We start from the raw sequence: 57,671 nt of genomic DNA, 5'->3' as shown, positions 1-57,671 counted from the left end.
TTCCCGGCGCATATTCGCGCTGCGCGAGGCCGCGCTGCTGCAGCACCGGGATGACATGCTCGATGAAGTCGCGATAGGAACCCGGAAAATATTGGCAGATCATGTTGATGCCGTCGACGCCGGCGTCCTGCCAGGCCTCGAGCTGATCAGCTATGCTCTCCGGGGTGCCGACGATCCGGCTGTTGTAGGACAGCGCATAGGCGAGGTCCTGCACGCGGGCCTTCTTGCCGGGATTGCTTGCCTCGAACATCGTGATGAAGCCGCGCAGCCCCTCGATGTTGGCCTGCTCGATCGGCATGTCGCGGTCGAGCATGCCGAGGTCGATGCCCATGTCGCGGCTGATATGGGCGGCAAGCCCGTCATAGCTGACGCCCTTGTCGATCTCTTCCGACTTGCGCCACGCCTCCTCCTCCGTGCTGCCGACCACGAAGGAGAAGCCCTGGATGAATTTCAGGTCCTCCGCCCGCCGGCCGTTCGCGACCGCCACCGCACGGGTCGCCGCGATGCCTTTGCGCGCGCCCTCGATGGTCGGATAGAGCACGAAGGTGCCCTCGGCGTTGCGCGCGGCGAAGGATTGTCCGACCGGCGAGGCGCCGGCCTGGTAGAGCACCGGCGTGCGCTGCGGCGAGGGCGAGCAGAGATGCGGGCCCAGCACCCGGAAGCGCTCGCCGGCATGATAGATGCGATGGATCTTGCTGGCGTCGGCGTAGACGCCGTTGACCCTGTCGCCGAGGACTGCGCCCTCGTCCCACGAGCCTTCCCAGAGCTTGTAGACCACCTCCATATATTCGTCGGCGCGGCGGTAACGCTCGTCATGCGGGATGATCTCGTCGAAGCCGAAATTCTGCGCGGCATTGTGGCTGACGCTGGTGACGATGTTCCAGCCGATCCGGCCGTTGCTGAGATGGTCGAGCGTTGACAGCCGGCGCGCGAAGCTGAACGGGTGCTCCGACATGATCGAGCTCGTGAAGGTGAGGCCGAGATTTTCGGTCACGCCGATCAGCACCGAGGAGAGCGCGGCCGAGTCGTTGCAGGGAATCTGCAGGCCCTCCTTGATATAGGTATCCCACGAACCCTTGTAGGCGGGATCGATGCCGATGACGTCGGCGAGGAACAGCGCATCGAAGCAGCCCTTCTCCAGGAGCTTGGTCAGCTCGATCCAGGTGCCGAGCTTGTCGAAATGCATCTGGGTGCTGTCGGGATGGCGCCACAGCCCGTGATAGATGTGGGAGACGACGTTCATCGAGAAGCAGTTCAGGATCAGGCGGTTTCGCATGACATTCCCCGTTGGCTGGAAGGCGTCCTCATCGGATCGGCTTCCACTGTAGCGTCGGGGTTTCGACCGTCTTGCTTGTGAGGGCCCGTCGTCTGTGCTGTGAGCGAACCGCGCGCGGTGCGATCGGAGAACGCCGCGCCTACCGGATCGAGCCCTTGAAATTGTCGATGTCCGGCGAGGGCTTTGCCGGGAACAGCCGCGCGGTCGAGGAGATGTCGAGCCGGCGCTTGCACTTCTGCTCGTCGGCGTCCTTGTTCTCGGTGAAGTCCTTTTTGCTGGTGCGCTTCTTGGCGAAGACATCGTCCTGCCGGTTAACGATCAGCATCGCGTGGTCGCGCTCCAGCGTGTCCGGATTCTTGCGATCCTCGTCGGAGCGGAAGACGCCGCCGACCATTTTTCCTGACATGTCGTAGTCGCAGCCGGCCTTCCAGTCGCCCTGGTCCCATTTCCAGCCCACGGCCTTCAGCGTGCCGTCCGCCTCCTGCGTCACCTTGATGATGGCGTTGGCGGCGAGCCAGACGCCGGTCAGGCCCACGCGCTTGTCGTCGAAACCTTCGAGCAGCGCGATGCGCTCGCGCTGCAGGCCGTCGACATGGTCGCGGGCATCGGCGGTCGCATGGACTTGCGAGGTCTGCTTCTCCCAGGCGGGATGCAGGAATTCCGGATATTGCTCGGCCTGGCTCTTCACCCAGCGGCGCTGGTCGTCCGCGAGCGCGCGCCGCGTCGCCTCGTCGAGCCGCGGCTGCAGCGCCTTCCAGGCGCGGTTCAGCCGCAGGTCGTTGGCGGCGAGATCGGGATCGGAGCAAATCTCCTCGTCGGTTGCCGTCTCCGGCCTTGCACAGTCGAAGGTCGGCGCGACGAACGCCAGATCGGCCTTGTCGTTGGCATCGGATGTGCCGTCGGCAAAATAGCTGCCGGTGATCTGCCACATGGAGTCGCAGTCGTTCAGCCCGTCCCAGCTGTCGTTGCCCTCGATGCCGACGATCCGCAGCGTGTCACCCTGGCGGCGCAGCTTGACCGATGGCGCCTTCGCGGGCTCGGACGTATCGCCGGACGTCTTCTCGATCGGCTTTTCAGCCAGCACCTCGCCGGTGAGCCAGCCTGACGACGTCGGCTTCACCACCGCGTTGAACTTGCAGGCGCGATGCCGCCCGCTGCCGTAATTGCCGCGCAGGTCGGCGACGAGGCGATAGGCGCCGCCATCGGCCGGCGTCACGGTGATGGCGCCGAACGCGTTGCCCCAGCTGCCGGCGAATCCGGCGCGGCCGAAGCCCGCGGCGAAGCCGTCGAGCCGGGCGAGACGCGTGCGCAGCGTCTCCGCAAAGATCTCCTGGAGCTCCTGCTCGTCGACCTGCGACAGTGTCTCGGCAGCGTCGGTGATGACCTCGTTGAACCAGGCTTGGTCGCGCTTGAACAGCGGCTTGATGGTCGCCGGCATCTTTGCCAGCGCCTTGTCGAAGGATTGGTCGATTTGCGCGACCAGCGTGTCGTAGCCGGCCTTCCTGCAGTCGGCAGTCTTGATCGCATCGCCGTCACGATCGCCGCACAGCTTGATCTGGGTCGGCGCGCTGCTGGAGGGCCGCAGATAATCGTCCATCGCAAGAGAGGCGACCGGCGTCAGCGCGGAGAGGGCTGCGGCAAGCGCCGCAATGCGGGGAAGAGCAGGCATGGGCAACGACCAGCGGACCGCGACATGCGGCCCTCGCAAGCCTTAGGTCGCCCGCAGCTTGCCTCCGGTTCAAAATGTCGGCGGCGTGCAGGCACTTATCACCTCACACGCCTTGGCGCCGATGCAGCGGAAGCGGTGCGGGCGGCGGCTTTCGAAATAATAGGCGTCGCCCGCGTTCAGCACCCGCCGCTCGTCGTCGACGGTGACCTCGAGCTTGCCGCTCACCACGATGCCGCCTTCCTCGCCCTCATGCACCAGCAGCACCCGGCCGGTGTCGCTGCCCGGCTCGTAGCGTTCTTTCAGGATCTGCAGGCTGCGGCCGAACAGATTGTCGCCGACCTGGAGGAAGGAGATCGGCTTCTTGCCGATCTCGGTCAGCTCATCGGCGCGGTAGAACGCCTTGCGCGGCCGTTCCGGCTCGATGGCGAAGAATTCGGCGAGCCCCATCGGGATGCCGTCAAGGATCCGCTTCAGCGCGCCGACCGACGGGTTCATCTGGTTGGACTCGATCAGCGAGATCGTCGAATTGGTGACGCCGGACCGCTTGGCGAGCTCCCGTTGCGACAGTTTTGCGCGCGCGCGGATGAATCGCAGGCGTCCACCGATATCGACACTCATGGGAAAAACCGTGTTGCAGGTGTTGCGGATCGAACAAATCTTCGCATCTCACCTCAACGAGATCAATAGGTTGCGATCCGCCAGAAAAGGACTTGTTGAGTACCCTGAACCGTGGCCCACTCCTTTTAAATCACCCATGGAGCGCCCCGTGACCGTTCATCAGATTCCGAACACCATCAAGACCGACTCGTTCTGGATGCCGTTCACGGCCAACCGGCAGTTCAAGAAAACGCCGCGGCTGTTCTCCTCCGCCAAGGGCATGTACTACACCTCGGTCGATGGCCGTCAGGTGATCGACGGGTCCGCCGGCCTGTGGTGCGTCAACGCCGGCCACAGCCGCCCGCAGATCGCCTCCGCCGTCGAGCGGCAGCTGACCACGCTGGATTTCGCGCCGTCCTTCAACATGGGCCATCCGATGGCCTTCGATTTCGCCGAGCGCCTCGCCGAGATCGCGCCCAAGGGCCTCGACCGCATCTTCTTCACCAATTCCGGTTCCGAGTCGGTCGATACCGCGCTGAAGATCGCGCTGGCCTATCACCGCGCCGCCGGCCAGCCGACCCGCACCCGCCTGATCGGCCGCGAGCGCGGCTATCACGGCGTCGGCTTCGGCGGCATGTCGGTCGGCGGCATGGTCGCCAACCGCCGCGCCTTCGCCACCCATCTGCCCGGTGTCGATCATATCCGCCACACCCATGATCTCGCCCGCAACGCCTTCGCCAAGGACCAGCCGGATCACGGCGCCGAGCTCGCCGACGACGTCGAGCGGATGGTGGCGCTGCATGGCGCCGATACCATCGCCGCCGTGATCGTCGAGCCGGTGCCGGGTTCGACCGCGGTGCTGCCGCCGCCGAAGAACTATCTGCAGCGGCTGCGCGAGCTCTGCACCAAGCACGGCATCCTGCTGATCTTCGACGAGGTCATCACCGGCTTCGGCCGCCTCGGCACCCCGTTCGCCGCCAATTTCTTCGGCGTCACGCCCGACATGATGACAACAGCCAAGGGCATCACCAACGGCACCGTGCCGTGCGGCGCGGTGTTCGCCAAGCGCGAGATCTATGACGGCCTGATGACTGGCCCCGAGGGCGCCATCGAATTGTTCCACGGCTACACCTATTCGGCGCATCCGGTCGCCTGCGCGGCCGGCCTTGCCACGCTCGACATCTACAAGGACGAGGGCCTGCTGACCCGTGGTGCGCAGTTCGCCGACTATTTCCGCGATGGCTTGCACTCGCTGAAGGGTCTGCCGAACGTCGTCGACATCCGCAACTGTGGCCTGATGGGTGCGGTCGAGGTCGCACCGCGCGACGGCGTCGTTGGTGCGCGCGGCTACGACTTGATGGTCGATTGCTTCAACAACGGCCTCTATTTGCGCATGAGCGGCGACTCGCTGGCGGTGTCGCCGCCGCTGATCCTCGAGAAGAAGCACATCGACGATCTCGTCTCGATCCTCGGCGACGCCATCAAGCGGGTGGCGTGATAATTGCTTCAGCATGATCCGGAAAAGTGTGAAGCGGTTTTCCGATAAAGATCATGCTCAAACAGGACTCGAAAGCGCGCAGCGCTTTAGATAGTTGCTATCGCCGTTGCGAAAGCAGATGTTTTCGCAGCGGCGATTTGTTTTGCCGCTGCAGGATGTGAGGAAGCGTGAAAGTCCTTGTTCTCGGCAGCGGCGTCATCGGCGTCACCTCGGCCTATTATCTCGCGAAGGCTGGCCATGAGGTTGTCGTCGTCGACCGTCAGCCGAATGCGGCGCTCGAAACCTCGTTTGCCAATGCCGGCGAGGTCTCGCCCGGCTATTCCTCGCCCTGGGCGGGGCCCGGCGTCCCGGTCAAGGCGATCAAGTGGCTGTTGATGCGGCACGGTCCGCTGGTGATCTGGCCCAAGCTCGATCCCGTGATGTGGATCTGGGGGCTGAAGATGCTGCGCAACTGTACCGAAGAGCGCTACGCCATCAACAAGAGCCGGATGATTCCGATCGCCGAATACAGCCGCGATTGTCTGCGCGCGCTGCGTGCCGACATCGGGATCAAATATGACGAACGCAGCCGCGGCACGCTGCAGCTCTTCCGCAAGCAGAAGCAACTCGATGGCACCGGCAGCGATATCGCGGTGCTCAAGCAATACGGTGTGCCTTACGAGGTGCTCGATCGCGAGGGCTGCATTGGTGCGGAGCCGGCGCTGGCGGCAGTGAAGGACAAGTTCGTCGGCGGGCTCCGGCTGCCGCAGGACGAGACCGGCGATTGCCACATGTTCACCCAGGCGCTCGCCGGGGAAGCAGAAAAGCTCGGCGTGCAGTTCAAGTTCAACACCGGCATCGAGCGGCTGGTCACCGAGGGCGACAGGATCACCGGCGTCGTCACCAGCGCCGGCCTGCTGCAGGCCGACGCCTATGTCGCCGCGCTCGGCAGCTGGTCGCCGCGATTGCTCAAGCCGCTCGGCATTCATGTTCCGGTCTATCCGGTGAAGGGCTACTCCATCACGGTGCCGATCACCGATCCCGATGCTGCGCCGGTGTCGACCGTGATGGACGAGAGCTACAAGGTCGCGATCACGCGGCTGGGTGATCGCATCCGCGTCGGTGGCACCGCGGAAATCTCGGGCTATTCGAATAGCCTCGATGCAGCCCGACGGGCGACGCTCGACCATTCGCTCACCGACATGTTCCCGCGCGGCGGCGATCTCGCCAAGGCCACCTTCTGGTGCGGCCTGCGTCCGATGACGCCGGACGGCCCGCCGGTGATCGGCGCAACCCGCTATTCCAATCTGCATCTCAACACCGGCCACGGCACGCTGGGCTGGACCATGGCCTGCGGCTCCGGCCGCGTGCTGGCCGATCTGCTGTCGGGGAAGACGCCGGACATCGATACGAAGGACCTGTCGATCGGCCGCTATGATCACCGGTTTGGGTGAGGTTCGCTGAACAGCCGCCGCTTGCGAGGAACAGGAAGTCAGGTCAATGCAGATGCAGCGCTTGCCGGACCACTACGAAATCTCAGCCGACGCGGGCCGACTGGATGTGGCGGTCATTCACAAATTCCTCTCGGAGGAGAGCTATTGGTCGCGCGGGATTCCACGATCCACGGTCGAGCGCGCGATCGAAAATTCCCTCTGCTTTGGCGTGTACCATCACACCGCACAGATCGGCTTTGCGCGCGTCGTCACGGACAGGTCGACGTTCGCACTGCTTGCCGACGTCTTTATCCTCGAGGCCTATCGTGGCAAGGGGTTGTCCAAGGAACTGATGCGTCGTGTCGTTGAACACGAAGACCTGCAGGGTCTCAGACGTTTCCTGCTGCTGACGTCAGACGCCCATGGCTTGTATGGCCAATTCGGATTCAAGGAGCTCGGAAGCCCGGCCCGCTTCATGGAAGTGCTTCGGCAGGATATCTATCAGTCGGCTTGATGGCACGTCGCCCGGCGGCAGCGGCGGCCATCTGCAACTGACGATCACGACGACCGACGGCAGAGAGCTGATCGCGGCCGACACGAGGATAAGGTGACGCTCCTCAATTGCGGCGGGTGCTCCTGATGCAGGAGATGTCGGCTTTTTGCAGGCATCGGCTGGATTCTTGCGCCTTTTCATGCCCTCACCAGGGGCTCACTCAGTCATGTTGCTGACGCAATCTCTGTCTTAGTCGGTGAGAACCAAGAACGCTTGTGCGAGGACCACACTGGTTCGCACAACGGTTCCGTCGCCATCTGGCGCGAATCCGCAAAAAAAACGGCATGCCGTGAACGCATTCGCGTTTGCCTGACCATGTCTTGCGGCGTCGGGAACCGGACGATCTAGAAAATCCATCGAGGTGTTATGATGTTGTTTTGCTCGAGCGCCGCAATTTGCGGCGCCGTGGTGACGCTTGCCATGTCTGTTACGGTTGCGCGAAGTGAAGGTGTTGCAGTTCATTCAAGTGCCGTCGTCAGTGAGGCGTCCGGGGATGCGATCGTCGGCGCAGCATCGACCTACAATCCGTTCCGGCCCGGGCGGCAGGAGGGCGGCCCGAACACAGCCTCCGGCGAGCGCTATGATCCCTCGGTCTGGGCGGCTGCCATCAAGACCAGCTTGCGCCAGAAATTCGGTGGGGTCCAATTTGGCGCGAGGCCGAGATTTGCCCTCGTGGAGGCGTTAGGCAAGAAGATCATCGTCAAGATCAACGACGTGGGGCCACTAACGCCTGGCCGGATCATCGACCTCAACGAGCGCGCGATGCGCCATTTCGATCCGAGCCTGGAGCGCGGGATCATTCCTGACGTGAAAGTCAGGCCGCTTGCCGGCGACTACTGGATTCCCGGGCCGGTTGGCTGAACGAGCCCGCGGCCGAGCTAAACTTACCGTAACTACTGCAACGATGGCGCATCTGTTATCTCTATCCCCCGCGCGACTGCGCGTGGGGAGGGGGACGATGAACGACCATCGTGCAATTGGGGCTCGTCTTTGGGTCATCGTCGTCGCGCTCGGCTTCGGTCTCACCACGGCGCGTGCCGAACAAGCCAACGCCATCGCCGACAATTTCCCCGGCACCGCCTTCGAGACCATCACGCCGGAAGCCGCCGGCTGGTCCGCGGAGCAACTCGCGGCAGCGAAATCCTGGTCGCTGCAGATCGCGCCGGCAGCCGCCGTCATGATCGTCCAGCACGGCCGGGTGGTTGCCGAGTGGGGCGACACCGCGACGAAGTCCAATCTGCATTCGATCCGCAAGAGCCTGCTCAGCGCGCTCTACGGCAATGCGGTGGAGAAGCACCTGATCGATCCCACAGCCACCATCGGTAGCCTCGGCATCGACGATAATGATCCTGGTCTGACCGAGATCGAAAAGACGGCAACGGTCGTCGATCTCCTGAAGGCCCGCTCCGGCGTCTATCACGCCGCGCTGTATGAGACGCCGGGCATGGCCAAGCGGCGGCCGGCGCGCGGCAGCCATCCGCCCGGCACCTTCTGGTACTACAACAACTGGGATTTCAACGCGCTCGGCACGATCTACGAGCAGGCGACGAAGCAGTCGATCTTCGATGCGTTTGATCAGCAGATCGCGCATCCGATCGGCATGCAGGACTATGTCGCGAGCGATGGCCAGTATGTCAGCGGAAAGGAGTCCGAGCATCGGGCCTATCCGATCCGCATGAGCGCACGCGATCTCGCCCGCTTCGCGCTGCTCTATCTGCATGAGGGGCGCTGGAAGGATCGCCAACTGGTGCCGGCGTCCTGGGTGCGCGAGAGCACGCAAGCCTATTCGCAAGCCTACACCGATGCCGGCCCCGGTCTCGGCTATGCCTATCTGTGGTGGACCGGCTTCATTACCGAGATGGGCGCACCGGTCGTGAAGATGCCGCCGGGCAGTTTCGAGGGGATCGGTTACGAGGGGCAATGGGCCTTCGTCATTCCGGCGCTCGATCTCGTCATCATCCATCGCATCAACAGCGATTTCCCGCACAAGAGGGAGCCGGACTTTCGCCAGATGGGGCGGCTGTTGTGGCTGATCCTGACCGCGGCCGGCGACAAGGATGCAGGCCCCGACATCTCGCTCGCGCATGCCACCGGCCAGCGCCTCGACGGCGAGGCGCTGAAGGCGGCGCTATCCGGCAAGACGCTGGTGTTCGGCCGCAACCTCGAGCGCGGCCCTCGCGCCTGGCCGACCCGCGCCGACGGCACGACGTCCGTGCTGGTCGGTCCTGAACGCGAGGAGCGCTTTACCGGCACCTGGCGCATCGACGACCGCAGCCGCTACTGCCGCACCCTGAACGACCCGACCGATTCCGCCGAGCATTGCTTCGTGGTCGTCGTCAACGGCGCGACCGTCAAGCTGTTCGACGGCGAGGGCCTGATGCGGTTCGATATGCGGGCGGAGTAGGAGCGGGCACAATGCGTAGGGCGGATTAGCGTAAGCGTAATCCGCCATTCCCCGCCGAGATACCTGCCGGCGGATTACGCCTTCGGCTAATCCGCCCTACGCTTCCAGCGCTCCCGCTGACATTGGACCATTGATTTGCCCGACGGCGCAAGGTCATCAGGCAAAAATAATGTTCTTTACACGAACTTCGGAATATGCTAACAATGGCCCGTCTCACCCGACACGAGGGGCGCTCGCGAACGCCACGAACGTGGGTGCAGATGCGGTGGCCGCTGGGCGTGCAACAGGCGTGTGTGCGCAAGGCGGACGGTGAAGTCGTGTGGGCCTGCCGCCCCGATGCAGGTGGCAAGCACGCGAGAGGTCCAAAGCCGATCGCGGATGATGGTGGCACAAAAGCAGAGTCTCACCAGGGCGAGCACGTATAAGCCGTAAAGCCATCGCGCAGGGAAGGCCGGATGCCTCCGCCGAACCTGTATGCTCGTGCGCGCACTTCTTTGTGCACATGGCGCACGGGACCGCGGGTGCGGCGTGCACCCGGTCTTCCCTGCGCCCTCGATTCAAGGAGAGGGCGGAACGACAAGTAAACCTCGGGCAAATCATGTCGCGAGAATGCGAAGCTGTGGTCCCCACACTCGGTGTCATCGCCCGGCTTCGACCGGGCGACCCAGTACGCCGCGGCTCATCGATTCTATCGCAAGCGTCTTTGGAATACTGGATCACCCGCATGCGCGAGTGATTACACCGTTAGGCTGTCGGACAGTTGAATCCGAACTGACTCCATCGTTGTCCTGGCGAACATCACGGCTGATCGCCTCACCCTTCCGCCACCGCCTCACTCCACGGCTGGAACACCTCAGTGGCGCCGCTGTTGGTGACGCCATCGCGCAGCACCACGCTCGGGCAGGCGAACTTCATCGGCATGGTCTGGATCCGTGCCTCCTCATAGTCGAACGTGCCGCGGAGCGCGTCGCGCACTGCCGACGGCAGGCGGACGTCGCCGATCACCACCGCGCCTTCGCTGGCGTCGATGCGCGGCTGATGGATTGCGGCATCGAGGTCCATGCCGTAGTCCATCACGAAGGAGAGCAGCTGCGACACGGCCGGCAGGATGCGGCGTCCGCCGGAGGCGCCGACCGCAAGCCTGCGGCCGTCGGCGGCTTCCGCCACCACCGGCGTGTAGTTGGTGAGGCAGCGCTTGCCCGGCGCCAGCGAGTTCGGATTGCCCTGCTCGGGATCGAACCACATGATGCCGTTGTTCATGGTCAGCCCCGTGCGCGGCGTGACGAAGCGCGAGCCGAAGGTCGACAGCAGCGTCTGCGTCACCGCGGCCATGTTGCCGTCGCGGTCGACCGCGGAGAAATGCGTGGTGCAGGCCGGCGCGATCGCATCGGCCCCGAGCGAGCGGCGGCCGTCGGCATCGCCCATGTCCTGCAGCCGCTCGCGATAGGCGGCCTGCAGCGCCTGCGCATAGGCGGTGTAGGCCGCAGCATCCGGCCCGTTGCGTCCGGGCGAGAACGCCTTTTCAAGCAGGCCGAGCGTGCGCGCCATGGTCGGCCCCGCCGTCAGCTCCGGCGTCGCGAACACCTTGCCGCCGCGATAGGGGATCGCCAGCGGCTCGCGCAGATGCGCGCGGAATGCGGCAAGGTCCTCGACATCAAGTGCACCGCCGGCGCTCTGGATATCGCTTGCGATGGTCTGCGCGAGATCGCCCGCATAGAAATCGCGCGGACCCGCGGCCGCGAGCTGCGCCATCGTGGCCTTGAGCCGATCCTGCGGCATCCGCACCTCGGCCTTGATGCCCCACGGCGCATTCGGCGGCAGGCCATCCTGCAGATAGGCGGTGGCGCTGGCGGGATAGCGGCGCAAATCGACGGCGGAGCTTGCGATCATCGCGGTCGTCCACCAGTCGACGAGCAGGCCTTCGCCGGCGAGCTTGACGCTCGGCGCCAGCAGATCCTTCCACGGCAGTCTGGCGTGACGGCGATGCGCCTCCCCCATGCCCGCGACCACGCCGGGCACGGCGATCGAGCCGGGACCATGCAGATTGCGATCGTCCTTGACCCGCGCCCAGGGAAACAGATCGGCGGCGGTGCCGGAGCCGGTGATGGGATAATCCTCGATGCGCAGGCTGTTCGGCGCGCGCATGCCGTAATCGATCACCTCGGTGCGGTTTTCGCGCGCACGATAGAGCACCATCGCACCGCCGCCGCCGGCGCCGCTCATCCAGGGCTCGACGACGCCGAGCGCAAAGGTGGTCGCGATCACGGCGTCGACGCAGTCGCCGCCCGCGGCCAGCACCTCCGCGCCGACCTCGGCCGCCTTGCGCGATTGCGCGGCGACGATGCCGCCTTTGGAGCTGACGGCGGGTTTGCGGATCACTTGCGCATTGGAGAACTGGTCGGACATGGTGCTGGTTTCGCTATTGTTGTTAGGAGGCGGCTAGGTTGGCGTAGCATGCCAAGCATGCCACCATCAGCGCAACAGCAAGCTAGGCAACAACCAGACTATTCCATGGAGAGGAAAATGACCGCAGTGAAGCGCGAACGGGACGGCAATGTCGGGATCCTCTCGCTGAACGATCCCTCGAGCCTGAATGCGATGACGCCGGAGCTGCTCGGCGATCTCGCAGCCGCCGTCGGCGAGATGACCGGCGCGGGCGGCGTGCGCGCGCTGGTGCTGACCGGGGAGGGACGCGGGTTCTGCTCGGGGCAGAACCTGAAGGCGTTCGAGTCGCTCGGCCGCGACATCGTCACCGGTGTCATGACGCATTACTGGCCGGCGATGCGGTCGTTGCGCGAATGCCCTGTGCCGATCGTGGTCGCCGTCAACGGCGTCGCCGCCGGCGGCGGCTTCAGCCTCGCGATGTCCGGCGACATCATCCTCGCCGCGCGCTCGGCGAGCTTTATTCAGGTGTTCAGCCGGATCGGCCTCGTGCCCGATCTCGGCTCGACCTGGCTGTTGCCACGCCTGATCGGCCGCCAGCGTGCGCTCGATCTGATGCTGCTGAACGAGCCGCTGTCAGCCGAACGCGCCAGGGAGTGGGGACTGGTGCGCGACGTCGTCGACGATGCGCAGTTGCTCGCTGAAGCCAAAAAGCTCGCGCAGCGTCTCGCCGACGGCCCGACGCGGGCGCTGGTCGCGACGCGGCAACTGCTGGAGGAGAGCGAGCACGCAGATTACGCCACGCAATTCCGCCGCGAGATCGAGGTGCAATCCGTCGTGCGCGAAAGCGCCGACGCGCGGGAAGGGCGTCAGGCCTTTGTCGAAAAGCGCAAGGCCAGGTTCACGGGAGCGTAACGGGGCGTGCAGCTAACCGATCGCAATCGCGACCTTGCCGAAATGGGCGCCGCTCGCCATGTGGGCGAAGGCCTCCTTGACCTGGCCGAACGGGAACGTGCGGTCGATCACCGGCTTCATGCGGCTTTGCGCGGTGGCGTCGGCAAGCGCCTGCAGATCCTCGACCGAGCCGACCGTGACGCCTTGCAACCGCTGCTGCTGCATCACCATCAAAGGCAGCCGCAGATCGGCCGGCGGTGGGCCGGCCAGCACGCCGATGAAGGCGATCGTGCCGCCGATCCTCACCGCGCGGATCGACTCGTTCAGCGTGCCGACGCCGCCGACCTCGACGACGAGGTCGACGCCGTGCCCGGTCAGATCGCGCGCCTTTTTGCCCCAGTCCGGCGTGGTCCTGTAGTTCAGTGTGACGTCGGCGCCGAGCGCCTTCAGCCGCTCGATCTTGGCGTCGCTGGAGGACGTCGCGATCACCCGCGCGCCGCACATTTTGGCGAATTGCAGTGCGAACAGCGACACGCCGCCGGTGCCTTGTGTCAGCACCGTCTGCCCCGGCTTGATCTGGCCGAGCTTGACCACCGCGCTCCATGCCGTGACGCCGGCGCAGGGCAGTGCTGCGGCCTCGACGTCGCTGAGATGTTCGGGCGTCTTCACCAGCCCATGCGCCGGAAACACCCGATACTCCGTCAGCACGCCATCCGCGCTGCCGCCGAGCGCACCGCGCATCTTGATCTCGCTCGGCTCGCCACTGAGCCAGTTCTCGAAGAAGCTGCCGACCACGCGGTCGCCGACCGCAAAGCTTCGCACGCCCGTGCCGACCGCCTCGACCACGCCGGCGCCGTCGGAGACCGGCACCAGCGGAAACTTCTGGCGCGAGCCGTAGCCGCCCTTCACCGTGAGCAGATCGCGATAATTCAGCGTCGCCGCTTTCAGCCGCACGAGCACCTCGCCGGCGCCCGGCTGCGGCACGGGCTTGTCGACCAGCGCCAGCCCGTCGATGCCATCAGGTCCCTGGAGTTGATAGCATTTCATCGGGTTCCTCCTGCGGCGCTCGTTGGTGCGGGCCATAGCATATGTCAGGCCAGCCATGCGAAGCCATAGCATTTGCGTTTCCGCAAAATCGGACGAATGTTGCTGCGTGAGCGCGTCCGGCAGAAGGCGCGCGCGGTGGGAGGCGATCATGGCCAGACAGCATCGGATGATTGGCATCGCGCTGGCGTTCGCGTCGCTGTGTTGGATCGCTTCACCGGCACGAGCGGCGGACAACCTCTATCGGATGCAGACGGTGGTGACGGGGCAGCTCGAGCCGAACCGGCTGATCGGCTTTGCGGCTTGCTTCGAGGATGTCCTGATCAAGATATCCGGCGCGCAGAAGCTTGCCGGCGACAAGCGCCTCATGCCCTACAAGGCGAAGGCGAGGGATTACGTCACCGCCTTCAACTATCACGACCAGTTTTCCGGCAAGCCGATCCGCGACGAGCAGGGCACCCGCGACCGGCCTTACGATCTCACCGTCGATTTCGACGAGGCGAGGATCGGCGATGTCCTGAAAGCGCTCGACCTCAAGCCGTGGCTGGCCGAGCGGCCGGTGCTCGCTGTGTTCGTCGAGATGAAGCAGGACCCGCGCGATTTCATCATCACGACGGATGAGCGGCAATCCGAGCTGCAGCGCGACGCGTTGCGCGCGGCGGGCGAGCGGCGCGGGATGGGCGTCGTGCTGCCGGCCGCGGCTGACATCACGAAGGCCGGCATCAATGCTGCCGAGCTGACGCGCTTGCCGGCCTCGAAATTGACGCCGGTCACGACCGGACTCGGTGGTGCGATCCCGCTGGTCGGCAGGCTGACCTGGGACGATCGTGAGCTCGGCTGGGCCACGCAATGGCAGATCGACTGGCAGGGCCACACCTATCGCTGGCAGTTTCGCGGGGTGACCTTCGACGAAGCCTTCCGCCGCGGTATCGGCGGGGCGGCGCAGGTGTTGTCGGGCAATGGCGATCCCGGCGGCAAAGCGCGGTAGCTGCCATCGCTGTGTTGCGCAGCGCGGGAACATGGTGCTACGCGTGCTGCGACCTTAGGAGACCCTACGATGAGCGTCAGCCAATTGTTCGACCAGGCGGCCTCCGCCAGGCGCGTGGACAAGATCACGATCCGCCGGCCGGACGATTTCCATGTTCACTTGCGCGACGGCGCGATGCTGCAGGCGGTGCTGCCGTTCACCGCCAACCAGTTCGCGCGCGGCATCATCATGCCGAATTTGGTGCCGCCGGTGACGACGGTTGAGGCGGCCGCAGCCTATCGCGAGCGGATCCTGGCCGCGCGGCCCGAGGGGTCCGATTTCGAGCCGCTGATGACGTGTTACCTCGCCGATACGACCACGCCGGACGAGATCGAAAAGGGTTTTAGGGACGGCGTCTGGAAGGCGGCAAAACTCTATCCGGCGGGCGCGACCACCAACTCGCATTTCGGCGTCACCGACATTCCCGCGCTCGCGCCGGTGTTCGAGCGCATGGCAAAGATCGGGATGCCCGTGCTGATCCATGGCGAGGCGACCGATCCGGCAGTCGACATCTTCGACCGCGAGGCCGTGTTCATGGAGCAGAGCCTGCTGCCGCTGCTGAAGCGCCATCCCGGCCTCAAGGTGGTGATCGAGCACGTCACGACGGCGGAGACCGTCGACATCGTCCGCGCCCACGCCTCACGTGCGGCCGGCACCATCACGCCGCATCACCTCGTGATCAACCGCACCTCGATCTTCCAGGGCGGCCTGCGGCCGCATCTCTACTGCCTGCCGGTCGCCAAGCGCGAGCACCATCGGCTGGCGCTGCGCAAGGCGGTGACCTCGGGCGACAGCTGCTTCTTCATCGGCACCGACACCGCCCCGCACCGCCGCAACGCCAAGGAGGCCGAATGCTGCTCGGCCGGGGTGTTCGGCGGCGCCACCGCGCTGCAGACCTATGTGCAGGTGTTCGACGAGGAGGGCGCGCTCGATCGCTTCGAGGCGTTCGCCTCCGTCAACGGCGCGCAGTTCTATGGCATCCCGCTCAATCGCGGCACCATCACGCTGGAGCGGCGCGAGTCTCGCATCATGGCTGCGGTCGCAGTCGACGATACCGAGGTCGTGGTGTTCCAGGGCGGCGAGACTCTGCCCTGGTCGGTCGGGCCGGTCGTGGCCTGAGGGTGCCCAACCGGCAGGCAAACGTTAACCGCGGCAGGTCGCGGTGCTGCCTGCGGGGCTGGATCGACTTGAAACGCGACGCCAACGCACCTATATTGATTGCTCTGACGCATCACCGGCGATGAGCCGTTTTGCGTAGCGGTAGAGATTGAGCCAGGCCCGTCGTACAGGCGGGCCGTCGTCGTTTTAGGACGTGTCTGATGAGCCGCTCGAATCGAACTGACCATATCCGCCTCACCTCACATCCGGTGCCGGGCGCAAAGCATGCCTTCCCGATCCACTGGGACGCTCCAGACGCGAGATCGCGGGGCCCGATCATTGGCACGGTGTCGCGGCCGCAGGACCGCAACGTGATCGGCAGCCATGGCGGTTCCTATGCGGTGTATCGCGCGCTCGCGGTCTCCGCCGGCGCGCTCAACCCGCTGCGCCGCCCTGATCTCACTAACACATTCCCCGCCGCGACCATCGGGCCGTTCCCGCAATGGAGCGAGCCCAACCGGATCGTTGCGCTCGATCCGTGGGGGCACCTGGTCGCCGAGACTTTCCGCACCGAGATCACCGAGGGGGCCGACATCCGCCCGAGCATCGCGGTGACGCGCGCGCGGCTCGATCTGCCGGAGATCCAGGCCGCGATCGCCGCCAAGCGGTTGAAGCCCGACGGCAATGTCGTGCATGCCAATGGCAGCGTGTCGGTGGTGAAGATCGCGATCGATCCGGTCTGGTATCTGCCGGGAGTCGCCGAGCGTTTCGGCACCAGCGAGACCAATCTGCGCCGCACGCTGTTCGAGCAGACCGCCGGCATGTTCCCGGAGCTCGTGACGCGCCCGGACATGCAGGTGTTCTTGCCCCCGATCGGCGGCACCACCGTCTATCTGTTCGGCGATGTCGCGAAGCTGCCCGATCATCGCACCACCATCACCTGCCGCGTGCATGACGAGTGCAACGGCTCCGACGTGTTCGGCTCCGATATCTGCACCTGCCGTCCGTATCTGATCCACGGCATCGAGGAATGCGCGCGCGGTGCACAGGCCGGCGGGCTCGGCCTGATCGTCTACAACCGCAAGGAAGGCCGCGCGCTCGGCGAAGTGACAAAGTTCCTGGTCTACAATGCGCGCAAGCGCCAGGAGGACGGCGATGCGGCCGCCGCCTATTTCGAGCGCACCGAATGCGTCGCGGGCGTCCAGGATGCACGCTTCCAGCAATTGATGCCTGACGTGATCCACTGGCTGGGTCTCAGGCGCATCGATCGTTTCCTGTCGATGAGCGACATGAAATATGACGCGCTGACCGGACAGGGCATCGAGATCGTCGAGCGCGTGCCGATCCCGGACGAGTTGATCCCGGCGGACGCGCATGTCGAGATCGCGGCCAAGAAGGCGGCCGGCTACTATTCGCCGGAAGCGCCGACCGCGCAGGATCTCGACGACACCGTCGGCCGCTCGCTGGAGAAGTATTGATCCGTGACGGTGCAGGCCGCGGCCACGCAGGATGATGCCTTCTCGCTCCTGACCGCACAGGCGGTGCGCTCCCGCGCGCAGCAGATGCTGGAGATCGGGCTGCGCGACGGGCTCGCGCATTTCCGGATCGACCCCGATCGGCTGGATGATGTCGCCGACGCCGTGCTCGCGACGATTCAAAAGGCCTACCCGTCGCTTAAGATTCCATTCCATGCGCGCTGGCGGCATTTTTCGCTGCAGGGCGAGGACCGCTGGTCGCGGATGGCCGATCGCATCTCCTGGCCTGACGCTGCGACGCGGGCGCGCGCCGAGTTCGATCTCGTTATCGTCAGTGTGCTGCTCGATGCGGGCGCGGGCGCGGCCTGGCGCTATCATGACAAGGCGAGCGGGCAGGCGGTCGGCCGCTCCGAGGGACTTGCGCTCGCAAGCCTCGACATGTTCGCGAGCGGCGCGTTCTCGAGTGACGCACGCGACCCGCTCCGCGTCGATGCCGACAAGCTCGTTGCGTTCGCGGCGGCGGCACTGGAGCAGGGCTTTCAGGTCAGCGCCAACAATCCTCTGGTCGGTCTCGAAGGCCGTGCTGATCTGCTGCGCCGGCTCGGCCGGTTGGTGGCCGAGCGGAGTGACGTTTTCGGGCTGCGCGATCGACCGCGGCCCGGTGGGTTGTTCGATCATCTCGCTGCGAAAGCTGCAGATGGCGCCATTGCCGCGCCGACGATCTTGTCCGAAGTGCTGAAACAGCTCGGCCCGATCTGGCCGTCGCGGCTGACGCTCGCCGGCGTTTCGCTCGGCGACTGCTGGCGACATCCCGCGATCAAGGCCGGCGACGCCACCGATGGGCTCGTGCCGCTGCACAAGCTGTCGCAATGGCTGACCTATTCGCTGATCGAGCCGCTGCAACGCGCGGGGCTCGACGTGACCGACATCAACGGTCTCACCGGCCTTGCCGAATATCGCAACGGCGGCCTGTTCGTTGATCTCGGCGTGTTGGTGTTGCGCGATCCCGCAGATGCTGATCGTTCGCACGACGTCGATTCCACGCTCGTCGTCGAATGGCGCGCACTGACGGTCGCGCTGCTCGACCGGCTTGCGGATAAAATCCGCGCGCGGCTCAATCGCGACGCCGTGTCGCTGCCGCTGGCGAGCCTGCTCGAAGGCGGCAGCTGGGCGGCCGGCCGCGCGGCAGCCTTTGCGCGCCGCGCCGACGGCTCGCCGCCGATCAAGGTTTTGAGCGACGGAACTGTTTTTTGAGGATTTTGCCATGGAAGGCGTCGCCATCGTCGATCACCCGCTGGTCCAGCACAAGCTCACGCTGATCCGCGACAAGTCGATCTCGACAAAGTCATTCCGCGAGCTCCTGAAGGAGATCGGGATGCTGGTCTGCTACGAGGTGACGCGCGACCTGCCGCTGGCGGAGACCGAGGTCGAGACGCCGCTGGCGAAGATGCATTCGGCCAAGATCGCCGGCAAGAAGCTGGTGTTCGTGCCGGTCATTCGCGCCGGCGTTACCTTCGTCGACGGCATGATGGATCTGGTGCCGACCGCGCGCGTCGCCCATATCGGCCTCTACCGCGATCCGCACAGCTTTGCCGCGGTCGAATATTTCTTCAAGGCGCCGTCCGACCTCGGCGAGCGCTTAGCGATCGTGGTGACGCCGGTGCTCGCGACCGCCAACACCGCGGTCGCGGCCGTGGACCGGCTGAAGGAGCGCGGCGCCAAGGATATCCGTCTGGCCTGCCTGATCGCCGCGCCCGAAGGGCTCGAGCGCATCAGGGGATTGCATCCGGACGTCCACATCTGGACCACGGCGATCGACGAGGGCCTCGACGAGCACGGCTACATCCTGCCGGGTCTCGGCGACGCCGGCGACCGCGCCTACGGCACGCGCTGAGCTATTTTGCGGGAAGGTTGATCGTGATGGTCAGACCGCGGCCACCGATTCCATCTGTCAGCTCGATCGTCCCCGCGCTCTGCCGCAGCAAGGTGCGCACGATCGCGAGCCCAAGTCCCGAACCTGCCGGACGGTTGGCAGCGGGAATCCGGTAGAAGCGATCGAACACCCGCTCGCGATGTTCGGCCGCGATGCCCGGGCCGCTATCGGCAATCCGCACGGCGTAGTGTTCGTCACTCGCGATAACGCTGACGACGACGCTGCCTCCATCCGGCGTGTAACGGATCGCGTTGTCGATCAGATTGCTCAGGATGTCATGCAGCACCGAGGATTCGGCTGCGACCGGCGCATGCTCGACCCCGGGCTCGAAAGCGAGCTCGATATTCTTGGCTGCGGCGAACGGCGCCATCAGGCCCATGGCCTCGCTGGTCGCCGCGACGAGATCGGTTGATCCCACCTCATGCGCGGGTTCGGCGACGGCGGTCTGCTCGGCGCGTGCCATCACGATCAGCTGCGCGACCAGCCGGTCGAGATGCCTTGTCGATTTCTCGATTTCGCCGATGGTCTCGACATTGTCGGGCTGGTGGCTGGTGTCCCGCTGCAGCAGCGCCAGGTGGACGCGCAGCGAGGCGAGCGGCGTCTTCATCTGATGCGAGGCGTCGGCGATGAAATCACGGATGACCTGGATCGCGACTTCGAGCCGCGCGAACAGCTCGTTCATCGCGCGCACGGGTGGATGGGCTTCGAGCGGAATGTGGGCGAGGTCGAGCCGGTCGAGGCTCGATCCGGTGCCGAACTGCCGCGTGTCGATCTCGCGCCCGAGGTCGACGAGTGGCGCAAGGCCACGCCGCACCGCGAGCCACACCAGCACCGCGGCGGTTGCGATGATCGCGGCCTCCAGCGCCACCAGTGCGAGCAGCAGCTGACGCTGGATCGCGGTCCGTCCGTTCATGGTCTCGGCGACCTCGACCAGCACCGGCAGCGGCTTGCCGTAGATCGCCTGGGTCGTGGCGGCGACACGCACTGCGCTTCCCTTGTACATGGAGTCGAAGTGCTTGACGGTCCCGACCGGAATCGTCGCGGTGTCCGCGCGCGGCAGATCCTGATAGCCGGTCACCGGCTTCTGGTCGTAGGTCACGCTATAATAGATGCTGTCATTGGCGCGCGTCTCGAGCATGCCGAGCGCGACCTGCGGCATGTCGACCGATATCTCGCCATCCTCGACCGTGACGCGCTCGGCGATTGCCTTCACCGAGCCGTCGAGCACGCGGTCATAGGCGCTCTCGATCGTCTTGTTGATCAGCACGAGGCCGGCTAGTCCGAAAGCGACCGCGAGCGCGCTGGTCGGCACCAGCAGATTGATGAGCAACGCACGACGGAGCGAGGGAATCCGTTTCGCGCTCACCTCACCTCCATCAGATAGCCGAGGCCGCGCACCGTCTTGATCGTCGGTCCCTGCGGTCCGAGCTTCTGCCTGAGACGCGCGATGTAGAGCTCGATCGCATTCGGCGCGACCGGCTCGTCGAAGCCGAACACCTCGGAGATCAGCCGTTCCTTCCGCACCAGGCGTCCCGCATGCGACATCAGGATTTCCAACACGGTGACCTCGCGCCGGCGCAGCGACAGCGGCTGCTCCGCGATCGAGGCGGTCGCCGACGAGGTATCAAGCACCAGCGAGCCGCAACGCAGGATCGGATCGAGCCGGCCTTTGCCGCGCCGCACCAAAGCCTTCACCCGCGCCTCGAACTCATCGAGATCGAACGGCTTTGTCAGATAGTCGTCGGCGCCGAGATTCAGGCATTTGACCTTGCTCTTGACCTCGCCCTGCGCGGTGAGGATGAGGATCGGCACCTCGCAGCCTTTGCCGCGCAGCCGGCTCAGCACCTCGTGGCCGGGCATATCCGGCAGACCCAGATCGAGCACGATCAGCGAATAGGCCTCGGACGGTGCGATCTCGAGCGCGTCCGAACCGTTGATCTCATGGTCGACCGCGATGCCTGATGGGGCCAATGCCTTCTTGAGGCCGTCGACCAGTGACGTGTCATCCTCGACGATCAGGATACGCAAGACAATGAACCTCAAGTCTAAACGCGGCGGGCGTTGCCAAACGCGGCAATGTAAGTTCAGATGCTGCACGAGGTCAAAAGATTGCGCGTCGTTCATGGGAGTTTCTCACCACGCTTTGCCGGTGTCCCGTCTGCTAGCCGGCCTCTGCGGGCTCGCGTTGATTCTTCTGTTGTGCGTTGCGGCCGATGCTGCCGGCGGCGATGACGACGCGGCGCGGCCGCAAGCCCGCCTCGTCGTCAAGGGCACGACCGACCATTCCGAGGTCACCGACATCATCGCCGCATTCATGAAACGGAACCCGGAGGTTCTGGTTCAGTACAGCAAGGTGCTGTCGACGGAGCTGTTCGACGACGCCGTGAAGTATCCGACGGCCAAGGGCGCGGCCGACGTGATCTGGAGCTCGTCGATGGACCTCCAGATCAAGTTCGCGAATGATGGCTACGCGGCCGAATATCGCTCGCCCGAGGCCGAGGGGATTCCGGCCTGGGCGCGGTGGAAGGATCGCGCCTATGGCATCACCGCCGAGCCGGTCGTGATCGTCTACAACAAGCGCCTGCTGCGCGAGGGCCTGGTGCCGAAGGACCATGCCGATCTCTTGCGCCTGTTGACCGATCATCTCGCGGTGTTTCGCGGCAAGATCGGGACCTACGACCCTGAAATCAGCGGCACCGGTCTGCTGTTCATCACCCAGGACGTGCGCATCACGGCCCAGACCTGGAAGCTGGTAGCGGCGATGGGCCGGGCAGGGGTGAGACTGTTTGCGTCATCCGATCCGATGATCGATCGGGTCGGCAGTGGCGAGCTGCTGCTGGCCTACAACGTGCTCGGCTCCTATGCGCTCGAGCGCGCCAAGCGCGAGGCAGATCTCGGCGTCATCTTTCCGAGCGACTATATGCTGCTGCTGTCGCGGATCGCGGTGATCCCGCAGGCGGCGGCCCAGCCGGAACTGGCCCGGCGTTTCCTCGACTTCATGCTGTCGCAGAACGGCCAGAGCCTGCTGGCCAGCCATTCGCTGGGCTCGGTGCGCGACGACATGAAGCCGGCGATTCCCGGCTATGCCGGTGCCGCCAAGGCATTGCGGCCGATCGCGCTCAACATCGATCTCATGACCTATCTCGACCAGGCCAAGCGGCAGCGTTTCCTGAAGGACTGGAAGGAGTATCTGCAACCGCGCTGACCATCTGATCAAAGCGGCGACAGGTTGTTGACAGGTTGAGCGCCTATCCTCCCGGCAAAATCAAGCACGAAGATCCGTGCATGGGGAGGAACGATCATGGCGCCGACAGCCGAAAGCCAGCTGGAATCCGCGACGATGCGGCGGGTCACGCTGCGCATCATCCCCTTCCTGATGTTCTGCTACTTCATCGCCTTCGTCGATCGCGTCAATGTCGGCTTCGCCGCATTGCAGATGAACAAGGATATCGGCCTCTCGGCCGCGGCGTTCGGGCTCGGCGGCGGATTATTCTATATCACTTACGTCTTGTTCGAGGTGCCCAGCAATCTGGCGATGGCCAGGGTCGGCGCCAAGATCTGGATCGCGCGCATCATGGTTTCGTGGGGCATCGTCTCCGCCTGCATGGCGTTCATCGTTGGCCCGTACTCATTCTACGCGGTCCGCCTGCTGCTCGGGGCCGCCGAGGCCGGCTTCTTCCCCGGTGTGATCCTGTATCTGACCTACTGGTTCCCGGCGGCCTATCGTGGCCGCATCGTTGCGCTGTTCATGGTGGCGATCCCGCTGTCGAGCTTCTTCGGCTCGCCGATCTCCGCTGCACTGCTGCAGTTGAACGGCCTGCTCGGCTTCCACGGCTGGCAGTGGATGTTCGTGCTGGAGGCGCTGCCGGCGGTCATTCTCGGCATCGTCGCGTTCTTCTATCTCTCCGATCGGCCCGACACGGCAGGATGGTTGAACGAGGAGCAACGCCGCTGGCTCTCTACCCGCCTCGCCCAGGAGAATTCCTCGCCGAAGGCCAAGGTCGGCCATCTCTCGCTGTGGCAGGTGTTCTCCAACAAATACGTGCTGGCGGCGTCGCTGATCTATGCGGGGGCGTCCGGCGCCAGCCAATGCCTGTCGCTCTGGCAGCCGCAGATCATCAAGTCGTTTGGTTTGACTGACCTGCAAACCGGCCTGTTGAACTCGATCCCGTTCGGCGTCGCCTCCGTGCTGATGCTGCTGTGGGGCCGCAATTCGGACCGCACCGGCGAGCGCAAATGGCACACCGCGATTCCGCTGGCGCTGCTTGCCACGAGCCTCGCGATGGCCGGCCTGACCGGCGCGCTGGCGCCGACGATCGCGATCCTCTGCGTCGCGGTGACTGCGACCTACATCATGAAGGGCCCGTTCTGGGCGCTGTCGACCGAATGGATGTCGGCCGGCGTCGCGGCGGCCGCGATCGCGCAGATCAACGCGATCGGCAATCTCGGCGGCTTCTTCGGCAGCTATCTGCTCGGCACCATCAAGGATGCCACCGGCAGCTTCGCGCTCGGATTGCTGCCGCTCGCGGGATTGTCGGCGGTCGGCTTCATCCTGGTGCTGTCGCTCGGCCGCCAGCAGACGGCGTCGTCGGGTTCCGCGGCCGCAAGCGCGGTGCATTGATCGTGGTCTTCCGTATGCCACGCGCGCGGCAAGCGGCGTGACAGCTTGCTGACAGGTTGGGCGATCTATCTTGTCGCCCAAACAAAATGACCGGACAGACGTTCGTCGCGCGCCGCCTGAAGCGGAGCGGGGCGGCGATCCACCTTCCGGCAAGACCACAACAGGGAGGAAAGCGGACATGAGCTCGCAGGACGCAGGCGGGATTGCCTCGCATCATGAGACCGCGGCGCAGTCGATCAATTCCACTTCGGCCGGCACGGCCACGCGCTTCTGGCCCGAGGGCTGGTGGCGGCTGACCGACATCCGGATCGGCATCATTCCGATCCCGATCTATGCCGTGCTCGTCGTGCTCGTGGCCGCGCTGGTCTATACCGGCGAGATCAAGGCCGACGGGCCGACCATGATCGTGGTGCTGGTGCTCGGCGGCTTCACCTGCGCCGAGATCGGCAAGCGGATTCCCGTGCTGCGCAGCATCGGCGCCGGTGCGATCTTCGCGACCTTCATTCCCTCGGCGCTGGCGTTCTATCACTTGATCCCGGCGCAGGTCGAAAAGTCGATCATCGACTTCACCAAGCAGACCAACTTCCTCTACCTCTTCATCGCCTCGATCATCGTCGGCAGCATCTTTGCGATGGACCGAGAGGTGCTGATCCGCGGCTTCCTGAAGATCTTCGTGCCGCTGGTGATCGGTTCGATCGCTGCCGCCATCGTTGGCACCCTCGTTGGCACCGCGCTCGGCCTCGGTGCCAAGCACACCTTCTTCTATGTCGTGGTGCCGATCATGGCCGGCGGCGTCGGCGAGGGTGCGATTCCGCTGTCGATCGGCTATGCCGCATTGACCGGTGTGCCGCAGGGCGAGGTGTTCGCCGAGGTGCTGCCGCCGGTGATGCTGGGCAGCCTGACTGCGATCCTGCTGTCCGGCGCGCTCAACTTCGTCGGCAAGAAATATCCGCACCTCACCGGCGAGGGCCGGCTGCAGCCGCATGGCGATGACGAGCTCGACATCCACGCGGTGCACGAGGAAGGCGGCAAGGAGCAGGGCGTCGGCCATGTCGGCGTCTCCACGATCGCCGCCGCCGGCCTCACCGCAATCACGCTCTATCTGCTCGGTGTACTCTGCCATCACATGTTCGGCCTGCCGGCGCCGGTGGCGATGCTGTTCCTGGCGGTGCTGGCCAAGCTCAGCCGCGCGGTGTCGCCGGAGCTGCAGCAGGGCGGCATGGTGGTCTACGAATTCGTCCGCACCAACATGACCTATCCGCTGCTGTTTGCGATCGGCGTCGCGCTGACGCCGTGGGACAAGCTGGTCGCCGCGTTCCACTTCGCCAACATCATCACCATCATGTCGACGGTGGTCACGATCATGGCGACAGGCTTTGCGGTCGGCAAGTTCATGAACATGTACCCGATCGAGACCGCGATCGTGAATGCCTGCCACAGCGGGCAGGGCGGCACCGGCGACGTCGCGATCCTCACCGCCGCCAACCGCATGCAGCTGATGCCGTTCGCGCAGATCGCGACCCGCATCGGCGGTGCGGTCACTGTCACGGCGGTGCTGATCATCATGGGCTATCTCAAGTGACCGGCCGAAAGATCAAGCCGATGCCCGTCCAGAACCATCCGCGCGAAAGGATCGTTTGCCCATGAGCAGTCTCGACAGCTTCAAATGCCGCAAGACGCTGATCGTCGGTGGCCATGCCTACACCTATTTCTCGCTGCCCGACGCCGAGAAGAACGGCCTTGCCGGCATCTCCCGCCTGCCGTTCTCGCTGAAAGTGCTGCTGGAGAACCTGCTGCGCTTCGAGGACGGCCAGTCGGTGACATCAGCCAATATCGAGGCGCTGGCGAAGTGGACTGACGACCGCGGATCGGCCGGCGCCGAGATCGGCTTCCGTCCCGCGCGCGTGCTGATGCAGGATTTCACCGGCGTGCCCGCCGTGGTCGATCTCGCGGCGATGCGTGACGGCATGGAGAAGCTCGGCGGCGATCCCTCCAAGATCAATCCGCTGGTGCCGGTCGATCTCGTGATCGACCATTCCGTCGTGGTCGATCATTTCGGCAACGCGCAGGCGCTGCATGACAACGTCACCCGCGAATACGAGCAGAACGGCGAGCGCTACAATTTCCTGAAATGGGGGCAGGGCGCATTTGCCAATTTCCGCGTGGTGCCGCCCGGCACCGGCATCTGCCACCAGGTCAATCTCGAATATCTGGCACAGACGGTCTGGACATCAGAGCGTGACGGCAAGACCTTTGCCTATCCCGACACGCTGGTCGGCACCGACAGCCATACCACGATGGCCAATGGGCTGGCCGTGCTCGGCTGGGGCGTCGGCGGCATCGAGGCGGAAGCGGCGATGCTCGGCCAGCCGCTGTCGATGCTGGTGCCGCAGGTGATCGGCTTCAAGCTGTCCGGCAAGCTCCGCGAGGGCGTGCTCGCGACCGATCTCGTCCTGACCGTGACGCAGATGCTGCGCAAGAAGGGCGTGGTCGGCAAGTTTGTGGAGTTTTATGGCCCCGGCCTCGACCACATGACGCTGGCTGATCGTGCGACCATCTCCAACATGGCGCCGGAATATGGCGCGACCTGCGGCTTCTTCCCGGTCGACGGGGAGACGCTGAACTATTTGAATCTCTCCGGCCGCGCCAGTGACCGCATCGCGCTGGTCGAGGCTTATTCCAGGGCGCAGGGCCTGTACCGGACGCCGGGTATGGCCGATCCCGTGTTCACCGACACGCTGGAGCTCAATCTCGACGACGTCGTGCCGTCGCTCGCAGGACCCAAGCGCCCCGAGGGCCGGCTCGGCCTTAGTGTGGCCAAGACCAACTTCCTCACCGCGCTCGAAAGCGAATACGGCAAGCAGGGCCAGGCCGGCAAGCAATTCGCGGTTGAGGACAAGGAGTTCAAGCTCGGCCACGGCCATGTCGTGATCGCAGCGATCACCTCCTGCACCAACACCTCGAATCCATCGGTGTTGATCGGCGCCGGGTTGCTCGCTCGGAACGCAGCACGCAAGGGCCTCACGGCAAAGCCCTGGGTCAAAACCTCGCTCGCGCCGGGCTCGCAGGTGGTGGCGGAGTATCTCGAGAAGTCGGGCCTGCAGAAGGACCTCGACGCGCTCGGCTTCTATCTCGTCGGCTTCGGCTGCACCACTTGCATCGGCAATTCCGGTCCGCTGCCGAAGGAGATCTCGAAGTCGATCAACGACAATGGCGTGATCGGCGCCGCGGTTCTCTCCGGCAATCGCAACTTCGAAGGCCGCGTCTCGCCGGACGTGCAGGCCAACTATCTGGCCTCGCCGCCGCTGGTGGTTGCCTATGCGCTGGCCGGCTCGCTGCAGGTCGATCTCGTCAACGAGCCGCTGGGCACGGGCTCCGACGGCGCGCCGGTCTTCCTCAAGGACATCTGGCCGTCGAATGCCGAGATCGAGCAGTTCATCCGCGACAACGTCACGCGTGCGATGTTCGTGAGCAAATATGCCGATGTGTTCGAGGGCGATTCCAACTGGAAGGCGGTCAAGGTCGCGACCGGCCTGACCTATCGCTGGAACATGTCGTCGACCTATGTACAGAACCCGCCCTATTTCGAGGGCATCACGATGAAGCCGGCGCCGACCGGCGATATCGTCGGTGCGCGCATCCTCGGCCTGTTCGGCGACAAGATCACCACCGACCACATCTCGCCCGCGGGCTCGATCAAGCTGGCGTCGCCGGCCGGCGAGTTCCTGCGCGGCCGCCAGGTCCGGCAGGAGGATTTCAACCAATACGGCACGCGGCGCGGCAATCATGAGGTGATGGTGCGCGGCACCTTCGCCAACATCCGCATCAAGAACTTTGCGGTGCAGGGCGAGGGCGGCGTGACGCCGGAAGGCGGCTGGGCCGTGCATCAACCGTCCGGCGAGCGAATGCCGATCTTCGATGCCGCGATGCGCTACGAGCGCGAGCACGTCCCGCTGGTGGTGTTCGCCGGCGTCGAGTACGGCAACGGCTCCTCGCGTGACTGGGCGGCCAAGGGCACGAAGCTGCTCGGCGTTCGCGCCGTGATCGCCCAGAGTTTTGAGCGCATCCATCGCTCCAATTTGGTCGGCATGGGCATTCTGCCCTTCGTGTTCGACGAGGGCATGTCGTGGAAGAGCCTTGGCCTGACCGGCGCCGAGCAGGTCTCGATCAAGGGCCTCACGGATATCTCGCCCGGCCAGCGCATCACCATCGACATCACGATGGCTGATGGCACGGTGAAGCAGGTCCCGCTGACCTGCCGCATCGATACGCTCGACGAGCTCAACTACTACAAGCACGGCGGCATCCTGCCCTACGTGCTGCGCCAGCTTGCGGCGTGATCTCTGAGCACCAGCAGGACAGGGGAAACCAGCATGTCAGACAAAATTCCGGCGACCTTGATACCCGGTGACGGGATCGGCCCCGAGATCACCGCGGCGGTGACGCGCATCCTCGATGCGCTGGGTTCGCCGTTCGAATGGGACGTGCAGCAGGGCGGCATGGCCGGCATCGAGAAGTCGGGCGATCCGCTGCCGGGCGTGCTGATCGACAGCATCCGTCGCACCAAGCTCGCCCTCAAGGGCCCGCTGACCACGCCGGTCGGCGGTGGGTTCCGCTCGGTCAATGTCCGCCTGCGCGAAGAATTCGAGTTGTACGCCAATCTCCGCCCGGTGAAGACCATGGTGCCCGGTGGGCGCTATGAGGATATCGACCTCGTGCTGATCCGCGAGAACATCGAGGGCCTCTACGTGGCGTTCGAGCACTTCATCGCGGTCGGCGACGATCCGCATGCGGTTGCGATCTCCTCGGGCGTCAACACCCATGCCGAAGCGCGGCGCATCGTTCGCTTCGCTTTCGAATACGCGCTGGCCCACGGCCGCAAGAAGGTCACCGTGGTGCACAAGGCCAATGTGCTGAAGGCGCTGACCGGGCTGTTCCTGCAGGCCGGCCGCGAGATCGCCAAGGAGTATGAGGGCCGCATCGCGATGGACGACCGCATCGTCGATGCCTGCGCCATGCAGCTCGTGATGAACCCCTGGCAGTTCGACGTCATCGTGACCACCAATCTGTTCGGCGACATCCTGTCCGACCAGATGTCCGGTCTCGTCGGCGGCCTCGGCATGGCGCCGGGCGCCAATATCGGGTCGAAGGCGGCGATCTTCGAAGCGGTGCACGGTTCGGCTCCGGACATTGCAGGCAAGGGAATCGCCAATCCGCTGGCGCTGCTGCTTGCGGCCGGACTGATGCTCAAGCATGTCGGCAAGGAGGATCTGGCCAGCCGGCTGCGCACGGCGATCGAGCAGACGCTGCAGGTCGACAATGTCAGGACCGCCGATCTCGGCGGCAAGACCTCGACCTCGGATTTTGCCGGCGCCATCATCAAACGCCTCGCGTTGTGATTGCACAAAACAAAACGCCGGTCTTAACTGTACGGCCGACCGTGACGTCGGCCGGGAACTGAAATCACCGATCGGTTGAAGCGCTGGCGTCTCATTCGCGGGCGATCGACAGCAGGGAGTGGATAAATGGTAAAGGGCTCTGACCTTGTGGTCCAGGCATTGGAGCATGAAGGCGTCGACCGGATCTTTGGCGTGCCGGGTGAGGAAAATCTCGACGTCGTCGAGTCCCTGCGCAATTCGAAGATCCAGCTGGTCTTGACCCGCCACGAGCAGGCGGCGGCGTTCATGGCGGCAACGCATGGGCGGCTCACGGGACGGCCCGGCGTGTGCATCTCGACGCTCGGTCCTGGCGCGCTGAACTTCTCGACGGGCGCGGCCTATGCCCATCTCGGCGCGATGCCGATGGTGATGATCACCGGCCAGAAGGCGATCATGAGCAGCCGGCAGGCGCGCTTCCAGATCGTCGACGTGATCGCGTCGATGAAGCCGCTGACCAAACTGTCCCGGCAGATCGTCAGCGCCGCCAGCATCCCGACCCTGGTGCGCGATTCCTTCCGTATCGCGATGGAGGAGCGGCCGGGCCCGGTGCTGCTTGAGCTGCCTGAGGATATCGCCGGCGACGAGGTCGAGCCGGTCTCGATGGTGCCGATCCATCCGATCGAGATTCCGGTCGCGCACCGCGCGGCACTCGATCGCGCCGCCGAGATGATCCTGGCGGCGAAGAAGCCGCTGATCATGCTGGCTGCCGCGGCGAGCCGTCCGCGGTCGACCTTCGGCATCGCCGGTTTCGTGCGCCGCACCGGCATTCCGTTCTTCACCACGCAGATGGGCAAGGGCACCGTGCCCGGCGGCACCAACCTCTACATGGGCACGGCCGCGTTGTCCGAGCGCGACTATGTGCATGAGGCGATCGACGAGGCCGATCTGATCATTGCCATCGGCCACGACACCGTGGAGAAGCCGCCCTTTATCATGGGCCCGAAGGGGCCGCAGGTGATCCATGTCAGCTACACGCCGGCGACCGTGGAGCAGGTCTACTTCCCGGATGCCGAGGTGGTCGGCGACGTCGGTCCGAGCCTCGAGTTGCTGGCCGACCGGCTCGAAGGCCGGCTGCCGAACGCCAAGGCGCTGCTGCCGCTCCGCGAAGGCATCCTCAGCCGCATCACCGACCGCGCCACCGAGAGCCGCTGGCCGGTGACGCCGCAGCGTCTGGTTCATGACATCCGCCAGGTCATCCCCGAGAACGGCATCGTCGCGCTCGACAACGGCATGTACAAGATCTGGTTCGCGCGCAACTACCGCACCTATGTCGCCAACACGCTGCTGCTCGACAACGCGCTCGCCACCATGGGCGCCGGCCTGCCGTCAGCGATGATGGCGGCGATGCTCTATCCAGAGCGCCGCGTGATGGCGATCTGCGGCGACGGCGGCTTCATGATGAACAGCCAGGAGCTGGAGACGGCGGTCCGCCTCAAGCTCAATCTGGTGGTGCTGATCCTCAACGACGGCGCCTACGGCATGATCCGCTGGAAGCAGGCGGTCGATGCTTTCGCGGATTTCGGCCTCACCTTCGGCAATCCGGACTTCGTCCGCTATGCCGAGTCCTACGGCGCCAAGGGCTCGCGCGTCACCTCGGTCGACGGGCTGCTGCCGACGCTGGAATCCGCCTTCAAGGGCGGCGGCGTGCATCTTGTCGACGTCGCAATCGACTACTCCGAGAACATCCGCGTGCTGGTCGAGGAGCTGCGCAATCGCAAGCTCGGCGTCGAGCCGTCCTGACAAGAGAACGATGTGGGGGCGTGCGACCGGGACCTCCCTGCCGAGGTCCCGGTCGGCGGCGTCCCCGCCACCATGCTGCGCCGGCGAGACCAAGAGGAGCGAAACATGATCGGAAAATTCACCTTCCAGGCGCCGGCGAACATCCTGTTCGAGCCGGGCGCGTCGCGGAAAATCGACGAGCTGGTCGCCAGCTACGGCGCCAAGCGCGTGATGCTGGTGACCGACAAGGGCGTCCGTGGCGTGGGGCTGACCAGGGGCGCCGAGGCCTCGCTAGTCGAAGCCGGGATCGAGGTCGTCGTGTTCGATGACGTCGTCGCCGATCCGCCGTCCCATGTCGTGGAGGCGGCGGTTGCGGCCTGCCAGGCCAACAAGATCGAGCTCGTGCTTTCGATCGGCGGCGGCAGCGCACTCGATACCGCCAAGCTCGTCGCCTATCTCGCCAAAACGCCGGATCGGCTTGACGACATTTACGGCGTCGGCCTCGCCAAGGGCAAGCGCCTGCCGCTGCTGCTGGTGCCGACCACCGCCGGCACCGGCTCGGAGGTGACGCCGATCGCGATCGTCACCACGCCGACCACGGAGAAGAAGGGCGTGGTCTCGCCGGTTCTGATTCCGGACTGGGCGATCCTCGATCCCGAGCTGACGCTGGGGCTGCCGGCCTCCGTCACCGCCGCGACCGGCATCGACGCCATGGTGCATGCGATCGAGGCCTATACCAGCAAGGTGAAGAAGAACCCGATGTCCGACCAGCTGGCGCGCCAGGCGCTCGCGCTGCTGTCGGCCAATGTGCGCCGCGTCTGCGAGGATGGCAGCGACCTCGAGGCCCGCTCGCAGATGCTGCTGGGCTCGATGCTGGCCGGCATGGCCTTTGCCAATGCACCGGTCGCGGCCGTCCATGCGCTGGCCTATCCGATCGGCGCGATCTTCCATGTGCCGCACGGCCTGTCCAACGCGCTGGTGCTGAGCCAGGTGCTTCGCTTCAACCTGCCGGAAGCCGAAGCCCTCTACGCCGAGCTGGCGCCGATCGTGGACAGCCGTACCGAAGGGCTGACGGTCCCGCAGAAGGCGCGGCTGTTCGTCGATGCGATGGCCGCGATCTGCCGCGACTGCAAGGTGCCGCCCTCGCTCGCCGACGTCGGCATCACGGCAGGCGACCTGAACAAGCTCGCCGAGGATGCGATGAAGCAGACCCGCCTGCTCGTCAACAATCCGCGCGAGCTGAAGTTCGAGGACGCGCTTGCAATCTACACCGAGGCCTTTGGCAACAGGGCTGCCGCCTGACGCCCGATCCGGCAAGAAGCATGGTCGTGGTGTAAACCGGGGAGGGACGAGGATGAGCACGATCTCCGAGGCTGGAGCGATGGATCGCGCAGGCCAGGCTGCCGACACAAGGCAGCGCGTCGTGGCGATTGTCGCGGCGTCGTCGGGCAATCTCGTGGAGTGGTACGACTTCTACGCCTACGCCTTCACGTCGATCTATTTCGCCGGCGCCTTCTTCCCCTCGGGCGATGCGACCAGCCAGTTGCTGGCGACCGCCGGCATCTTCGCGGTCGGCTTTTTCATGCGTCCGCTCGGCGGCTGGCTGTTCGGATGGATCGCGGACCGTCACGGCCGCAAGAACTCCATGGTGATCTCCGTGCTGTTGATGTGCGCGGGATCGCTGATGATCGCGCTGCTTCCGACCTACGAGACGATCGGTGCGCTGGCGCCGGCTCTCCTGCTGGTCGCGCGGCTTGCGCAGGGGCTTTCGGTCGGCGGTGAATACGGCACGGCCGCGACCTATATGAGCGAAATCGCGATCAAGGGGAACCGCGGCTTCTATTCGTCGTTCCAGTACGTGACCCTGGTCGGCGGGCAGTTGCTCGCGCTGCTCGTGCTGGTGTCGCTGCAGCAGACGCTCTCGGACGCCGACCTCAAGGCCTGGGGCTGGCGCATTCCCTTCGCGGTCGGCGCGGTGGCGGCGATCGTTGCGCTGTATCTGCGTCGCTCGCTAAAGGAGACGATCTCGGCGGAGGCGGCGCACCACAAGGAGGCCGGTTCGATCAGTGCGCTGCTGCAGCACAAGCGTGCGCTCTTCATCACCTTCGCGCTGACCATGGGCGGGTCGCTGTATTTCTATTCGATGACGACCTACATGCAGAAATTCCTGGTGAATTCGGTCAAGATCGATGCCAGGACGGTTAGCACGCTGATGACCTGCGCGCTTGTTGTCTTCATGCTGATGCAGCCGGCATTCGGTATGCTGTCCGACCGGATCGGGCGTCGCAACAATCTGCTGTGCTTCGGCACGCTCGCTGCGCTGGCCACGGTGCCGATCATGCTGGCCCTGCCGGGGACGACCAATCTCTATGTCGTGTTCGCGCTTGTGATGAGCGCGCTGCTGATCGCCTGCTTCTACACGTCGATCAGCGGCGTCGTGAAGGCGGAGCTGTTTCCGGCGGAGGTCCGCGCCCTCGGCGTCGGTCTGCCCTACGCCATTGCCAACGCGCTGTTCGGCGGCACCGCCGAATATGTCGCGCTGTCGTTCAAGTCGTCGGGCTATGAGCAGGTGTTCTTCTATTATGTCGCGGCCCTGGCCGGCGTTGCGCTGATCGGATCGTTCGTGATGCCCGATACGCGGCGCCACGGATATCTCGAGGGCGACGGGCGCGTGTAGCGCCGTGACTGATTGTTGCCGAGTTGAGTTGGGATCGAAGACCGAACGGAATCGATGATGGAAAATGCCAAGAGCCATACCGACGCGCTGAGCGATACGATCGCACAGTGGAGCGAGCAGTGGCGACGGATGGCCGACGTCTCGGTGAATGCCGGCGAGACCTGGTCGAGCTCGATGCTGCCCTTCATCATGAAGCGCGCCGCCGAGAGCGGCTTCGGCATGACCGCCGGCAACGATCTCGCCGAAGCCATCGAGCGCATGGCCAAGGGGCCACGGCTGGCCGACGTCATGGATTTCGACCGCAAGCTCGCCAATCTGACGGCGGCCTGGAACGAGCTGCAAGGCAAGCTCGCAGCCTATCAAATGGTGGCCGCCAAGCCCTGGATGCGTGCCGCCGAGCAATTCGGGGCGCGGCCGCCCGACGAAAAGGTCAGGAGCGGCGGCTGGCGCGCGCAGCTCGGCGCCTGGAATGAGCTCGCCAACGAAGAGCTGATCGCCAATCAGCGCACCGAGGAATTCCTGGTCGTGCAGAAGCAATTGCTGCAGGCGGCGACCGAGTTTCGCGCGCGGCAGTCCGAGATCTCGGACGCCATCGCCGCCATGTTGGGCATGCCGACCCAGCGCGACTTCGACGAGGTGACACGCCAGCTCACCGAGCTCCGGCGCGAGGTGCGGGCGCTCGAGCGTCGGGTCGAGGCGGGATCGCGGGGGACCACATGAGCAGCGAGAAGCAGAGCTGGAGCGCGACCAGTCCGTTTGCCGAGATGACCGACAAGATGTTGAAGGCCGGCAAGCTGTTGTCTGAAATCAAGGACGATGACGTCGATGTCGGCGCGACGCCGAAGACGCTGGTGATGCGCCGCGACAAGGTCGAACTGTTCCGCTACACGCCGCTCGTCGAGCAGAAGGTCAAGACGCCGGTGCTGCTCGCCTACGGATTGATCGGTCGATACACCATGGCCGATCTGCAGGAGGACCGCTCGCTGGTCCGCAGCCTGCTGGGCCAAGGGCTCGATCTCTGGCTGGTCGACTGGGGCCAACCCAACCGCACCGAACGCTGGCTGACCATCGACGACTATGTCGACGACTACATCCACGCCGCGGTGGAGCGGGTCTGCCGCGAGACCGGCCATGACAAGATCATGCTGCTCGGCATCTGCGAGGGCGGCGTGTTCACGACCTGCTACGCCGCGCTGCATCCGGACAAGGTCAAAGGCCTGGTGCTGACCATCACGCCGATCGATTTCCACGCCGACCGCGACGATCCCGACACCCATCACGGCTTCCTCAACCTCTGGACCCGCAGCCTCGAGAGATCAGACATCGACAAGCTGGTCGATACCCATGGCGGGCTGCCCGGCGAGTTCATGAGCTCGGTGTTTTCCCTGATGACGCCGATGCGCTCGCTGACCAAATACAACGTCGATCTGATCGATGTCGTCGACGACGAAGCCAAGCTGATGAATTTCTTGCGGATGGAGAAATGGCTCGCCGACCGGCCGGCGCATCCGGGCGAGGCGGCCAAGCAGTGGCTGAAGGACCTCTACCAGGACAACAAGCTGGTGAAGGGCGAGTTCGAGCTGAATGGACGGCGCGTCGATCTGTCGAAGCTCACCGCGCCGGTGCTCAACGTGTTCGCGCTCAACGACCATATCATCCCGCCGACCTGCTCGCGCGCGCTCGGCGTCCATGTCGGCACCACGGACTATTCGGAGATCGAGTTGCCCGGCGGCCATGTCGGCCTGTTCGTGTCGAGCAAGTCGCAGGGCTCGCTCAGCAAGGGCATATCGGCGTGGCTCGCAGCCAGGGACTAGTGCGATGACCCAGGGACCAGTGCGATGACGAAAGACAAGATCGTTACTGCGGATGAGGCGGTCGCCATCATCAGGGATCGCGACACGGTCTGCACCTCCGGCTTCGTCGGCATCGGCACGCCCGACGAACTCCTGATCGCACTGGAAAAGCGCTTTCGCGAGACCCGCCATCCCTCCGACCTGACGCTGATGTTCGCCGCCGCGCCCGGCGATGCCGCCGACCGTGGCCTCAACCGGCTCGCCCATGACGGCCTCCTCAAGCGCGTGGTCGGCGGCCACTGGGCGCTGGTGCCCAAGCTCGGCGAGCTCGCGCTGGCCAACCGGATCGAGGCCTATAACCTGCCGCTCGGCTGCATCTCCCACCTCTATCGCAACATCGCCTCGCGCGGCCCCGGCGTGATCTCCAAGGTCGGCCTGAAGACCTTCGTCGATCCGCGCCTGCAGGGCGGCAAGCTGAACGAGAGCACCACCGAAGATCTCGTCGAATTGATGCGGATCAATGACGAGGAGTGGCTGCGCTACAAATCCTTTCCGATCAACGTGGCGCTGCTGCGCGGTACCACGGCCGATCCGGCGGGCAACATCACCATGGAGCGCGAGGCGCTGACGCTCGACAATCTCGCGATGGCGATGGCCGCGAAGAATTCGCGCGGCTTCGTCATCGTCCAGGTCGAACGCATCGCGGCCAGCAACTCGCTCAATCCGCGCGAGGTGCAGATTCCCGGCATCCTGGTCGACTGCGTCGTCGTCGCGGACCCGACCAATCACGTGCAGACTTATGGGGCGACCTACAGCCACGCTTTCTCGGGCCGGCAGCGCGTGCCGATGGACCGCGTCAAGCCGCTCGAGCTCGACGAGCGCAAGATCATCGCGCGGCGCTGTGCGTTCGAGCTGCCGCCGGGCGGCGTGGTCAATCTCGGCATCGGCATGCCCGAGGGTGTCGCCGCGGTTGCGACCGAAGAGCATATGCTGCAGTTCCTCACGCTGACCGCCGAGCCCGGCATCATCGGCGGCATGCCGCAGGGCGGGCTCAATTTCGGTACCGCGCTCAATCCGGACGCGGTGATCCACCAGAACCAGCAGTTCGATTTCTACGACGGCGGCGGGCTCGATCTCGCCTGCCTCGGCATGGCGCAAGTGGACAGTGCGGGCAACGTCAATGTCAGCCGCTTCGGCAAGCGTCTGGCCGGCGCAGGCGGTTTCATCAACATCTCGCAGAGCTCGAAGAAGCTGGTTTTCGCGGGCACCTTCACCAGCGGCGGCCTGAAGGTCGCCGTCGAGGACGGCGCGCTGCATATCCTGCGCGAGGGCTCCGCGAAGAAGTTCATCGCCGCGGTCGAGCAGATCACCTTCAGCGGCGAGCATGCCGCCGAGACCGGCCAGCCGGTGTTCTATGTCACCGAGCGCTGCGTGCTGCAGCGGACGCCGGTTGGCGTCGAACTGGTCGAGGTCGCGCCCGGCATCGATATCGATCGCGATATCCTGGCCCACATGGACTTCAAGCCGCTGATCCGTAATGTCCGCCCGATGGACCCGCGCATCTTCCGCGAAGGGCCGATGGGGCTTGCGCACATGCTGCTCGGCCGGGGACTGGCCGATCGCATCAGCTATGACGCCGAGCGCAACACGCTGTTCGTCAACTTCGAGGGCTTTGACGTCCGCACCGTCGAGGACGTCGACCTGGTCCGCCGCGAGGTCGAGCGCGCCTGCCGCGCCGTCGGCAAGCCCGTGGCGCTGGTCGCCAACTATGACGGTTTCCATCTCGAGCCCACCGTCAGCGACACATATTTCTCGATGATCGCCTATCTCGAGCAGCGCTATTACAGCTCGGCCTCGCGTTACACCACCAGCGCCTTCATGCGCCTGAAGCTCGGCGAGGGGCTCACCGAGCGCCACGTCGCCCCGCACATTTTCGAGACCCGCGCCGAAGCCCAAGCCTTCGCGCGCAGTCAGCGCAAGGATGACGTCTGAATTCACCAGGGAATGAGATGTTTGAAGTGACAGGGCACGCGACATCAGCGTCGACGCGGCATCCGGATCGTGAGGATGTCGTGCATGGCTTGTCGCCGGCCGGCTTCCATCGGCTGGCCTATGCCGATTGGGGGCCGCTGGACGACGAGCGGCCGATCATCTGCGTGCACGGGTTGACCCGGCAGGGCCGTGACTTCGATCATCTCGCGGAGCGGCTGGTGGCCGCCGGCCGCCGCGTGATCTGTCCCGATTTGCCGGGGCGCGGACGCAGTGGCTGGATCAACAATCCCGATCACTATGCGCTGCCGCAATATTGCGCCGACATGAACGCGGTGATCGCGCGACTCGACGTCACCGAGGTCGACTGGGTCGGTACCTCGCTCGGCGGCCTCATCGGCATGATCATGGCCGGTTTCCCCAAGAGCATCGTGCGCAAGCTCGTGATCAACGACATCGGCCCGTTCGTGTCGTCGAACGGGCTGCAGCGGATCGGCCAGTACATCGGCAACATGCCGTCGCTGTTCAGGACGATCGAGGAAGCCGAGGCCTATTTCCGCCACGTCCTGGCGCCCTACGGCAGGCTGGCGGATGAGCATTGGCGCCATCTCGCCGAGCACAGCGTGCGCTGGGACGAGGACAAGCAGGGCTTTGCGCTGTTGTGCGATCCGGCGATCGCGAAGGGATTCCGGCTGCCGTGGTTTCAGTCGCTGAACCTCTGGGCCTATTGGGAGGCCATCAAGGTCCCGACATTGGTGTTGCGCGGAAAACAATCCGATCTGCTGTCGTTCGAACTCGCCGCCGAGATGCGCAAGCGCAATCCGCAGGCCAACGTCTTCCAGTTCGACGATTGCGGCCACGTGCCGCCCTTGATGGCGTCGGAACAGATCGACGTCGTCGCGCAGTTTCTGCTCAAGGACACGATTTCCGGTTTGGGAGAAGGCTGATGGAAACGCCTGCGAAGATCTACGACGTGTCGGCCGAATGGGCCAAACGCGCCTATGTCGATGACGCCAAATACCGCGAGATGTATGCGCGCTCGGTGTCCGACCCGAACGGCTTCTGGGGCGAGCAGGCCAGGCGGGTCGACTGGATCAAGCCCTTCACCAAGGTGGAAAACTGCTCGTTCGCGCCGGGCAACATCTCGATCAAGTGGTTCGAGGATGGTGTCCTCAATGTTGCCTGGAACTGCGTCGACCGTCACCTGGAGAAGCGCGGCGACCAGACCGCGATCATCTGGGAGGGCGATGATCCCTCGCAATCGAAGCACATCACCTATCGCCAGCTGCACGCCGAAGTCTGCAGATTCGCCAATGTTCTGAAGGCGCGCGGTGTCAAGAAGGGCGATCGGGTCACAATCTACCTGCCGATGATTCCGGAAGCCGCCTACGCGATGCTGGCGTGCGCCAGGATCGGTGCGATCCACTCCGTGGTGTTCGGCGGCTTCTCGCCGGATTCGCTTGCCGGCCGCATCGAGGGGGCCGCATCGGCCGTCGTCGTGACGGCTGACGAAGGCTTGCGCGGCGGCAAGAAGGTGCCGCTCAAGGCCAATGCGGATGCCGCGGCCGACAAGGTCGATGGCGTTGCGAGCATGATCGTGGTTCGCCATACCGGCGGCAATGTCGCCATGAAGGCGGGACGCGACGTCTACCTCGACGAAGCCGTCAAATCGGTCACCGCCGATTGCGCCTGCGAGCCGATGAATGCCGAGGATCCGCTGTTCATCCTCTACACCTCGGGCTCCACCGGTGCCCCGAAGGGTGTCGTTCACACCACCGGCGGCTATCTCGTGTTCGCCTCGATGACGCACCAATACGTGTTCGACTATCACGACGGCGACATCTACTGGTGCACCGCCGACGTCGGCTGGGTCACCGGCCACAGCTACATCCTCTATGGACCGCTGGCCAATGGCGCGACCACGCTGATGTTCGAGGGCGTGCCGAACTACCCGGACAATTCCCGGTTCTGGCAGGTGATCGACAAGCACAAGGTCAATATCTTCTACACCGCGCCGACCGCGATCCGCGCGCTGATGCAGGGCGGCGACGAGCCGGTGAAGAAGACCTCGCGCGCGAGCCTGCGCCTGCTCGGAAGCGTCGGCGAGCCGATCAATCCGGAGGCCTGGGAGTGGTACCACCGCGTGGTCGGTGACGACCGTTGCCCGATCGTCGACACCTGGTGGCAGACCGAGACCGGCGGCATTCTGATCACCCCGCTGCCGGGCGCCACAAAACTGAAGCCGGGCTCGGCGACGCGGCCGTTCTTCGGCGTGGTGCCGGAGATCGTCGACGCCGACGGCAAGACGCTGGAGGGAGAGACCACTGGCAACCTCTGCCTGACCAAATCCTGGCCGGGCCAGATGCGCACGGTCTATGGCGACCATGCCCGGTTCGAGCAGACCTATTTCTCGACCTACAAGAACAAATACTTCACCGGCGACGGCTGCCGGCGCGATGCCGACGGCTATTACTGGATCACCGGCCGGGTCGACGACGTCATCAACGTCAGCGGCCACCGCATGGGCACGGCGGAGGTCGAGAGTTCGCTCGTCGCACATGAGGCGGTCTCGGAGGCCGCCGTGGTCGGCTATCCCCACGACATCAAGGGCCAGGGCATCTACGCCTATGTGACCCTGATGAAGGGCACCGAGCCGACCGAGGCGCTGCGCAAGGAGCTGGTCGCCTGGGTGCGCAAGGACATCGGCCCGATCGCCTCGCCCGATTTGATCCAGTTCGCGCCCGGCCTGCCGAAGACCCGCTCCGGCAAGATCATGCGCCGCATCCTGCGCAAGATCGCCGAGGACGAACCGTCCAGCCTCGGCGACACCTCGACCTTGGCCGATCCCGCCGTGGTCGATGATCTCGTGCAGAACCGGCAGAACAAGCGATAGGCGGCAATCATGAACATCGACGCGATCGCGATCGGTCACAATCCGCCTGAGGACGTCAATGTCGTCATCGAGGTGCCGCTCGGCGGCGAGCCGATCAAATACGAGATGGACAAGGCGTCCGGCACGCTGTTCGTCGACCGTTTCCTCTACACGCCGATGCGCCATCCCGGCAATTACGGCTTCGTGCCGCACACGCTGTCCGACGACGGCGACCCGATCGACGTGCTGATCGCCAACACGCGTCCGATCATTCCGGGCGCCGTGATGAACGCGCGGCCGATCGGCGTGCTGAAGATGGAAGACGACGGCGGCGGCGACGAGAAGATCATCGCGGTGCCGTCGTCACGGCTGACCCAACGCTACCGGCATGTGCAGACCTATACCGATCTCCCCGAGATCACCTGGAAGCAGATCGAGCATTTCTTCCTGCACTACAAGGATCTCGAGCCCGGCAAATGGTCGAAGCTTGCCGGCTGGGGCCACGCCGACGAGGCACGCGCATTGATCGAGGCTGCCATTGCACGCGCTGCCGCGCGAAAATCTGTTTGACGGAGAACCAGAGATGAGACTCGTGCTGTTGGGGCCACCGGGGGCCGGCAAGGGAACGCAGGCCTACAAGCTGTCGCAGATCCTCGCGATTCCGCAACTGTCGACCGGCGACATGCTGCGGGCGGCGGTGGCGGAAGGAACCGAAATCGGGCGGCACGCAGCCGACATCATGCAGCGCGGCGAGCTGGTGCCGGATGAGCTCGTGGTCGAGCTGATCGCCGAACGCATCGCGCAGTCGGATGCGGCGCGCGGGTTCATCCTGGACGGATTTCCGCGCACGGTGGCGCAGGCCGAACGGCTCGACCACGTACTCAATGGGCATGAGATCGACGGCGTGCTCGAGCTCAAGGTCGACGAGCAGCATCTGCTCGATCGCATCCTGGGCCGTGCGATGCAGGCCCGCGAGAGCGGCGAGGCGGTGCGGGCCGACGACAATGAGGAAGCGCTCAGCGTGCGCCTGACCGCCTACGCCAACCAGACCAAGCCGCTGACCGACTACTACGCCGCCAAGGGGCTGCTCAGGACCGTCGATGCCTCGCAGCCGGTCGACCGCGTCACCGCGGCACTGGTCGAGGCGATCGAGTAGTCAGGTTCCGCAAGGTGCGTCGCGTGTCACGATTTCGAAGCATGGTCGTGATTGCACGATCGCAGGAACAGGCCGAAGTAGCGACGGGCAATCGCGTCGAGCGCGGTGGATAACAGTTCGTCGTTCTCACCGAGCCCGCGTTGCCTTGCCTCGGCCAGGATCATCGCGACCAGTTCTTCGTACCGCAGCGCATCGCCGTCTCCGGGCGAGGGTGCCATGGCCTCGAGCCGCGCTGCAGCGCGGCTGCGGTCGCCTTCCGCGTCAAACATTCGTGTCTCTCATTTTGGTTCGCAATGATTTGCGTACCACACGAGATCGGCACAAATGACAACGGAGCAATTTTGGATGCGTTCCGCAGGGCCGGTGCGTCCGCGGCCTCCTAATACGAAAAACCCCGCGAGCGCGCCGCGGGGCTTTCCAAGCCGGCCGCGCGTTTCGCGCAAACTCCGGCACCACTGAATTTCGCCGCGACAACGCCGGCACGGCTGATCGGTTCCGACAGCCGCAACCGGCCGGCCGCAATTACCGGCAGGACAGCCCTGCCTCGATGGAGGTCCAGAAGCCGCAATGCTTCTCCGCCTGGGCGTGCGCCCCCGTCCCCGATTCGTGGACGAGGACGGCCAGCGTGAGCAGGACCAGAACAGCGGGAATCAACAGGCGGCGAGGGACCATGGGCGTGTCGTTTAACCGGCATCGTGGCCATACTGTGACGTCACGGAGGGGGAATAGCCCTCGCTCTGTTCATCCTTCGAGCCATTCCCGTTCATCCTGGTGGGCCTGCGGCAATTCGGCTGGGCGCCACCCTTCCGCCTGCGTGGGGTGTCGTATATGAGAGGTTGCCTCCGATCTGCGCCGATTGTCTCAGGCGCACCCTGGAAACCGACGGGGGCGGCAGTTTGTTAATCTAGAGATCACAATCTGATACGAGATTGACGCAACAGTGCGGACAGGACTTTCGGGGCAGGACATGGCAATTCGATTGACGGCGGCGCAACCCATGGTGGCGATGCGGCGCCTGAGGGCTCCTGCCGTGGCGGCGCTCGCGGTGCTGGCCGCATTCACGGCGCTGACCGGTGCGGCCGCGGCGCGGCAGGGACGTCCCGCGGCGGCCGTCGAGGCGACGGCGCCGCGCCAGGCCGGCGAGCCGATCATGGCGATCGTGTCGATCAAGTCCCAGCAGGTCACCTTCTACGACGCCGACGGCTGGATCTTCCGCGCGCCGGTCTCGACCGGCACCAAGGGGCGCGAGACGCCGGCCGGCGTCTTCGCCCTGGTCGAGAAGGACAAGGACCATCACTCGACCATGTATGACGATGCCTGGATGCCCAACATGCAGCGCATCACCTGGAACGGCATCGCCCTGCATGGCGGGCCGCTGCCGGGCTATGCCGCCTCGCATGGCTGCGTGCGAATGCCCTATGACTTTGCCGAGAAGCTGTTCGACAAGACCAACATCGGCATGCGCGTGATCATCTCGCCGAACGACGCGGCTCCGATCGACATCGCCCACCCCGCGCTGTTCCAGCCGAACAAGGACGCCATCGCGGCGGCACCGGCGCGGATTTCGACGACCAGCCGCGAGGCCGAGGAGGCCACCGCAGCTGCCGCCGAGGCGAAGAAGGCCGCGGCATCGGCGACGAAAGAGGCTGCATCCTACACGGCGTCGCTCAAGAAGCTCGAACAGGCCAAGAAGGGTGCCGATGCCGAGGTCGCCTATGCCGACAAGGTGATCGCCGGCGCCAAGACCGATGACGCCAGGGCCAAGGCCGAGGATTTGAAACAGAAATCCGTCGTCAAGGCCGCGGACGCCGCCGCGCAGCTCGACACCGCCAAGGCGAAGCCGAAGCCCGATCCGGTGGCCGCAAAGGAGGCCTTCAAAGCCGCCGACGCCAGGAAGGCCGCTGCGGTCCGGGCGGCGACCGACGCAAAGCTCGCACTCGAGCCGGCCTCGGTCTACATCAGCCGCGCGACGCAGAAGCTCTATGTGCGGCGGAACACCCACAAGCCGGCGCCGGATGGCGGCGGCGAGGTGTTCGACACCAGCATCGAGGTTCCCGTCACGATCAAAAATCCCGACCAGCCGCTTGGCACCCACATCTTCACCGCGATGGCGAAGAACGATACGGGCCTGCGCTGGAGCGTGGTCACGATCGACAATGGCGACGACGCCAGGGACGCGCTCGACCGCGTCACCATTCCGCAGGACGTGCTCGATCGCATCGGCCCGACCGCGTTGCCGCGCTCCTCGATCATCATCTCCGACGAGCCGCTGAGCAAGGAGACCAACTACCGTACCGAGTTCGTTGCGGTGCTGAGCGACCAGCCGCAGGGCGGGTTCATCACACGCCAGCCGACGGTCGTCGCGAACCGCGATGAATTCGGCGATGACGGCTTCGGCTCATTCTTCCAGCAGCCTGGGGGCTACCGGCAGTCCGGCGGCTACTACCAGCAGCCCGGCTGGGGGCCCTTCACTCCGCCGCAGCCGCAACCCCAGCTGATGCCCCGGCGCGGCCGTCAGCCCTATCCGCCCCAGGTGCAGCAGCAGCCGCAGCAGTGGGGCGCTTGGTAAGGCGGCACTTCGCCGACGGCGCTGCCGCCCGGGCGCAGCGCTCAATGAATCGCCGCATACATGATGGCTTCCTCCGTCGCGTCGAGCGCGGAGAATTCCTCGACGACCTTGCCCTGACGGCAGACCAGGATCCGGTCCGACAGGGCCATGATCTCGGGAAGATACGAGGAAATCACGACCACCGCCTTGCCCTCGTCGGCGAGCGTGTTGATCAGCTCGTGAATCTCGACGATGGCGCCGACATCGACGCCGCGGGTCGGTTCGTCGAAGATGATCAGCTCCGGATCCTGGATCAGCGATTTGGCGATCACGACCTTTTGCTGGTTGCCGCCGGACAGCTCCACGACCTTGGCCTCGTCGCCGATGGCGCGGACCTTGAGGCGTTCGACCCACCTCTTGCCGGTCGCAGCGCTCTCGCGCCGTGACAGCCACGCGCGTCCCGCGGGAAACTTGGCGAGCAGGCCGAGATAGATGTTTCGCGCGATCGACGCCGTTTCGAAGAAGCCCTCGACCTTGCGGTCCTCGGTCACATACGCAATGCCCGCCTTCACCGCCGGCGCGGGGACGCGATAGCGGACCGGCTTGTCATCGAGAATGATCTCTCCGCCGTGGAAGAAATCGCGCTTCATCACGCCGGCGACGATCTTGAACGTCTCGGTGCGGCCGGCGCCGACCAGGCCGAACACGCCGGTGATCTGGCCGGCAAACACCGACAGCGAATTGTTCTTCACCATCGGCGCCATCTTCAGATTCTGCACCGTCAGCACCCGCCGGCCTGACGGCCGGACCCTGGTCTTGCGCGCGCCGTAAAGCGTATTGGAAAGATCCCGGCCGACCATCGCCTGGACGATGCGCGCGCGATCGAATTTCGAGGCATCGTCGGTCACGACATGCTTGCCGTCGCGCAGCACGGTGATGCGGTCGGCGAGCAACAGCGCCTCTTCGAGCGCGTGCGAAATGAAGATGATGGAGACGCCACGCTTCTTCAGGTCCCTGACCAGATCGAAGAAGTATTTCTTCTCCTCCGGCGTCAGCGTTGCCGTCGGCTCGTCGAAGATGATCACCTTCGCCTTGTGCAGGACCGCACGCGCGATCTCGACCATCTGCTTCTTGGCTGCGCCCAGTCCGCCGACGGTTGCCGTGGGCGTCACGTCGAAATTGAGCGATTGCAGGAACTGCTGGGCCGCAATGTAGATGCCGCGCAGGCGGTTGTAGAATTTCTCCTGACCCAGAAACAGGTTCTGCGCCACCGTCATGGTCGGCACCAGGCTGTTCTCCTGGAACACCATCGCGATGCCGAGGTTGCGCGCCTCGAGCGGCGTCCTGGGCGCGACCGCGACGCCGTCGACGGTCATGCCGCCCGCCGTCAGGGTCACGACCCCGGCCATCACCTTCGTCAGGGTCGATTTGCCTGCGCCGTTTTCGCCGACTAGCGCGTGGATCTCACCGCGCCGAAGGTCGAAATCGACGCCGTCGATGGCGGGCACGCCGGCGTAGAGTTTTGTCGCCTTCGACAGCGACAGGACGAGGTCGTTCATGCGCGGGCCTCCTCGCCAAAAGCTTTCTCAAGAGCTGCGAGCGGCAGCCTGATGACGCGCCCGGGTCCCTTTGCGATCATGACGAGATCATTGCCGACCTCGACCGCAGCCACGATGCCGTGGTTGACGCCATCGGCGCGGCTGTGCAGCGAGTAGCGCGGCAGGCCGTCGGCGCCGAGCCGGATCACAAGACCGTACGACCGCGGCGGCGCCCAGGGCTTCATCACGCCCATGGTCTTGATGTGCGCGCCCTGCAGCGGCTCCTTGAAGGAATGTCCGGAGCGCAGCCGCGGCGCGATCCAGAACTCCGGGTCGATCTCGGCGATCATGCGGCGGCGGTAGCCGGGTTCGCGGAGCACGAACTCGACGAGCTGGGTGCGCGCGGCGAATGCCGTGAGCCAGAAGCCGCCGCCGTTCGCCGGCGACAGCCTCGACGGATAGATCGGCAGGTGGCGGAGCACGACCTTGCGCGTGCCGTCCGGCGCGATCGAGACCAGGCGGTGCCGCCAGCTCTCGCTGACGAGCACTGCGCCGTTACTCGTCACGGCGCCGAAGGCGTAACCCAATCCGCCGGTGAGTTGCCTGATCGTGCGTGTCGTGGGGTCGAGCCGAAACACCCGGCCGGTGTCGCCGAGTTCCATCAGATCGCGCGCCCAGTCACCGACATCGCGCAGCGACGATCCATCGGTGGCGACCAGCATGCCGTCGGCTGCGGGAGCGAGTGCATTGACGGCGTGCAGCTCTCCCGTAAACGTCGTTGCAGGTTTCCCGGACGTTGCGTCGTTGTAGACCTGAACCTCCGTGCCGCCGAGCGCTACCGCAAGCCCGCCGCCGGGCAGGCATGCAAGCGCGGAGATCGGCCGTTCGAAGCTACGAACCGTTGTTGTGGACGTTCCGGCCAAACGCATCAGCCGCGGACCATCGGCGATGAGAAGCGAGGTGCCATCGGTGGCGAGATCCTCGGGTGCTTCGCATTCGAGCAGGGTCTCGGCCTGCTCGAGCAGCTGATTGGGCTTCAACGCCCCGTCGAACGACGGCACGGTGATGGTCGCATCGCCGCGGCCGAGGAAGCGATTGGCGAAGTCGCGGACAGCGGCAATCACGACGATTTCCCCCAGCGCTTGTCGTACTGCACGAAATTGGGATCGGCATTCTCGAGCTTGAAGCGGCCGATCCGGTTGTTGGCGATGCCGCCGAGATAGAGATAGCCGCGATGCTCCCGCATCGAGGTGATCATCGGATGATTGAGGCCCTTGAGGTCCCAGAAGGACTCCAAGATCTTGCCCTGCTCGTTGAACTTGACGACGCAGCCGGTGTTGATGTTGGGGAACAGCCATTCATCGATCGGCACCCGCTTGGCCATGCGCCGCCGGAAGCCCGGCATCTTCCAGGCGAGATCGAGCGACGGGCTGCGCATGCCGACCAGCGCCAGCCAGTAATTGCCGTCAGAGGCGAGGTTGATGTTGTCGGGGTAGCCGGGCAGGTTATCCATGACGGTTTCGACGGCGCCCTTTTTCGGACCCGCGAACCAGTAGCGCTTGATCGAGCAGCCGAACGTCTCCGCAAACAGGATCGACTGTCCGTCGCTCGCGACCGCGACGCCGTTCGGGAATTTGAGGCCGCGCAGCGCCGTGTGTGTCGCGCCGGTCTTGGTGTCGTAGCAGATGATGCGGCCGTTGCCGCGCGCCTCCAGTCCATCGACCGGCCACTCGTCCATCTCGTAGCGAACGGTCGCCTCGGAGAAGAAGATCAGCCCGTCATCGGTGATGTCGAGATCATCTGCAAGTCGCAGGCGGCTATCGTCATTGACGGAGTAGATGCTGCGGTTGGTCTCGTCGGTGGCTTTCTCCACGGTTCCGTTGGGCTTGATGCGATAGAGGCCCATGCCGCCGATGCAGACATAGAGATTGTCCTGCCGGTCGAACGCCATGCCGAGCGGTTGGCCGCCGATATGGGCGAAGACTTCCATCCGCTCATAGTCGGGTGGGAAGAAGCGAATGATGTCGCCGTGCCGTGATCCGGCGTAGAGCACGTCGTTGCGATCGAGGATGACGTCCTCGGGCGCCTCGATCCGGCCGAGACCGATCAGCGAGACGTCGCGCAGCTTGTCGTTCTGCTCGAACGGGCCGCCCTTGCCGATCTCGGTTGGCGGTGGGGGCGGCAGCGCATGGTAGGTCGGGGCGACATAGACCTTGCTGATGATGCGGGTGCGGTTCTTCTGCCAGCGGATGTCAACCATCGCCGCCGCCAGCAGGATCGACGCCAGCGCCATGCGGTTGACCCCGCCGCGTGCGTTCATGGCGGTCAGGCCGTTGGTGACGAGGAGAACGATGAGCACGCCGACCAGGGACTTGACCACCGAGCCCTTGCCGCCGCCGAGCGTGATGCCGCCGAGCACGGTGGCCGTCAGCACGATCACCTCGAGGCCGACGCCGATATCGCCGCCGACCGTGCCGAGCCGCGCCGCAAAGAACAGCGCGCCGATGCTGGTCAGCACGCCGCTCGCGACATAGCAGAGCGCGATGGTCCGCCGCACCGGAATGCCGGAATTGTAGGCCGAGCGGCGCGAGCCGCCGATCGCGGTGATGTGCCAGCCGGGCCGCAACCGCGTCAGGAAGATATGGCCGAAGATCGCAACGGCGATGTAGACCAGCGCGACGCTGGGGATGCCGAGCACGCTTCCGCCGCCGATGAAATCCCACGACGGGATGTCGGGGAAGGCCGAGGCAATGGCGTTCGAATAGCGCTGGATCAGCAGATCGAATGCGGAGCGATAGATGATCAGCGTGATCAGCGTCGTGATGAAGGCGCGGAGCCTGAGATAGCCGATCAGCACGCCGTTCACGGCGCCGAGGAGAGCGCCGAACAGCATGGTCACGACGATCACGGCCGGAACGGGCCAGCCGAGCACATCGAGCAGATAGAGCGCACAGAAATCCGTCAGCGCGAACATCGATCCGACCGAGAGATCGATGCCGCCGACGATGACGACGAGCCCCATGCCGAGGCCGATGAAGCCGATCTCGCCGGCCTGGCGCGCGGTATCGGCAAGGCTCGACGGAGACAGGAAGTGCTCGAGCGAGCGACTGAGCGCAAAACCGACGATCAGGAGCAGGATCACCGGAATGGCGGTTTCGGTCCAGCGTTTGGAGAGGATTTCGCCAAGGAGGTGATCCGGCCAGTAGCGATATCGTAGCTGCGTCAGAGTCTCGCGCATCTGCCTTCCGCTGGTTCAGTGAACAAATTGCGCGTCCCGGGCCATCAGCCCGGAACGCGCGAGGTCAACACGATCACTTCTTGAGATCGGAGAGATTCCAGCACGCCGTCTGGCTGTCGGCGTTCTCCTTGGTGATCGGGATCAGGGTCGTGTATTCCGAGCCCTTGACCGATCCGGGCTTGGCGCCCGACGAGAGCAGCCATTTGATGGTGCCGGCCATCTGCGCGGCCTGCGTCGGCACGTCGTAGCTCATGTTGAGATCGAACGAGCCATTCTTCACGAGCTCGCACGCGCCCTTGCGCTCGCCGCCGCCCGATGTCGCGAGGAACACCTTGCCGGTCAGCCCGGCTTCCTTGATCGCAGCGGCAGTGCCGATGTCCATGCCGTCCCAGAAGCCGACGATGCCGCACAGATCCGGATTCTGCTTCAGCACCGTCTGGGTGATCGCCTTGGCCTTGGCGGCATCCCAATCCGCCGCCTGGCTGGAGACGACCTTGACCTCGGGATGCTTGGCGAGGACGTTTTCGACGCCCTTGAGCGTATAGGCGCTGGCGGCTGCGGAGAGGGCGCCCTGGATGATGGCGATCTTGTTCGACTTGCCCTGGCAGGCCTTGACCACGCCCTCGGTCTGGCGTTCGCCGATCTCGATCCAGTTGGCGCCGACGAAGGCCGAACTGCGATAGGCCGAGCCCATGTTGATCTGGATGACGTAGATGCCTTCGTTCTCGGCGCGCTGTAGCAGTTTTGCGTAGGTCTGGACGTCGGGATTGTGGATGACCATCACGGCCGGCTTCTCCGAGATCAGCGAGGTGACGGCCTGCGCGCCCGCATTCGTGTTCCAGTTGGGATCACGGATCTCGAACTTGACGCCGTAGGGCTCGAGCTCCTTCTTCAGGCCCGCGTACCAGCCCTCGGTCAGGTCGAAGTTCATCGCGACCGGCACGTAAGCGACCGTCTTGCCGGCGAGCGCTTCGCGGAACGGTTTCTGGAAGGGCTCCTCGAGGCCCTGCTGCGCGAACGCCGGAATCGTCGCGGTCGCAAGGGCGAGCGCGGCAAGACTTCCAAATGCAAGATTGTGAATGCGCACTGTTTCCTCCTGTTTTGAGAATGATTCGGCGAGCTAGATGTCGCCTTGTTGGGCGGTCTCTTCGTTCCGCGGATTGAGGAACGTGTCGGTGATGACGGCGATCAACAGGACGATGCCCTTGATCATGTTCTGGCCTGCATAGGGAATGTCCATGATGGTCATGCCGTTCAGCATGGTTCCGATCAGCAGCGTGCCGATGATGACGTTCACCACGCCGCCGCGTCCGCCGGAGAGGCCGATGCCGCCGAGCACGACGACGAGGATGACGTCGTAGATCAGCGTCGAATTGAAGATGCGCGTCGGCATGGAATTGACGGACGCCGCCATCACCAGGCCGGCGAAGCAGCCGATCAGCGCCGCAACCACATATTGCAGCACCACGATCGGTCGCGACGGAATGCCGGTGACGCGTGCGGCGAATGGATTGTCGCCGATCGCGTAGATGTAGGCGCCCCAGCGGGTCTGGCGCAGCAGAATGAAGACCACGAGGCAGGCGGCTGCGAACATCACGATCGACGTCGGAATGCCGAGGATGCTGCCCTGGCCAAGCCGTTCGAAGCCGGCCATCCCGTCGCTCCATTGCACGACGTCGAGCTGGAAGATGGCGGCTTGTCCCAGTCCCGCCACAAAGAGGCCGGTTGCCAGCGTCGCGAACAAAGGCGGCACTTCCGCATAGGCGATCAGCCAGCCATTGACGAGTCCGATCGCGATCGACAGCAGGCCGGCCGCCAGCAACGAGGCCGGCAGCGAATGCCCGTTCTGCACCATCTGCAGCACGAGGCCGCCGGGGACTGCGAGCGCTGCGATCAGCGACAGGTCGATGCCGCGGCCGATCACGACGATTGCCATCGCCAGACCGAGGATACCGAGCACCGCTACGTTCTGCAGCAATGTCAGCATGTTGTCGGCGGAGAGAAAACCTTTCAGGAAGACCGAGAAGGTCAGAAAAAGGGCCGCGAAGACGGCGAACACGATCTCCTGCTGGCTCAATCGAAAGCGCTTCATCGCGTGCTCGTTCTCACCGTGCGATCCACGGGTCGGCATCGCGCGTGCGTGATCGCCGTACTGGCGCGCACGATTGCCTCCCCTTTCCCGAGAGTTAGTTTTGGTCTTGATAGGCGAGAGGTCTCGGCGGCGCTTGCTCAGGCGCGCAAACCTTTTGCGTTGGCGCGCAAAGTGCCTTGCGCGGCGCTGCCGGGAACCTAAGATCGCGATCACCCGCCGGGCTTTTTGTGCGCTGCACAGCCCACCCCGCCAGAACGGTTCACCATGGATCTCGTGTTTACGACCGAGGAGCTGGACCCCGCCAGGCGCTTCGCCGCCTGGCAGGACGCCATCTGCGACCACTACGTCCATGTCGACGTGAACGCGGTGAGGCCGGCCGACTATCAGGGCTTCATTCGCGAGGCGCAATTTGGCGCGGTCACGATGAGCGACGTCTTCCTGTCGGAGCAGCGGATCTCACGGCGTGAGCACCATATCGCGAGGCTCGACAAGGACTGTTACTACGTCCAGTTCCTGCAACAGGGCAGCATGGACGTGCTCCAGGCCGGGCAGACATTGGTGACCAGTCCCGGCATCGGCGCGATCTTTTCGGCCTCCGACGCCTACGATCTGGAGTGCTCGGACCGATTCCGATCGTTCTATCTCGAGATCCCCCGCACGGAATTTTCATCGCGGTTCGCCGAGGGAAGGATGCCGTCGGCGGCGACGATCATGACGGGGCGGGGCCTCGGCCGGATCGCGGCCGAGTTTTGCGCGACGCTCGCATCGGAGGCCTCGAGCCTCGACGAGACTGCGCGAGCCCGGCTGGGTCAAGAGCTGATGGACGTGCTGGCGCTCGCGCTCGACATGGGCGACAAGGACGAGTTCTCCGAGGACGCCACGGCACGCAAGGCGCGCCTGCGGTCGGTCAAGGCCTGGATCGAGGAGCATTTGACCGATCCGGATCTCTCGCTGGAGAAGATCGCCAAGAACAACGGCGTCTCGCTCAGGCATCTGCATTACCTGTTTCGATTGACCGAGATGTCGGTGTCCGAGTGGATTCTGGATCGCCGTCTGCAGCGTTGCTACGACGCGCTGATGCGCCCGGAGCTGCGCGCGCTGTCGATGACCGAGATCGCTTATCGGCTCGGGTTCAGCAGCTCATCGCATTTCAGCACGGTCTTCCGCAGGAAGTTTGGCCACAGTCCGTCCGAGCTGCGGCGGCGGCAGATGACGTCGATCGATTAGGCCGTTCGATCGCGGATGGTGGTTCGCCGGACCGCCGAGAGGTCCGCCTTCGCCCCCTGTCAAATCCCGTGAAAACCCCCGTGGCGTTAACCATCGGTTAACCATGGATGACGATTGTTAACCATTCCACACGACAGCCGAGTCAGGACGATGGACGCCAGCACTGAGACAGCACGTCAGCCGGTTCGCATGCGCGGCCGCTCCTACGTTGCGTTCGTCTTTTCCCCGGTCGTGCCGGTCGTCAGCTGGCTTGCCGAGATCGATGCGACGCTTGCCCGGTCGCCGGGCTTCTTTGCCGGCAAGCCGGTGGTGCTCGATCTGTCGTCGGTGGACCTCAGCCCCACCGCCATTGCTCATCTGGTCCAGAGCCTCGAGCAGCGCGACATCCGCGTGCTCGGCATCGAAGGCATTGATGGAACCAAGCTCACGCCCAACCTGCCGCCGTTGCTGACCGGGGGGCGGCCTTCCGGGCTGACCAAGGCCGAGGTCTACAACCCGCAGACCAGGACCAAGAGCAAATCGCCGTCGCTGTTGCTCGAGAGCCCGGTGCGCTCCGGCCAATCGATCATCTTTGCCGAGGGGGACGTCACCGTGCTGGGCTCGGTCGGCTCCGGCGCCGAGATCGTGGCCGGCGGCTCGATCCATGTCTATGGAACCCTGCGCGGACGCGCGATGGCCGGGATCAACGGCAATTCGGCCGCCCGGATCTTCTGCCAGAAGATCGAGGCCGAACTGCTGGCCATCGATGGCTACTATCAGACCGCCGAAGACATCGGCGAAGGTTTGCGCAACCGGCCCGCCCAGGCGTGGCTGGAAGGCGAAACGCTCCGAATCACACCGTTGAACTGATCGACCGCGAGGAGAAAGAGAATGGCGAAGGTACTGGTCGTGACGTCTGGGAAGGGCGGGGTCGGCAAGACGACATCGACCGCCGCATTGGGCGCGGCACTCGCGCAAATGGGACAGAGCGTCGTCGTGATCGACTTCGATGTCGGCCTGCGCAACCTCGACCTCGTGATGGGGGCGGAGCGGCGGGTCGTGTTCGACCTGATCAACGTGGTTCAGGGCGTGGCCAAGCTCAGCCAGGCGCTGATCCGCGACAAGCGGCTGGAGAACCTCTGGCTGCTGCCGGCCTCGCAGACCCGCGACAAGGACGCGCTCACCGAAGAGGGCATCAGGCGGGTGATCACCGAGCTCAAGACCAAGTTCGACTGGATCCTGTGCGACAGCCCGGCCGGCATCGAGCGCGGCGCCACGCTGGCGATGCGCTACGCCGACGAGGCGATCATCGTCACCAATCCCGAGGTCTCGTCGGTGCGCGACTCCGACCGCATCATCGGGATGCTGGATTCGAAGACGGTGCGCGCGGAACGCGGCGAGCGGGTCGAGAAGCACCTTCTCATCACCCGCTACGACAGCGCCCGCGCCGCGCGCGGCGAGATGCTGTCGATCGACGACGTGCTCGAGATCCTCGCCACGCCGCTGCTGGGCATCGTGCCGGAAAGCCAGGACGTGCTGAAGGCCTCCAACGTCGGATCGCCGGTGACGCTGAACAACGCGAACAGCGCGCCGGCGCGGGCCTATATGGACGCCGTGCGGCGCCTGATGGGCGAGACGGTGACCATGAAGGTGCCGGTCGAGCGCAAGGGACTGATGGATCGGCTTCTGCGACGGAGGGCGGCATGATGAACCTGATGCGGCTCTTTGGCGGCCGCACTGCATCCGCGCCCGTTGCACGGGAACGGCTGCAGATCCTGCTCGCGCATGAGCGCGGCCGGAACGGCGCGTCCGACCTGCTGGAGACCCTGCGCGCGGAGATCCTCGGCGTGGTGTCCAAGCACATCGATCTCGATCCCGACAAGATCGTGATCCGGATGGAACGAGGCAAGTTCGTCTCGATGCTCGAAGTCGACATCGAGGTGCCGAACAGCGTGCAACGATCGAAGCTGGCGGCAGCCTCCTGACTGCAGACACCTTGCCCGGCAACGCGGGCGGCTGAAGCCGCCCGCTCCCGCAGCCGGGAACGCTCAGCCAAGCGTGACGCGAGCCCTTTGTTCAGATCGCGCGGCTGTACGAGGTGGTTGACGGCGACAGGTATGCGTCGAACGCCGAGGCAACACTCCTGACCAGGAATTCGGCGCCCTCGGTGACAGCGAGACGATCGCCGAGCATCGTCACGGCTCCATCAGAGATCAATCGGTCGATCTGCGATTGGTTCAAAATGGCCGCACGGTGGTCACAACCGTGACGTCGCGAGATCTGCGGAAGATCGACGGCGAGATCGCACATGATCCGCTCGATGACGTCGGCCCGGAAGCGGTCGTCGCCGGTGAACGCGTAGCCCTTGGCGGTGGCGAGCCGGTCCTCGGCGATGCGCGCGAGATAGTCGCGCGTTGCGACGCCGTTCTGCACGAACCCTTGAGGCATCCGGCCGATCGCGCTGGCGCCGAGGCCGATCAGCGCCTCGGCCGCATCGTCGGTGTAGCCCTGGAAATTCCGGCGCAGCCGGCCTTCGCGCTTGGCCACGGCGAGATCGTCGCCGGGACGTGCGAAGTGATCGAAGCCGATCCGCACATAACCGGCGTCAACCAGGGCTTCCGCGATCGCTTCGGACTGCAGATGCCGCTCGGTGCTGTCGGGGAGGGCGTCCTCCGCGATTGCGCGCTGATGCTTCTTGAAGGATGGAACGTGCGCGTAGCCGAACACCGAGAAGCGGTCCGGACGGAGCTCGATGCACCTGGCGACGGTGCCGAGACAGGACTCCACCGTCTGGAAGGGCAAGCCGTAGAGCAGATCGAAGTTGAAACGGCGCACGCCGGCGCGGCGCAGCCGATCGACGGCGACAGCGGTCTGCTCGAAACTCTGCAGGCGGTTGATGGCGTGCTGCACGATGGGGTCGAAGCTCTGCACGCCGAGGCTCGCACGGTTGACGCCGCAGAAGCCCAGCGCTTCCGCCATCGGCTCGGTCAGGGTGCGCGGATCGATCTCGACGGCGATCTCGGCGTCGGGCAGCACGAAATAGCAATAGCGCAGCGCGCCGACGAGGTCGGCGAAGGTCTCCGGCGTCATGATGGTCGGCGTGCCGCCGCCGAAATGGATGTGCGAGATCGGCTGGCGATGGCCGATCGCCTCGGCGACGAGATGCGCCTCGCTGCGCAGGCCGGCGGCGTAGATCGCGATCGGATCGTCGCGCCTGGTCACTGAGGTGTGGCAACCGCAGTACCAGCACATCGACCGGCAGAATGGCACATGCAGATAGATCGAAGCCGGTTTTCGGGACGGGATCGACCTGAGCCAGCGCCGATAGTCGGCTTCGCCGATATCAGGCGCGAAGTGCGGAGCGGTGGGATAGCTGGTGTAGCGGGGCAGCCGATCCTGTCCGTATTGTCTTGCGAGGTCCGAGCGCATGTCCACCTTCCGTTTGCGGCAGACCTTGCCGGAAATCGCGGCCACGAACGTTGCGTCAGGTCAACCTTTGCTCAGGTTCGGCGCAGCAGCCTGGCGACGCTCCGCGGTTCCTGATCGCGCCTCACCGGTCCCGCTGATCGGCGGCTCCGGTTGACGCAGATCAACTGGCGAGGTCCGCGCCTCCGCTACAGTCACGGCTTGTAATGGCCAGTCCAGCTCCAGGCTGGACAGCGCGGCGCGAGACCGATCGATGCAAGATCAGACAGTTTGGGAAGGGATCGGCAATGCTCCGTTTGAGCGCGAACTCGAAATAGCAGTCATTGAACGGGGCCATGTTCATCAAGTCGTCTTCGCCTGCCGACGGGTCCCGAATGGCTGGGTGAAAGCCAAGACCAACGAACGGATCGCCGTCAACCCGACGCATTGGCGCCCCTGGAATTCAGCCCCCGGAGCGTGATTCCACCCGATGGCTCGCCCGTGACTTCCACTTGATGCTATGATTCCCTGGGACAGGCGGCGCGGCAGCCGGTTGCGGGTGCTTGGTCGATATGATGGGATGATGATGTCGCGGCACCTGTGGCTACGCTATGGACCGGCTCTGGCTGCGGCGACACTCGTCTTCTTGCTGCGTTACCTGCTGCATCAGTACTTCGAGGACCGCACCTTTACCGTGATCTATGTGCCGGTCGCGATCTTTGCGGCCTTTACCGGCGGTCTCGGTCCTGCCCTGTTTGCCACCGCGCTTTGCCTTGCAAGCAGCGGGTTCTTTCTGGGGCAGAGCCTGCTGACGAACCCGGCCAATCTGATCGACGTCTCGTTCTTCGCGATCCTGGGGCCGGTCCTTGGCGTCATCGGAGCGCGCCTGTTGCGCGAGTCCGATGCGTCGCGCCATCGCCAGGCGCAGTTGCAATCGATCCTCGACACTGTGCCGGAGGCGATGATCGTCATCGACGAGCGCGGGCTGATGCGCTCGTTCAGTGCTACCGCGGAGCGCCTGTTTGGCTGGCGGCCCGAGGAGGTGATCGGGAAGAATGTCTCGCTGCTGATGCCGGCTCCGTATCGCACGGAGCATGATTCCTACCTGCAGCGCTATCGAAAGACCGGAGAGCGGCGGATCATCGGGATCGGCCGTATTGTCGTCGGCGAGCGCAAGGACGGCTCGACGTTTCCGATGGAGCTGGCCGTCGGCGAGGCGCAGGTCGGTACCGAGCGGCTGTTCACGGGATTCGTGCGGGATCTGACCGAGCGGCGCACCCAGGAGCGGCGGATGCAGGAGCTGCAATCCGAGCTGATCCATGTCTCCCGGCTGACTGCGATGGGCGAGATGGCTTCCTCGCTGGCGCATGAACTGAACCAGCCGCTGGCCGCCATCACCAGCTATCTCCGCGGCGCCTCGACGCTGCTGAAGGCGGATGCCGGCAATCGCGCCCGCGTGCGCGAGGCGCTCGACAAGAGCGCGGACCAGGCGCTGCGCGCCGGCGACATCATCAAGCGGCTGCGCGAGTTCGTCGCCAAGGGCGAGACCCAGCACACGCTGGAAAATCCGGCGATCCTGCTCGAGGAGGCGGCCGCACTGGCACTGGTCGGCGCCAAGGAGCAGGGCGTTCGCGTCTCATTGCGCTGCGACCGTGAATTGCCTGATATCCTGGCCGACAAGATTCAGATCCAGCAGGTCGCGCTGAACCTGATCAGAAACGCGATCGAAGCCATGGAAACCTGCGCCCGCCGCGAGATCGACATTGCGGTCGGAAGACAGGGCGCATTCGCGCGCTTCTCGGTCGCCGACAGCGGAACGGGCATCGCACCCGAGATCGCCGAGCACCTGTTCCAGCCCTTTGTCACCAGCAAGGAAAATGGCATGGGGGTCGGGCTGTCGATCTGCCGCACCATCGTCGAGGCGCATGGCGGGCAGATCGCAGCCAAAGCCAATGATGGCGGCGGCACCATATTCGAGTTTACGCTGCCGTTTGCCGAACCGGAGAGTCCGACATGAGCGAGAAGCCGATCATTCACGTCGTTGACGACGACGCGGCGATGCGGGACTCGCTGGCCTTCCTGCTCGACGTCAACGGCTTCGAGGCGATCGTGCACGA

The 57,671-nt window shown here is 64.9% G+C and carries 48 protein-coding genes (2 of these 48 running past the window's edge); 34 read left to right on the top strand and 14 right to left on the bottom strand.

Annotated features, from left to right (window positions below; translation table 11 throughout):
- The 3 genes from JQ604_RS09600 to JQ604_RS09590 all read right to left on the bottom strand — a co-directional run.
- Nucleotides 1-1,276, bottom strand: partial view of an LLM class flavin-dependent oxidoreductase gene (locus tag JQ604_RS09600; protein WP_212355841.1) — the 5' portion only. 143 nt of this gene lie to the left of the window's left edge; only the first 1,276 of its 1,419 coding nucleotides appear in the window; it begins with the start codon at nt 1,274-1,276; its stop codon lies off the left edge, out of view.
- Between the two features lie 139 nt (nt 1,277-1,415).
- On the bottom strand, nt 1,416-2,945 hold the full coding sequence (locus JQ604_RS09595) for a lysozyme inhibitor LprI family protein (RefSeq protein ID WP_212355839.1): 1,530 nt from the start codon (nt 2,943-2,945) through the stop codon (nt 1,416-1,418).
- Between the two features lie 69 nt (nt 2,946-3,014).
- On the bottom strand, nt 3,015-3,563 hold the full coding sequence (locus JQ604_RS09590) for a cupin domain-containing protein (RefSeq protein WP_212355837.1): 549 nt from the start codon (nt 3,561-3,563) through the stop codon (nt 3,015-3,017).
- Between the two features lie 148 nt (nt 3,564-3,711).
- Here JQ604_RS09590 and JQ604_RS09585 point away from each other — a divergent pair, with 148 nt between their 5' ends.
- The 5 genes from JQ604_RS09585 (at nt 3,712) to JQ604_RS09565 (ending at nt 9,409) form a co-directional block, all read left to right on the top strand.
- On the top strand, nt 3,712-5,040 hold the full coding sequence (locus JQ604_RS09585; protein ID WP_349631078.1) for an aspartate aminotransferase family protein: 1,329 nt from the start codon (nt 3,712-3,714) through the stop codon (nt 5,038-5,040).
- Between the two features lie 167 nt (nt 5,041-5,207).
- Nucleotides 5,208-6,473: a D-amino acid dehydrogenase gene (locus JQ604_RS09580; RefSeq protein WP_212355833.1), complete on the top strand. Its 1,266-nt coding sequence runs from the start codon at nt 5,208-5,210 to the stop codon at nt 6,471-6,473.
- Between the two features lie 46 nt (nt 6,474-6,519).
- The gene (locus JQ604_RS09575; RefSeq protein WP_249158149.1) at nt 6,520-6,966 is read left to right on the top strand and encodes a GNAT family N-acetyltransferase; all 447 of its coding nucleotides are present in this window, start codon (nt 6,520-6,522) and stop codon (nt 6,964-6,966) included.
- A gap of 405 nt (nt 6,967-7,371) precedes the next feature.
- Nucleotides 7,372-7,866 carry a septal ring lytic transglycosylase RlpA family protein gene (locus tag JQ604_RS09570; RefSeq protein WP_212355831.1) on the top strand — a complete coding sequence of 165 codons (495 nt, stop codon included), beginning with the start codon at nt 7,372-7,374 and terminating at the stop codon, nt 7,864-7,866.
- 97 nt (nt 7,867-7,963) lie between these two features.
- On the top strand, nt 7,964-9,409 hold the full coding sequence (locus tag JQ604_RS09565) for a serine hydrolase domain-containing protein (RefSeq protein ID WP_212355829.1): 1,446 nt from the start codon (nt 7,964-7,966) through the stop codon (nt 9,407-9,409).
- Nucleotides 9,410-10,222: 813 nt separating this feature from the next.
- On the opposite strand, the gene JQ604_RS09560 is transcribed toward JQ604_RS09565, so the two are convergent.
- Nucleotides 10,223-11,815, bottom strand: a complete 1,593-nt coding sequence (locus JQ604_RS09560) for a gamma-glutamyltransferase (RefSeq protein ID WP_212355827.1) — start codon at nt 11,813-11,815, stop codon at nt 10,223-10,225.
- A gap of 117 nt (nt 11,816-11,932) precedes the next feature.
- Between JQ604_RS09560 and JQ604_RS09555 the strand changes: the two genes are divergently transcribed.
- The gene (locus JQ604_RS09555) at nt 11,933-12,706 is read left to right on the top strand and encodes an enoyl-CoA hydratase-related protein (RefSeq protein ID WP_212355825.1); all 774 of its coding nucleotides are present in this window, start codon (nt 11,933-11,935) and stop codon (nt 12,704-12,706) included.
- A 12-nt stretch (nt 12,707-12,718) separates the two neighbouring features.
- Here the strand turns inward: JQ604_RS09555 and JQ604_RS09550 are convergent, their stop codons facing one another.
- Entirely contained in the window at nt 12,719-13,732 is a 1,014-nt protein-coding gene (locus JQ604_RS09550; RefSeq protein WP_212355823.1) for a zinc-dependent alcohol dehydrogenase family protein, read from the bottom strand.
- Between the two features lie 148 nt (nt 13,733-13,880).
- Here JQ604_RS09550 and JQ604_RS09545 point away from each other — a divergent pair, with 148 nt between their 5' ends.
- The 5 genes from JQ604_RS09545 to upp all read left to right on the top strand — a co-directional run bounded on the left by JQ604_RS09545 (nt 13,881) and on the right by upp (nt 19,223).
- A complete protein-coding gene (locus JQ604_RS09545; protein WP_212355821.1) occupies nt 13,881-14,717 on the top strand; it encodes a DUF2066 domain-containing protein in 837 nt (278 codons plus the stop codon).
- Nucleotides 14,718-14,786: 69 nt separating this feature from the next.
- Entirely contained in the window at nt 14,787-15,875 is a 1,089-nt protein-coding gene (pyrC, locus tag JQ604_RS09540) for a dihydroorotase (protein ID WP_212355818.1), read from the top strand.
- A gap of 200 nt (nt 15,876-16,075) precedes the next feature.
- The gene (locus JQ604_RS09535; protein ID WP_212355816.1) at nt 16,076-17,332 is read left to right on the top strand and encodes a GTP cyclohydrolase II; all 1,257 of its coding nucleotides are present in this window, start codon (nt 16,076-16,078) and stop codon (nt 17,330-17,332) included.
- Nucleotides 17,333-17,416: 84 nt separating this feature from the next.
- Nucleotides 17,417-18,583 carry a DUF1688 family protein gene (locus JQ604_RS09530; RefSeq protein ID WP_212355955.1) on the top strand — a complete coding sequence of 389 codons (1,167 nt, stop codon included), beginning with the start codon at nt 17,417-17,419 and terminating at the stop codon, nt 18,581-18,583.
- A 10-nt stretch (nt 18,584-18,593) separates the two neighbouring features.
- Nucleotides 18,594-19,223: a uracil phosphoribosyltransferase gene (gene upp / locus JQ604_RS09525; protein ID WP_212355814.1), complete on the top strand. Its 630-nt coding sequence runs from the start codon at nt 18,594-18,596 to the stop codon at nt 19,221-19,223.
- 1 nt (nt 19,224) lies between these two features.
- Here the strand turns inward: upp and JQ604_RS09520 are convergent, their stop codons facing one another.
- Together JQ604_RS09520 and JQ604_RS09515 are read right to left on the bottom strand one after the other, a co-directional pair.
- Nucleotides 19,225-20,628, bottom strand: a complete 1,404-nt coding sequence (locus JQ604_RS09520) for a sensor histidine kinase (RefSeq protein WP_212355812.1) — start codon at nt 20,626-20,628, stop codon at nt 19,225-19,227.
- Nucleotides 20,625-21,290 (bottom strand): response regulator transcription factor, encoded by a 666-nt coding sequence (locus tag JQ604_RS09515; RefSeq protein WP_212355810.1) that lies wholly within the window; start codon nt 21,288-21,290, stop codon nt 20,625-20,627. Before JQ604_RS09515 ends, JQ604_RS09520 begins: the two co-directional genes overlap by 4 nt.
- Before the next feature lie 121 nt (nt 21,291-21,411).
- Here JQ604_RS09515 and JQ604_RS09510 point away from each other — a divergent pair, with 121 nt between their 5' ends.
- From JQ604_RS09510 to JQ604_RS09440, 15 genes are all read left to right on the top strand, one after another.
- Nucleotides 21,412-22,467, top strand: coding sequence for an ABC transporter substrate-binding protein (locus tag JQ604_RS09510; RefSeq protein WP_212355808.1), 1,056 nt, complete (start codon nt 21,412-21,414; stop codon nt 22,465-22,467).
- 96 nt (nt 22,468-22,563) lie between these two features.
- The gene (locus tag JQ604_RS09505) at nt 22,564-23,883 is read left to right on the top strand and encodes an MFS transporter (RefSeq protein WP_212355806.1); all 1,320 of its coding nucleotides are present in this window, start codon (nt 22,564-22,566) and stop codon (nt 23,881-23,883) included.
- 178 nt (nt 23,884-24,061) lie between these two features.
- Nucleotides 24,062-25,465 (top strand): 2-hydroxycarboxylate transporter family protein, encoded by a 1,404-nt coding sequence (locus JQ604_RS09500; RefSeq protein WP_212355804.1) that lies wholly within the window; start codon nt 24,062-24,064, stop codon nt 25,463-25,465.
- A gap of 61 nt (nt 25,466-25,526) precedes the next feature.
- Nucleotides 25,527-28,223: an aconitate hydratase AcnA gene (gene acnA / locus JQ604_RS09495; protein ID WP_212355802.1), complete on the top strand. Its 2,697-nt coding sequence runs from the start codon at nt 25,527-25,529 to the stop codon at nt 28,221-28,223.
- 33 nt (nt 28,224-28,256) lie between these two features.
- Nucleotides 28,257-29,282, top strand: coding sequence for an isocitrate/isopropylmalate dehydrogenase family protein (locus JQ604_RS09490; protein ID WP_212355800.1), 1,026 nt, complete (start codon nt 28,257-28,259; stop codon nt 29,280-29,282).
- Nucleotides 29,283-29,408: 126 nt separating this feature from the next.
- Nucleotides 29,409-31,061, top strand: coding sequence for an acetolactate synthase large subunit (locus tag JQ604_RS09485; RefSeq protein ID WP_212355798.1), 1,653 nt, complete (start codon nt 29,409-29,411; stop codon nt 31,059-31,061).
- Between the two features lie 108 nt (nt 31,062-31,169).
- Complete coding sequence (locus JQ604_RS09480) at nt 31,170-32,342, top strand: iron-containing alcohol dehydrogenase (protein ID WP_212355953.1); 1,173 nt, start codon at nt 31,170-31,172, stop codon at nt 32,340-32,342.
- Nucleotides 32,343-32,394: 52 nt separating this feature from the next.
- A complete protein-coding gene (locus tag JQ604_RS09475) occupies nt 32,395-33,717 on the top strand; it encodes an MFS family transporter (RefSeq protein WP_212355796.1) in 1,323 nt (440 codons plus the stop codon).
- A gap of 57 nt (nt 33,718-33,774) precedes the next feature.
- Nucleotides 33,775-34,437 carry a poly(R)-hydroxyalkanoic acid synthase subunit PhaE gene (locus JQ604_RS09470; protein ID WP_249158147.1) on the top strand — a complete coding sequence of 221 codons (663 nt, stop codon included), beginning with the start codon at nt 33,775-33,777 and terminating at the stop codon, nt 34,435-34,437.
- Nucleotides 34,434-35,531 carry a class III poly(R)-hydroxyalkanoic acid synthase subunit PhaC gene (phaC, locus tag JQ604_RS09465; RefSeq protein ID WP_212355793.1) on the top strand — a complete coding sequence of 366 codons (1,098 nt, stop codon included), beginning with the start codon at nt 34,434-34,436 and terminating at the stop codon, nt 35,529-35,531. Before JQ604_RS09470 ends, phaC begins: the two co-directional genes overlap by 4 nt.
- Before the next feature lie 24 nt (nt 35,532-35,555).
- Entirely contained in the window at nt 35,556-37,502 is a 1,947-nt protein-coding gene (locus tag JQ604_RS09460) for an acyl CoA:acetate/3-ketoacid CoA transferase (protein ID WP_212355791.1), read from the top strand.
- A 17-nt stretch (nt 37,503-37,519) separates the two neighbouring features.
- Nucleotides 37,520-38,446 carry an alpha/beta fold hydrolase gene (locus JQ604_RS09455; protein WP_212355788.1) on the top strand — a complete coding sequence of 309 codons (927 nt, stop codon included), beginning with the start codon at nt 37,520-37,522 and terminating at the stop codon, nt 38,444-38,446.
- Nucleotides 38,446-40,392 carry an acetate--CoA ligase gene (acs, locus tag JQ604_RS09450; RefSeq protein ID WP_212355786.1) on the top strand — a complete coding sequence of 649 codons (1,947 nt, stop codon included), beginning with the start codon at nt 38,446-38,448 and terminating at the stop codon, nt 40,390-40,392. Before JQ604_RS09455 ends, acs begins: the two co-directional genes overlap by 1 nt.
- A gap of 9 nt (nt 40,393-40,401) precedes the next feature.
- Nucleotides 40,402-40,941 (top strand): inorganic diphosphatase, encoded by a 540-nt coding sequence (gene ppa, locus JQ604_RS09445; RefSeq protein ID WP_212355784.1) that lies wholly within the window; start codon nt 40,402-40,404, stop codon nt 40,939-40,941.
- A 13-nt stretch (nt 40,942-40,954) separates the two neighbouring features.
- Complete coding sequence (locus JQ604_RS09440; protein ID WP_212355782.1) at nt 40,955-41,527, top strand: adenylate kinase; 573 nt, start codon at nt 40,955-40,957, stop codon at nt 41,525-41,527.
- Nucleotides 41,528-41,553: 26 nt separating this feature from the next.
- Here JQ604_RS09440 and JQ604_RS09435 read toward each other — a convergent pair whose 3' ends face one another.
- Nucleotides 41,554-41,796 (bottom strand): hypothetical protein, encoded by a 243-nt coding sequence (locus tag JQ604_RS09435; RefSeq protein ID WP_212355780.1) that lies wholly within the window; start codon nt 41,794-41,796, stop codon nt 41,554-41,556.
- Nucleotides 41,797-42,494: 698 nt separating this feature from the next.
- On the opposite strand from JQ604_RS09435, the gene JQ604_RS09430 reads away from it, so the two are divergent.
- On the top strand, nt 42,495-44,096 hold the full coding sequence (locus JQ604_RS09430; protein WP_212355778.1) for a L,D-transpeptidase: 1,602 nt from the start codon (nt 42,495-42,497) through the stop codon (nt 44,094-44,096).
- Between the two features lie 41 nt (nt 44,097-44,137).
- Here JQ604_RS09430 and JQ604_RS09425 read toward each other — a convergent pair whose 3' ends face one another.
- From JQ604_RS09425 to JQ604_RS09405, 5 genes are all read right to left on the bottom strand, one after another.
- On the bottom strand, nt 44,138-45,634 hold the full coding sequence (locus JQ604_RS09425) for a sugar ABC transporter ATP-binding protein (RefSeq protein WP_212355775.1): 1,497 nt from the start codon (nt 45,632-45,634) through the stop codon (nt 44,138-44,140).
- A complete protein-coding gene (locus JQ604_RS09420; protein ID WP_212355774.1) occupies nt 45,631-46,737 on the bottom strand; it encodes a hypothetical protein in 1,107 nt (368 codons plus the stop codon). Before JQ604_RS09420 ends, JQ604_RS09425 begins: the two co-directional genes overlap by 4 nt.
- Entirely contained in the window at nt 46,734-48,851 is a 2,118-nt protein-coding gene (locus JQ604_RS09415; protein WP_212355772.1) for an ABC transporter permease, read from the bottom strand. The genes JQ604_RS09420 and JQ604_RS09415 overlap by 4 nt, the downstream gene beginning before the upstream one ends.
- Nucleotides 48,852-48,924: 73 nt before the next feature.
- Nucleotides 48,925-49,938: a sugar ABC transporter substrate-binding protein gene (locus JQ604_RS09410; protein WP_212355770.1), complete on the bottom strand. Its 1,014-nt coding sequence runs from the start codon at nt 49,936-49,938 to the stop codon at nt 48,925-48,927.
- Nucleotides 49,939-49,971: 33 nt separating this feature from the next.
- Entirely contained in the window at nt 49,972-50,943 is a 972-nt protein-coding gene (locus tag JQ604_RS09405; protein ID WP_212355767.1) for an ABC transporter permease, read from the bottom strand.
- Nucleotides 50,944-51,207: 264 nt separating this feature from the next.
- Here JQ604_RS09405 and JQ604_RS09400 point away from each other — a divergent pair, with 264 nt between their 5' ends.
- The 4 genes from JQ604_RS09400 to minE all read left to right on the top strand — a co-directional run bounded on the left by JQ604_RS09400 (nt 51,208) and on the right by minE (nt 54,134).
- Nucleotides 51,208-52,170, top strand: a complete 963-nt coding sequence (locus tag JQ604_RS09400; protein WP_212355765.1) for a helix-turn-helix domain-containing protein — start codon at nt 51,208-51,210, stop codon at nt 52,168-52,170.
- 150 nt (nt 52,171-52,320) lie between these two features.
- Nucleotides 52,321-53,019, top strand: a complete 699-nt coding sequence (gene minC, locus JQ604_RS09395; RefSeq protein ID WP_212355763.1) for a septum site-determining protein MinC — start codon at nt 52,321-52,323, stop codon at nt 53,017-53,019.
- Between the two features lie 21 nt (nt 53,020-53,040).
- On the top strand, nt 53,041-53,856 hold the full coding sequence (gene minD / locus JQ604_RS09390; RefSeq protein ID WP_212355761.1) for a septum site-determining protein MinD: 816 nt from the start codon (nt 53,041-53,043) through the stop codon (nt 53,854-53,856).
- Nucleotides 53,856-54,134 carry a cell division topological specificity factor MinE gene (gene minE, locus JQ604_RS09385; RefSeq protein WP_212355951.1) on the top strand — a complete coding sequence of 93 codons (279 nt, stop codon included), beginning with the start codon at nt 53,856-53,858 and terminating at the stop codon, nt 54,132-54,134. The genes minD and minE overlap by 1 nt, the downstream gene beginning before the upstream one ends.
- A gap of 91 nt (nt 54,135-54,225) precedes the next feature.
- Here the strand turns inward: minE and hemN are convergent, their stop codons facing one another.
- Entirely contained in the window at nt 54,226-55,578 is a 1,353-nt protein-coding gene (gene hemN / locus JQ604_RS09380; RefSeq protein ID WP_212355759.1) for an oxygen-independent coproporphyrinogen III oxidase, read from the bottom strand.
- Between the two features lie 250 nt (nt 55,579-55,828).
- Between hemN and JQ604_RS09375 the strand changes: the two genes are divergently transcribed.
- The 3 genes from JQ604_RS09375 to fixJ form a co-directional block, all read left to right on the top strand.
- Nucleotides 55,829-56,035, top strand: a complete 207-nt coding sequence (locus JQ604_RS09375; protein WP_212355757.1) for a hypothetical protein — start codon at nt 55,829-55,831, stop codon at nt 56,033-56,035.
- 105 nt (nt 56,036-56,140) lie between these two features.
- On the top strand, nt 56,141-57,571 hold the full coding sequence (locus tag JQ604_RS09370; protein ID WP_212355949.1) for a PAS domain S-box protein: 1,431 nt from the start codon (nt 56,141-56,143) through the stop codon (nt 57,569-57,571).
- Nucleotides 57,568-57,671, top strand: the beginning of a protein-coding gene (gene fixJ, locus JQ604_RS09365; RefSeq protein WP_212355754.1) for a response regulator FixJ. 505 nt of this gene lie beyond the right edge of the window; only the first 104 of its 609 coding nucleotides appear in the window; the start codon lies at nt 57,568-57,570; its stop codon lies beyond the right edge, outside the window. Before JQ604_RS09370 ends, fixJ begins: the two co-directional genes overlap by 4 nt.

This window comes from Bradyrhizobium jicamae, from assembly GCF_018130695.1.
GTDB lineage: Bacteria > Pseudomonadota > Alphaproteobacteria > Rhizobiales > Xanthobacteraceae > Bradyrhizobium > Bradyrhizobium jicamae_B.
This window is presented reverse-complemented; position numbering and strand designations above follow the sequence as displayed.

What these genes read in the sequence shown, in the direction of transcription:
- JQ604_RS09545 (WP_212355821.1), top strand. Translation starts at nt 13,881, where the DNA reads ATGGCCAGACAGCATCGGATGATTGGCATCGCGCTGGCGTTCGCGTCG.
- JQ604_RS09435 (WP_212355780.1), bottom strand. Translation starts at nt 41,796, where the DNA reads ATGTTTGACGCGGAAGGCGACCGCAGCCGCGCTGCAGCGCGGCTCGAG.
- JQ604_RS09475 (WP_212355796.1), top strand. Translation starts at nt 32,395, where the DNA reads ATGAGCACGATCTCCGAGGCTGGAGCGATGGATCGCGCAGGCCAGGCT.
- minD (WP_212355761.1), top strand. Translation starts at nt 53,041, where the DNA reads ATGGCGAAGGTACTGGTCGTGACGTCTGGGAAGGGCGGGGTCGGCAAG.
- JQ604_RS09375 (WP_212355757.1), top strand. Translation starts at nt 55,829, where the DNA reads ATGCAAGATCAGACAGTTTGGGAAGGGATCGGCAATGCTCCGTTTGAG.
- pyrC (WP_212355818.1), top strand. Translation starts at nt 14,787, where the DNA reads ATGAGCGTCAGCCAATTGTTCGACCAGGCGGCCTCCGCCAGGCGCGTG.
- JQ604_RS09400 (WP_212355765.1), top strand. Translation starts at nt 51,208, where the DNA reads ATGGATCTCGTGTTTACGACCGAGGAGCTGGACCCCGCCAGGCGCTTC.
- JQ604_RS09460 (WP_212355791.1), top strand. Translation starts at nt 35,556, where the DNA reads ATGACGAAAGACAAGATCGTTACTGCGGATGAGGCGGTCGCCATCATC.
- JQ604_RS09405 (WP_212355767.1), bottom strand. Translation starts at nt 50,943, where the DNA reads ATGAAGCGCTTTCGATTGAGCCAGCAGGAGATCGTGTTCGCCGTCTTC.
- upp (WP_212355814.1), top strand. Translation starts at nt 18,594, where the DNA reads ATGGAAGGCGTCGCCATCGTCGATCACCCGCTGGTCCAGCACAAGCTC.
- JQ604_RS09430 (WP_212355778.1), top strand. Translation starts at nt 42,495, where the DNA reads ATGGCAATTCGATTGACGGCGGCGCAACCCATGGTGGCGATGCGGCGC.
- acnA (WP_212355802.1), top strand. Translation starts at nt 25,527, where the DNA reads ATGAGCAGTCTCGACAGCTTCAAATGCCGCAAGACGCTGATCGTCGGT.
- JQ604_RS09570 (WP_212355831.1), top strand. Translation starts at nt 7,372, where the DNA reads ATGATGTTGTTTTGCTCGAGCGCCGCAATTTGCGGCGCCGTGGTGACG.
- JQ604_RS09550 (WP_212355823.1), bottom strand. Translation starts at nt 13,732, where the DNA reads ATGAAATGCTATCAACTCCAGGGACCTGATGGCATCGACGGGCTGGCG.
- hemN (WP_212355759.1), bottom strand. Translation starts at nt 55,578, where the DNA reads ATGCGCTCGGACCTCGCAAGACAATACGGACAGGATCGGCTGCCCCGC.
- JQ604_RS09530 (WP_212355955.1), top strand. Translation starts at nt 17,417, where the DNA reads ATGCTGGAGATCGGGCTGCGCGACGGGCTCGCGCATTTCCGGATCGAC.
- JQ604_RS09590 (WP_212355837.1), bottom strand. Translation starts at nt 3,563, where the DNA reads ATGAGTGTCGATATCGGTGGACGCCTGCGATTCATCCGCGCGCGCGCA.
- JQ604_RS09440 (WP_212355782.1), top strand. Translation starts at nt 40,955, where the DNA reads ATGAGACTCGTGCTGTTGGGGCCACCGGGGGCCGGCAAGGGAACGCAG.
- JQ604_RS09500 (WP_212355804.1), top strand. Translation starts at nt 24,062, where the DNA reads ATGAGCTCGCAGGACGCAGGCGGGATTGCCTCGCATCATGAGACCGCG.
- minE (WP_212355951.1), top strand. Translation starts at nt 53,856, where the DNA reads ATGAACCTGATGCGGCTCTTTGGCGGCCGCACTGCATCCGCGCCCGTT.
- JQ604_RS09425 (WP_212355775.1), bottom strand. Translation starts at nt 45,634, where the DNA reads ATGAACGACCTCGTCCTGTCGCTGTCGAAGGCGACAAAACTCTACGCC.
- minC (WP_212355763.1), top strand. Translation starts at nt 52,321, where the DNA reads ATGGACGCCAGCACTGAGACAGCACGTCAGCCGGTTCGCATGCGCGGC.
- JQ604_RS09485 (WP_212355798.1), top strand. Translation starts at nt 29,409, where the DNA reads ATGGTAAAGGGCTCTGACCTTGTGGTCCAGGCATTGGAGCATGAAGGC.
- phaC (WP_212355793.1), top strand. Translation starts at nt 34,434, where the DNA reads ATGAGCAGCGAGAAGCAGAGCTGGAGCGCGACCAGTCCGTTTGCCGAG.
- JQ604_RS09505 (WP_212355806.1), top strand. Translation starts at nt 22,564, where the DNA reads ATGGCGCCGACAGCCGAAAGCCAGCTGGAATCCGCGACGATGCGGCGG.
- acs (WP_212355786.1), top strand. Translation starts at nt 38,446, where the DNA reads ATGGAAACGCCTGCGAAGATCTACGACGTGTCGGCCGAATGGGCCAAA.
- JQ604_RS09455 (WP_212355788.1), top strand. Translation starts at nt 37,520, where the DNA reads ATGTTTGAAGTGACAGGGCACGCGACATCAGCGTCGACGCGGCATCCG.
- JQ604_RS09470 (WP_249158147.1), top strand. Translation starts at nt 33,775, where the DNA reads ATGGAAAATGCCAAGAGCCATACCGACGCGCTGAGCGATACGATCGCA.
- JQ604_RS09415 (WP_212355772.1), bottom strand. Translation starts at nt 48,851, where the DNA reads ATGCGCGAGACTCTGACGCAGCTACGATATCGCTACTGGCCGGATCAC.
- JQ604_RS09490 (WP_212355800.1), top strand. Translation starts at nt 28,257, where the DNA reads ATGTCAGACAAAATTCCGGCGACCTTGATACCCGGTGACGGGATCGGC.
- JQ604_RS09535 (WP_212355816.1), top strand. Translation starts at nt 16,076, where the DNA reads ATGAGCCGCTCGAATCGAACTGACCATATCCGCCTCACCTCACATCCG.
- JQ604_RS09595 (WP_212355839.1), bottom strand. Translation starts at nt 2,945, where the DNA reads ATGCCTGCTCTTCCCCGCATTGCGGCGCTTGCCGCAGCCCTCTCCGCG.
- JQ604_RS09370 (WP_212355949.1), top strand. Translation starts at nt 56,141, where the DNA reads ATGTCGCGGCACCTGTGGCTACGCTATGGACCGGCTCTGGCTGCGGCG.
- JQ604_RS09555 (WP_212355825.1), top strand. Translation starts at nt 11,933, where the DNA reads ATGACCGCAGTGAAGCGCGAACGGGACGGCAATGTCGGGATCCTCTCG.
- JQ604_RS09565 (WP_212355829.1), top strand. Translation starts at nt 7,964, where the DNA reads ATGAACGACCATCGTGCAATTGGGGCTCGTCTTTGGGTCATCGTCGTC.
- JQ604_RS09560 (WP_212355827.1), bottom strand. Translation starts at nt 11,815, where the DNA reads ATGTCCGACCAGTTCTCCAATGCGCAAGTGATCCGCAAACCCGCCGTC.
- JQ604_RS09575 (WP_249158149.1), top strand. Translation starts at nt 6,520, where the DNA reads ATGCAGATGCAGCGCTTGCCGGACCACTACGAAATCTCAGCCGACGCG.
- ppa (WP_212355784.1), top strand. Translation starts at nt 40,402, where the DNA reads ATGAACATCGACGCGATCGCGATCGGTCACAATCCGCCTGAGGACGTC.